Below are 57,116 nucleotides of genomic sequence, written 5' to 3'. Positions count from 1 at the left end.
GCGCCAGCGACGGTCGCCGGGCTGCTGGTAGCGCCGGCTGATCGCTGTGTTCTCGACGGTGCCGTTGCCGATCCCGAACAGGCGCAGCTCCGAGCTGAGGCTGAGGTTGCCGAGCATGTCGACCCGGCTGCCATACACGTCGTAGTTCAGCAGCAGGCCGGGCGAGGCGGTGCTGGCCGGTGCCCGGGTCTGCGGCTGGCTGAGCACGGTGGTTGGCAGGGTCAGCTGGTCCAGCGGCACGTCCAGGGCCAGGGTCTGCATATGCGCGTCGTAGCGCACAACGGCCCCGCTGATCTGGTCCAGATAGACCGGCGCATCGCCGCGGGCGCTGAAGCCGAGCTGGCGCAGCACTTCCGGACTGGCCTGCAGCCGGCCACGGGTTTCAGTGAACGGCAGCAGGCCGCGGGGCGTGCTGTTGAGCGAGACGTCCAGGTACAGGGTCTGGCTGGCGGTCAGGGGCGTGGGGGCGGGCAGGATCGCGTCGGCCGACACCCCGGAGACGTCCGCAGCCCCGGCGGCAGCCACGCCGGACACATCGGCGGCTTCGGTCGCCGCAGGAGCCAGGGCAGCAAACAGCGCGCCCATCAACGCCTCAGCGAGCCGGTGGTGGCGACAGCGGCGTCTGTTCCGACTCGCCATTGAGCTTGGCCGTGATCTGGTCGTTGTCGCGGTCGATGGCCGTGCGCTCGATCGGCCAGCGCATCACCTGCCCGGGCAGTACATAGCCCAGCAGACCGGGGTGCACGATGCGCGGGCGCTGGACGCTGCCCAGCGCCAGGTCGGCGATCTGTGCATAGCTGTTGCCGGTGTTGGCCACCTCCACGCCGTTGCGTCCGTCCTGCAGCCGCACCAGGCTGGCCTGCAGGCGCGGCGCCAGCTTGCCGCCCGAGGGTTGCACGAACACCGGAATCGAATAGCGCAGCACGAACTGCATGCCGTTGGCGCGGGTCGCCAGATCAGGCACCTCGTCGACGATCAGCCGGTAGTGCTGCTGTGCCGCAGGCGGTTCGTGGTTCGGGCGCATGACCCGTACCAGCTGCTGCTGGCCCGCGCCCAGTTCCTGCATCGGAGGGGTGGCCAGCAGTTCCTCGGTGGGCAGCAGTTGTTCCTGGCCATCCTGCTGTACCCAGCGGAAGACCCGCACCTGCAGCCTGACCGGCGAGGTGCCACTGTTGGTCAGCCACAGTTCGCCGGCGCGCTGGCGGGCCTCAAGCTGCAGGCTGGTGGGGGCGACCTGGAGGCTGGTGGCACCGGCAGGGGCTGCGGCCAGCAGGGAGAGGGCGAGCAGCGCCACGCCGGTGGCGCGCCACGGGCGGGGTCCGGCCATGCGGGCGTGCTCCATCAATAGGTGATCGTGGCGGTGACCGTATCCAGGTAGTTGCCGGTGGCCGGGTTGTTGGTGCTCAGGTTCAGGATCTGGCCGTAGACGATGTAGGGCACGGCCAGGCCAGTGCCGATGCCGGCCTGGGTGTTGGTGCCCGAGGTCGCACCCCAGACCAGGGTATGAGCGGCGTCCTGGTAGAGCTGGTAGCCAACGAAGTTGTTGGCGGTCACCGCGGCGTTGGTGTTCTTCATCCGGCGGGTGGTGACGTCGTTGGCGGTGCTGGCATTGGCGCCCGCGTTCAGCGAAATCGTGTAAGGGGTCAGGGCCGAGCACTGGGCGGTCACCGTGCCCTGGCCCAGGGTGGGGGTCGCCGTGGTCGAGGCCGCCGTGCCGAAGTCAACGTTGGTGGCCGCCGCCGCCGTGATGGTGCAGGCCTTGGTGACCACCAGGGTCACGTTGAAGGTCGTGGTGTCGGCGGCCAGTGCGGGGCCGGCCAGCAACAGTCCGGTCAGGACCCAGGCGAGCGGTGAGCGGAATGTGGATCGCATGGACAACCTCCCTGACCCGAAGGTCTGTTGAACAAGGCGAAGGCGGCAGGTTCGGGGCCGCTTTGACAACGGTCGTAGCCAGCTTCTGCGGGTAAGTGTCTGTAATCCGTGATAAACAGGCGTGCGAAAGGGTGGAGATCGTCACGCTTTCACTTTCCTTGCCGGAACCGTGCATGCCCCGGATCGCCAGTTGGGTGGCGTTCGTTCAGATTGCAGCGGGATCGGCGATAATGGGCGCCATGAGCGTGAATCTGAAAACCCCGCAGGAAATCGAGATGATGCGCATCGCCGGCCGCCTGGCCAGCGAAGTGCTCGACATCGTCACCCCCCACGTCAAGCCCGGTGTCACCACCGAGGAGCTGGACCGCATCTGCCACGACCACATCGTGAACGTGCAGGGCGCGATTCCGGCCAACGTCGGCTACCGCGGCTTCCCGAAGACCGTGTGCACCTCGGTCAACAACGTCATCTGCCACGGTATTCCCAGCGAAGGGAAGGTGCTGAAGGATGGCGACATCATCAATATCGACGTCACCGTCATCAAGGACGGCTGGCACGGCGACACCAGCCGCATGTACTTCGTCGGCACGCCGTCGGTGATGGCCCGCCGCCTGGTGGAAACCACCTACGAAGCGATGTGGCGCGGCATCCGTGCGGTGCGTCCGGGCGCAACCCTGGGCGACATCGGCCATGCCATCCAGAGCTATGCCGAAGGCGAGCGTTTCAGCGTGGTGCGCGAGTACTGCGGCCACGGCATCGGCAAGGTCTACCACGACGAGCCGCAGGTGGTGCATTACGGCCGCCCGGGCCAGGGCCTGGTGCTGCAGCCGGGCATGACCTTCACCATCGAACCGATGATCAACGAGGGCACCCGTTACAACAAGGTGCTGCCGGATGGCTGGACCGTGGTGACCAAGGACCGCAAGCTGTCGGCGCAGTGGGAGCACATGATCGCGGTCACCGAGACCGGCGTCGACGTGCTGACGCTGTCGCCGGGCGAGTCGCAGGTCTCCTGAGGATGCTGCCGGCGAGTTCGCTGCTGGACACGCCGGCCGCGTCGCTCAACGACCCGGACTGGGCTGCTGCCGCGCGCCAGGCGCTGCAGCAGGCCGACGCGCGCCTGTACCGCCGCTTCGACCAGGGCGACAACATCGAGCGCCTGCTGGCGCTGCGCGCGCGTGCCGCCGACCATCTGATCCGCCTGGCGTGGCAGCGCTGCCTGCCAGTCGAGAGTGGCCTGTCGCTGTTCGCGGTGGGCGGCTATGGGCGCGGTGAGCTGTTCCCGCGCTCGGACATCGACCTGCTGGTGTTCGGCGGCCCGCCGGCACAGCTGGCGCACGAAGCGGCACTGGCGCGCCTGTTTGCGCTGCTGTGGGATTGCGGGCTGGCGGTCAGCCATGCGGTGCGTTCTGCATCCCAGTGCCACGAGGCGGCGACGGACCAGACCGTGCTGACCGCGCTGATCGAGGCGCGCCCGATCCTGGCTGATGATGCGGCGCGCCGCGCGCTGCGCGAGGCCATCGACGACCGCGAACTGTGGCCGGCACGCGCGTTCTTCCTGGCCAAGCTGGAAGAGCTGCGCAACCGGCACCAGCGTTTCGGCGATACCGCCGACAACCTGGAGCCGGACCTGAAGGATGGCCCCGGTGGCCTGCGCGATCTCAATACGCTGGGCTGGATGGCTCTGCGTGCCTTTGGCGTGCGCGACCTGGAAGCCCTGGTCGGGCTCGGCCATCTGGGTGCCGACGAAGCCGCGGCGCTCAAGCGCGAACGTGCGGTGCTGGCGCGGTTGCGCTTCGGCCTGCACCTGGTAGCACGTCGCCCGGAAGAGCGCCTGCGTTTCGATTACCAGAAGACCCTGGCCGCGCGCCTGGGCTTCGAAGACGACGCCGAGAACCTCGGTGTCGAGAAGATGATGCAGGGCTTCTACCGCGCCGCGCTGGTGGTGCGGCGGATCAGCGACCGCCTGCTGCAGCGCTTCGAGGAACAGTTCGATGGCGAGGCGCAGCCGGAACCGCTGACCGTGGGCTTCTCCCTGCGCCGCGGCTACCTGGCCGCCAACGAGGCCGACTGGCCGCGTGGCGATATCGGCCAGGTGTTTGCGCTGTTCTCCAGCTGGGCCAACAATCCGCAGGTACGCGGCCTGCATTCGCTGACCGCGCGCGCGCTGGCCGAAGCGCTGCCGCTGCTGCCGGCCTACGACCAGGCCGATACCGACGCGCGCGAGCAGTTCATGACCCTGCTGCGTGGCCAACGCCCGGTCGATACGCTTTCGCGCATGGCGCGGCTGGGCGTGCTCGGCCAGTGGATTCCCGCGTTCGCCCAGGTCAGCGGGCGCATGCAGTTCGACCTGTTCCATGTCTATACCGTCGACCAGCACACGCTGATGGTCCTGCGCAACATCGGCCTGTTCGCCAGCAGCCGTGCCGACGAACGCTTCTCGATCGCCCATGAAGTCTGGCCGCGCCTGCGCAAGCCGGAACTGCTGCTGCTGGCCGGCCTGTTCCATGACATCGCCAAGGGCCGCGGCGGCGACCATTCCGAACTGGGCGCGGTCGATGCGCGCGCGTTCTGCCAGGCGCATGCGCTGAGCACGTCCGATACCGAACTGGTGGCGTGGCTGGTCGAACAGCACCTGCGCATGTCGGTGACCGCGCAGAAGCAGGACATCGCCGACCCGGTGGTGATCCATCGCTTCGCCACCCTGGTGGGCAGCCGCGACCGCCTCGACTATCTGTACCTGCTGACCTGCGCTGATATCGCCGGCACCAGCCCGAAACTGTGGAACGCGTGGAAGGACCGCCTGCTGGCCGATCTGTATTTCGCCACCCGGCGCGCGCTGCGCGAAGGGCTCGAGCACCCGGTACCGGCGGCCGAGCGCGTGGCCGAGGCGCGTGACAGCGTGCGCGCACTGGTGCGCGAGCAGGGTTACGACGACGCCACCATCGACCGCCAGTTCGCCGTGATGCCGGATGAGGGCTTCATTCGCCTGCGCCCTGAGCAGCTGGCCTGGCAGGCCGCGGCGCTGGTACCGGTGAAACAGGGCCAGACGCTGGTGAAGGTGCGCCGCATCAGTGTCGACGACCCGGCACTGGAAGTGTTCGTGCATTCGCCGGACCGCGACGGCCTGTTCGCCGCCATCGTGATGACCCTGGACCGCAAGGGCTACGGGATCCATCGCGCGCGCGTGCTGGATGGTCCGGCCGACACCATTTTCGATACCTTCGAAGTGAACCCGGCCGACAGCTTCGCCGATGGCAGCAGCGCCAACCTTGAGGCCGCGCTGCGCGAGGCACTCAGTGGTGACCTGTCGCGCCTGCGCCCGTCGCGTCGGGTGGTGCCACGCCAGCTGCGCCATTTCCGCTTCGCGCCGCGCATCGAGTTCCGCGATGAACCGGGCGCAACCCGTTTTGCCCTGGTCGCACCCGACCGCCCCGGCCTGCTGGCCGACGTGGCGTTCGTGCTGCGCAACCAGGGCCTGCGCGTGCATGATGCACGCATTGCCACGTTCGGCGAACGCGCCGAAGACACCTTCGTGATCAGTGACGAACACGACCTCCCCCTGACTGAACCTGCCCGGCAGCAGCTGCATGACGCGATGCTGGCCTGCCTGGACCCTGATCGAAACGCCGGAGACCCCGCCTGATGGCCACCAAGCCTGTTAAGAAGACTGCTGCCACCGCCAAGAGCGCAGCGGCCAAGAAAACTGCCGCCGTGCCGGCCGCGAAGAAGGCTGCCGCGCCGAAGAAAGCCGCGGTGGTGAAGGCGCCGGCGAAGAAGGTGGCAGCACCGAAGAAGGCCCCGGCCAAGAGCGCAGAAGCCGCACGCGCCGAAACCATCGCCCGCAAGTCGCTGCGCAAGCCGGCCGCGCCGGGCGTGGAAGAACTGAAGTTCGGCATCGAAAGTGCCTTCGAACGCCGCGCCACGCTGACCCTTCACGAACTGGAAGGCTCGACCAGGCCGCTGGTCAACCGTGTGATCGATGGCCTGGAAAGCGGCGAATTCCGCGTTGCCGAACCGGACGGCCACGGTGGCTGGAAGGTCAACGAGTGGCTGAAGAAGGCCGTGCTGTTGTACTTCCGCGTCAACGACATGGCCGTGGTCGACGCACGTCCGGCGCCGTTCTGGGACAAGGTCGAATCGCGTTTTGCCGGTTATGACGAAGCGAAGTTCCGCCGTGGTGGCGTGCGCGTGGTGCCGGGCGCGATTGCCCGCCGCGGTACGTACTTCGGCAAGGACGTGGTGCTGATGCCGAGCTTCACCAACATCGGTGCCTATGTTGGTGAAGGCACCATGGTCGATACCTGGGCCACCGTGGGTTCGTGCGCGCAGATCGGCCAGCACTGCCACCTGTCCGGCGGTGCCGGCATTGGCGGCGTGCTGGAACCCCTGCAGGCCAGCCCGACCATCATTGAAGACCACTGCTTCATCGGTGCGCGTTCGGAAGTGGTGGAAGGCGTGGTGGTCGGTCACCACAGCGTGATCGGCATGGGCGTGTTCCTCAGCCAGAGCACCCGCATCTACAACCGTGCCACCGGCGAGATCACCTACGGCTACATCCCGCCGTACAGCGTGGTGGTGTCCGGCTCGCTGCCGAGCAAGGACGGTACGCATTCGCTGTACTGCGCGGTGATCGTCAAGCAGGTTGATGCCAGGACCCGCAGCAAGACCAGCGTCAACGACCTGCTGCGCGGCCTGGCCGACTGAAGGTGGCTGCGCCGGAGGATCTGGCGCAGTCCGCGATCTACCGGCTACCGGCATCCGTCCGACACCCTGTTGGGGCGGATGCTGCCGCGCCTGCTGCACGCCATGCGCTGGACCCGACTGCGCCGCGCACTGTCGCGGCGCTGGCCGATGCCGGCGCCGCCTTCGGTGGCCATCAGGCCCCCCTGCGTTTCCTCACCTGCCAGGACGAGGCCATCGCCCGCACCTGCGACTGTCGCTGGGCCAGCACCCGCATCGCGCTGCCGGTAGACCTCGACAACCTGCAGCCGCTGCGCCTGGAACGCGAGCTGCGGTGCCCGCGCCTGCAGGCGATGGGCGTGGCGCTTGCATCGGGCCTGGCCTTCCGCTTGCCGAGAGTGCCGTTCCGGGTCGTGTCCGAGCGCCTGTTGTGAGATTCTGGCCCTCTGTTTTCCAGCATCACAGATGGCCATGAGCACCACTGTCTACGGTTTGAAGAACTGCGATACCTGCAAGAAGGCGACCAAGTGGCTGGACCGCTTCGGCGTGCCGTACACCTTCGTCGACTACCGCGACAACAAGCCCAGTCCGGAAATGCTGCTGGAATGGGCCGCGCAGCTGGGGGGGCTGGCGGCGATGGTCAACAAGTCCTCCACCACCTGGCGGCAGTTGCCGGACAACCGCAAGGCCGCGGACTCCGAGGCCGAATGGAAGCTGCTGCTGCGCGAGTATCCGCAGCTGATCAAGCGCCCGCTGGTGGTCACCGCCGATGGCAAGGCCAGCCAGGGTTTCAGTGACAATGGCTTCAAGGCACGCTTCGGCGTGGGCGACGCATGAGCGCGGTCCTCGACCTGACCTGCGAGCTGATTGCGCGACCTTCGGTAACGCCGGACGATGCTGGTTGCCAGGCGCTGTTGGCGGCGCGGCTGAAGCAGGCCGGATTCCAGTGCGACCATCTGCGCCTGGGCGACGTTGACAATCTGTGGGCGACCCATGGCCAGGGCGCGCCGGTGCTGGTTCTGCTGGGCCACACTGACGTGGTGCCCACCGGCCCGCGCGAGACCTGGACCAGCGACCCGTTCACCCCACAGATCCGCGATGGCGTGCTGTATGGGCGCGGTGCCGCCGACATGAAAGGCAGCGTGGCGGCGTTCGTGGTGGCCGCCGAGCAGTTCGTCGCCGACCATCCCGACCATCCCGGCACGCTGGCGGTACTGCTGACCAGCGACGAGGAGGGCGATGCCATCGACGGCGTGCGCCATGTCGCACGCCTGTTCGCCGCACGCGGCCAGCGCATCGACTGGTGCATTACCGGTGAACCGTCGTCGACCGCGACGCTGGGTGACCTGCTGCGCGTGGGGCGTCGCGGCAGCCTGTCGGCCAAACTGCGCATCCAAGGCGTGCAGGGTCACGTGGCGTATCCGGAAAAGGCACGCAATCCGATTCACCAGGCGGCTCCGGCCCTGGCCGAACTATGCGCGCGGCGCTGGGACGACGGCTACGAGAGTTTCCCGCCGACCAGCCTGCAGATCTCCAACATCCACGCCGGCACCGGTGCCAACAACGTGATTCCCGGTGAGCTCGACGTGGATTTCAACATCCGCTACAACCCGCACTGGGATGCGCCGAAGCTGGAGGCGGAGATCACCGCACTGCTGGACCGGCATGGCCTGCAGTACACGCTGAAGTGGCATCGCAGCGGCGAGCCGTTCTACACCCCGGAAGGCACGCTGCGCGCCGCCGCGCGTGCGGTGCTGGCCGAGCACATCGGCCGCGCGCCAGAAGAAAGCACCGGCGGCGGCACCTCCGATGCACGCTTCATCGCGCCATTGGGCGCGCAGTGCATCGAAGTAGGCCCGGTCAATGCCAGCATCCACCAGGTGGACGAGAACGTGCGCGTGGACGATCTGGAAGCGTTGCCGGGGCTGTACCAGCGGCTGGTGGAACGGCTGCTGGTGTGACGATGGTGGTGTGAGGATGGTGGATGCCGACCGTGGGTCGGCACACCTTCCGCGCAGGACTGCAGCCGGGCCCTGGTCCGAAAAGATGAATAACGGCGGCATGATCGCCTTTTCCCAGTAGCTTGGCGCGGCCATGTAGAAACGCTGCGCCTGGGGGCCGGGCGAACAAGCCGGCCGCCGCTGGCAGGGCCGAAGGCGGGTGAGGGTCTGGTAGGCCGCCAGGCCCAGGCAGGGCAGGGCAACCAGTGCCCCGGTGCCTCGGTTGCCGACGCAACTGTTGCGCCGCGCTGGAAACCGGGGTAGGGTCGATGCCATGTCGATCCGTCTGGCCACCGCCGTCAACAACAACAACCGCAATAATCTGCGCGCGAATAATCGTGCGCGGCCGATGCGGGACTGCGCCCTGGGTAGATAGACAGCAACACACGCCCGGACACCAGAAAACCCGCATCAGCCGATGCGGGTTTTTTTGTGCCCGGGCGCAGCCTGCCCGGGCCTGGATGGCCGGTCGAACACCTTCCCACCCGTGAAATTCCCCAACAGGAGCTCCCCCATGTGTTCGATCTTCGGAATCTTCGGCCTGCAGGCCGGTGACGATCTTCCCACCCTGCGCCGCCACGCGCTGGAACTGTCGCAACGCCAGCGCCACCGTGGCCCGGACTGGAGCGGCGTGTACCTCGACGAAGGTGCGCTGCTGGTCCATGAACGGCTGGCCATCGTCGATCCGGCCGGTGGTTCGCAGCCGCTGCTGTCGGCCGATGGCCAGCTGGCGCTGGCGGTGAACGGCGAGATCTACAACCACCAGGCGTTGAAGGCGGCGCTGACCACCCCCTACGACTTCCAGACCGGCTCGGACTGCGAGGTGATCAACGCGCTGTACCGCCAGGGCGGCGCGCCGGCGCAGTGGCTGGAACAGCTCAACGGCATCTTCGCCTTCGCGCTGTGGGACCGTGACAGTGGACGCGTGCTGGTGGCGCGCGACCCGGTCGGTGTGGTGCCGCTGTACTGGGGCCACGACGCCCAGGGGCGCTTGCGCGTGGCCTCGGAAATGAAGGCGCTGGTCGATACCTGTGCCGATGTCGCGCAGTTCCCGCCGGGCCACTATTTCGACAGTGCCAGCGGTGAACTGGTGCGCTACTACCAGCAACCGTGGCGTGACTATGCCGACGTGCAGGGTCGCCAGGCCGATCTGGCCGAACTGCGCCAGGCCTTCGAGCATGCAGTGGAACGCCAGTTGATGAGCGACGTGCCGTACGGCGTGCTGCTGTCCGGTGGCCTGGACTCGTCGCTGGTGGCGGCGGTAGCCGCGCGCTACGCACGTCGCCGCATCGAGGATGGCGGGCAGACCGAAGCCTGGTGGCCGCGCCTGCACTCGTTCGCGATCGGCTTGAAGGGCTCGCCCGATCTGGCCGCCGCTGCCATTGCTGCCGAAGCGCTGGGTACCGTGCATCACGGCTTCGAGTACACCTTCGAGGAAGGCCTCGATGCGCTGCCGGAAGTGATCCGCCACATCGAAACCTACGACGTCACCACCATCCGCGCCTCGACGCCGATGTTCCTGCTGGCGCGGCGGATCAAGGCGATGGGGGTGAAGATGGTGCTCTCCGGCGAGGGCAGCGATGAGATCTTTGGTGGCTACCTGTATTTCCACAAGGCACCGGATGCGCGTGAATTCCACGAGGAGCTGGTGCGCAAGCTCGACGCGCTGCACAACTACGACTGCCTGCGTGCCAACAAGTCGATGATGGCCTGGGGCGTGGAGCCGCGTGTGCCGTTCCTCGATCGTGAGTTCCTTGATGTGGCGATGCGCTTCGATGCCGCGCACAAGATGGTCGGTGCCGGCTTTGGCGGCCGCCGCATCGAGAAGGCGGTGCTGCGCGAGGCGTTCGATGGCTACCTGCCGGACAGCATCCTGTGGCGGCAGAAGGAACAGTTCAGCGATGGTGTCGGCTACGGCTGGATCGACGGGCTGAAGGCGCATGCCGAGGCGCAGGTGAGCGACCGTGTACTGGCGGCGGCCGACAAGCGCTTCCCGCACAACCCGCCGCAGACCAAGGAGGCGTACTACTACCGCCACCTGTTCGAGCAGTTCTTCCCGAGCCGCGCGGCCGCCGAGACCGTGCCGGGCGGCAAGTCGATCGCCTGTTCGTCGCCGGCGGCGATCGCCTGGGACGCCAGCTTCGCCGCCGCTGCCGACCCTTCGGGACGCGCGATCGCCGGCGTGCACGAGCAGGCACTGGCCTAAGCCCCAAAATGGGGACGGAGGGGATTAAGTCGTAAGTGGCACAAACGACTTAATCCCCTCCGTCCCCTTTTTGTATGATCGCCCCCTGCGCATTGGGGAATGTTCATGGACGTACAGGCAGGCGGCAACGCGCCGCCCACGAAATGGGGATGGCGTTATCTGGCGTGGGCCGGGGTGCCGTTGCTGGCCGGCGTGCTGCTGGCGCGGTATGCCGGGCCGACGGCGCCCGAGATGGTCGCCCGTGCCACGGTTGCTGCCGAAGGCAGCTGGGCGCAGCATCTGGCGTCACCGCTGGGCCTGTTCCTGCTGCAGCTGCTGGTGCTGTTGCTGGTGGCCAAGGGGGCGGGTGCATTGCTGAAGCGGCTGGGCCAGCCGGCGGTGATTGGCGAGATGGCGGCCGGCCTGATGATGGGCCCGCTGGTGCTCGGCAGCCTGCTGCCGCAGTTGCATGGTGCGTTGTTCCCGGCCAGCTCGTTGGGGCCGCTGGGCATGCTCAGCCAGCTGGGCGTGCTGATGTTCCTGCTGGTGGCCGGTGCCGAGCTGGACCTGGCGGCACTGCGCGGCCGCCGGCGTTTCGCCTTCACGGTCAGCCATGCCGGCATCGCGGTGCCGTTCGTGCTCGGCGTCGCCCTCGCGATCTGGCTGTATCCGCAGCACGGCCCGCAGGGCGTGGGCTTCACTGCATTCGCGCTTTTCGTTGGCATCTCGATGAGCATCACCGCCTTCCCCGTGCTGCTGCGCATCCTTGCCGACCGCGGCATCACGCAGACGCCGCTGGGGCAGACCGCCATCGCCTGCGCGGCATTGGGCGATGCCACCGCATGGTGCCTGCTGGCACTGATCGTGGCGGCTGCACAGGCCAGTGGATGGCTGCCGGCCAGCCTCAACCTGCTGTGCGTGGTCGCCTTCGTGGCGCTGATGCTGGGGCTGGTGAAGCCGTGGTTCGCCCGCCAGCAGATCGCGCCGGGCCGTGAGGGGCGCTGGCTGCTCGGCATCCTGCTGCTGTCGCTGGGCAGTGCCCTGATCACCGAAATGCTGGGCATCCACGCGCTGTTCGGTGCCTTCGCTGCGGGCGTTGCGGTATCGTCCAACGCGCAGCTGCGCGACCTGTTGATGGCCCGCGTCGAACCGTTTGCGGTGACCCTGCTGCTGCCGTTGTTCTTCGCCATGACCGGCCTGCGCATGCGCGCCGATGCGCTGCAGGCCAGCGACATCGTGTTGTGCGGGGTGGTGATCGTGGTGGCTACGGCTGGCAAGCTGCTGGGCACCTTCAGTGCTGCACGCAGTGCCGGCATGCCCACGCGCGAGGCGTGGCGGTTGGGCGCGTTGATGAACACCCGTGGCCTGATGGAGCTGATCGTGCTCAACCTGGGTTACGAGCTGGGCCTGCTCGGCGACCGCCTGTTTGCGGTGCTGGTGGTCATGGCGCTGGTGACCACGGCGATGACCGGGCCGCTGCTGAACCTGATCGAGCGTCGCAGGGCTTGAGCGTTGAACGGTAGTGCCGGCCGCTGGCCGGCAACCTCATGATGCTGGACACACCTGCATCGATGCCGGCCCGTGGCCGGCACTACCGCGCCGGCACCAGTGTCATCACGTGCTGTGCCTTGCCGGGCAGGAAGGGCGTCGGCCGTCCATGCACCCAGTCCTCGTGGCCGGCGCCCCAATAAGGTGACAGTGGATGGCCGCTCTGGCCGCCGGGCATGTGCACGATGCCGTCGGCCTCGTGGCCGGGCGAGACCACCATGCGCTCGGAAGCACCGAAGTTCGGCGTCTGCACGCGTGGCATGTCACGGTCGCCGGGCAGCTGGTCGGCGGGCATGCACAGCCAGCGCTTGGCGATGCCCGGCAGCGCCCGTGCGATGGGGTGGCAGATCGCCGCAGTGTTGCGTTCGCCCCAGCTGCGCTTGGACAGCGGTCCCTGCTTGGCCAGCTCGCTCTCGGTACGGCGTGCCGCGTCGATCAGCAGCGCATCCCAGCTGTCGAAGGCCGGTGGCAGCAGATGGGCCGGACGCTGTTGCAGCATCGGCCAGGCCACGCCTTCCAGCTGCGCCAGTCGCGGGTCGAGGTAGTCATCACCCAGCTGCGCATTGGCCGGTGCCAGCAGTGCATCGGACAACGTCTCCATCACCTGGGTGCGGAATTCACGTACTACCCGGTAGCTGACCGAACTGGCCGCGGCACGACCGCCCCATTGATGGCTGACTTCCCTCAAACGCTTCAGTGCAGGGTCGTCACTGCGCTCGATGACGTCGTGCAGCAGGGCCCACCAGCGCTGCAGGAACACCGCGCGATCGTCGAGCTGGATCGCCAGCAGGTCGTGCTCGTCGAAACGGTCCTGGATGGCGAGCAGATCGCGGATCTGCCGCGCGCGGGCGCCAAGGTCATAACCACCGTTGCCGACATTGGCCAGTGCCTCGCCTTCGAGGACGCGGCCGTTGGCGGTCCACAGGCGATGGTTCGGTGGGTCGATCAATGCCGGCGATGCGTCGCTGCGGATCGGCCAGGGGGCGCAGTCCTGGTTGTTGGCGGCGGTGAAGCCGGCCGGTGCACAGCCCGGACCGCGGTCGGGGCGGGCGCCGATCAGGCGCCAGGCGATGCGTCCGCTGCGGTCGCCGACCACCAGGTTCTGTGCGGGGATGCCGGCGTGGTCGGCGAATTGCAGGGCACTGTCCAGGTCACCGGCGCGGGCCAGGTCACCGAAGTCCAGGCGCACCGCGCCGGGCAGGTGGGCGACCCAGCGCAGCGCGTCGCCGCTGCCATCGGCATGCGTGTGCAGGATCGGCCCCCAGTCGGTTTCGCGCACCGGGAACAGCACGTCGGCCTGGCCGGCCACCGCAATCCGCTCTTCATGCACGGTCACTGCGGCGTTGGCTGGTTCAGTGCGGTAATCGGCGGTATCGATGTAACTGTTGGTGAAGCCCCAGGCGACGTGGCCGTTGCTGCCGACGATCACCGCCGGCAGGCCAGGCAGCGAGAAACCGGTGACGTCGACCTGTCCGCCCGCGGCCTGCGGGTCGGGGTAGCGCAGGCGCACGCGGAACCACAGACCCGGCGCGCGCAGGCCGAGATGCATGTCGTCGGCGACGATCGCGCGACCGTCGGCGGTGAGCGCGCCGGCCACGGCGAAGTTGTTGCTGCCGATGACATCGGCCTCTTCCTGCTCGGTGCCCGGTTTCGCCTGCAATGTGCGCAGATCCAGCTGGCTGGCATCGGGCAGGGCAGCGTTGCCGGTCGGTTCGCCGAACAGTGGCGCATCCCATTCGGTGCCGTCGTGGGCGATCAGCGCGTACAGCGCCGGCGGCACCACCGCGCGGATGCGGCTGAGCGCAAGCTCGGTCTGGTTGTTCGGGTCCTGCAGGTCGGCGTACATGGCCAGACCGGTCAGCACGCTGTCGCTGGCCTGCCAGGGCTGCGGCGACTGCCGCAGCAGCAGGTAGGCCCATGGCCGCACGGAGAGGCCGGCCAGGCCCTCATTGACCCCACCGACATAGGCGCTCACGGCGTCGACGTTGTCGCCCAGCGCAGCCTGCATGTTCGCCTCGGTGCGCGCGCGCAGCCGATGCACGCGCATGCGCTTGTCGGCATCGATCGCTTTCGGGCCAAACAGTGCGGACAGTTCGCCGGCCGCGCTGCGGCGCATCAGGTCCATCTCGAAGTAACGTTCCTGCGCATGCACGCGGCCGAGTGCGCGCATCGCGTCGGCCTGGCTGGTGGCGGTGATGGTGACCACGCCCAGCGCATCGCGCTCGATGGTGACCGGCCTGGCCAGGCCGGGCAGCGCATGCTCGCCGTCCAGGTCGGCCAGGCTGCCACGCAGCAGCAGCCACAGGACCAGTGCGGTAACCAGCACGATGGCGACCAACACGCCCAGCACCCAACGCCATGTACGTCGCATCGCACGTCCTTTCCGAACTCGTGGGCCGATTGTAGCCGCAGGCGCAACTGCGACTGATTCCGATTAGATCACCGTATTTTGAAATGCGGCACCCTATGCCGCATCGATTCACAGGAGCCCCCCATGAAAGGCAACCCGGACGTCATCGCCTGCCTGAAGGAACTGCTGCGCGGCGAGCTTGCTGCCCGCGACCAGTACTTCATCCATTCCCGCCGCTACGAGGACCAGGGCCTGTTCGCGCTGTACGAACGCCTGAACCACGAGATGGAAGAGGAAACCCAGCACGCCGATGCGCTGCTGCGCCGGATCCTGTTCCTGGGCGGCGACCCGGACATGCGCCCGCATGCCACCGAGCCGGGCAAGACCGTGGAAGAGATGCTGCAGAAGGATCTCGACACTGAATACGCGGTTCGGAACAATCTCGCCGCCGGCATGAAGCTGTGCGAGGAAAAGGGCGACTACGTGAGCCGCGACATCCTGTTGGCCCAGCTGAAGGACACCGAGGAAGACCACGCCTGGTGGCTGGAGCAGCAGCTGGGCCTGATCAAGCGCATCGGCCTGGAGCTGTACCAGCTGAGCAAGATCGACGGCAACGGCGCCCCGGCGCACTGAGCCGGAGGTGGCGCCGGGCAATTCCCGGCGACCACCCGGTAGAGCCGACCGCTGGTCGGCTGCTTTTCGGTAGAGCAGCCGACTGACAGTCGGCTCTACCAGGAGCAAAAGGCAGCCGACCAGCGGTCGGCCCTACCAGGCGCACAAAGCAATGTCGCCCGCCAGCACCGGAGCATCGCCAGCCAGCCTTCGCCAGCCAGCTGCTCCACCGCCCGCCAGCCGACAACGAAAAAGCCGGGGAATTCCCCGGCTTTTTCGTGTCCGGGGCAGGGCCCCAGCGGTCATTCCACCGACAACCCTTCTACCTTCTGCCAGCCGCGCGGCAGCAGGTGGCCGCGGGTGGCGCGGGCGCCGAGGTAGGCGTCGAGTTCGTTGAACTTCAGCCCCATCGTGCGCTGACCGCTGCGCACCTGCAGGGTCTGCCCCGGGCTGATCGCCACGATGGCGACCACGCGTTCAGTGGCGAGCTTGGCCTTCGGGATCTCGATGATCTTGTTGCCCTTGCCCTTGTCCAGTTCCGGCAGGTCGTTGGCGGCGATCGCCAGCAGGTTGCCGGAACTGGTCACCGCCACGATGCGGTCGGTGGCCACGTTGGCGACCATCGACGGGGTGAGCACCGACGAGCCGGACGACAGGTTCAGCATCGCCTTGCCGGCCTTGTTGCGACCGATCAGGTTCTCGAAGCGGGTGACGAAGCCGTAGCCATGGCTGGAGGCCAGCACGAAGCGGGCATCCGGCTCGGCACTGGCCAGGGTCACGAAGCTGGTGCCCGCTGCCGGCGAGAAGCGGCCGGTCAGCGGCTCACCGTTGCCACGCGCGGAGGGCAGGGTGTGCACCGGCGTCGAGTAGGCGCGGCCCTCGCTGTCGAGGAACGCGACCTGCTGGGTGCTGCGCGCACGCACCGCGCCCTGCAGGGCATCACCGTCGCGGTAGGAGAGGGCGGACGCATCGACGTCATGGCCCTTGGCGGCACGGATCCAGCCCTTTTCCGACAGCACCACGGTCATCGGCTCGCTCGGCACCAGCTCGGTCTCGTCGATGGCCTGCGCGGCCTGGCGCTGCACCAGCGGCGAACGGCGCGCGTCGCCGAACTTCTTGGCGTCGGCCGTCAGTTCGTCGCGGATCAGCTTCTTCAGCTTGGCCTTGCTGTCGAGGATGCCGAGGATCTTCTCGCGTTCCTTGGCCAGCTCGTCCTGCTCGCCGCGGATCTTCATCTCTTCCAGGCGGGCCAGCTGCTTCAGCTTGGTTTCCAGGATGTACTCGGCCTGTTCCTCGGACAGGCCGAAGCGCGCGATCAGCGCCGCCTTCGGTTCGTCCTCGGTACGGATGATGTGGATCACCTCGTCCAGGTTGAGGAAGGCGACCAGCAGGCCTTCCAGCAGGTGCAGGCGGCGCTCGACCTTCTGCAGGCGGTGCTGCAGGCGGCGGGTGACGGTGTTGCTGCGGAAGGTCAGCCATTCGCTGAGCAGCATCTTCAGGTTCTTCACCTGCGGACGGCCGTCCAGCCCGATCACGTTGAGGTTGACGCGGTAGCTGCGCTCCAGGTCCGTGGTCGCGAACAGGTGGCCCATCAGCTGGTCGGCGTCGACGCGGTTGGAACGTGGCACCAGCACCACGCGCACCGGGTTGGCGTGGTCGGATTCGTCGCGGATGTCTTCCAGCCACGGCAGCTTCTTGGCGCGCATCTGCGCGGCGATCTGCTCGATCACCTTCGACGGCGACACCTGGAACGGCAGCGCCGTCACCACGATGTTGTTGGCTTCCTTGTTGAAGGTCGCACGCGCACGCACGCTGCCGTTGCCGGTCTCGTAGATGTTCCGCAGATCGTTGGCGGCGGTGATGATCTCGGCGCTGGACGGGTAGTCCGGGCCCTGCACGTGCTCGCACAGGTCGCGCACGGTCGCATCGGGGTTGTCCAGCAGGTGCAGCAGTGCGCTGACGATCTCGTTGAGATTGTGCGGCGGCACGTCGGTGGCCATGCCCACGGCGATGCCGGTGGTGCCGTTCAGCAGCAGGTGCGGCAGCCGTGCTGGCATCCAGGTCGGTTCCTGCAGGGTGCCGTCGAAGTTCGGTGCCCAGTCGGTGGTGCCCTGGCCCAGTTCGCCCAGCAGTACTTCGGCGATCGGGGTCAGCTTGGATTCGGTGTAACGCATCGCCGCGAACGACTTCGGGTCATCGCTGGAGCCGAAGTTGCCCTGGCCCTCGATCAGCGGGTAGCGGTACGAGAACGGCTGCGCCATCAGCACCAGCGCCTCGTAGCACGCGCTGTCGCCGTGCGGGTGGTACTTACCGATGACGTCACCGACGGTGCGCGCGGACTTCTTCGGCTTGGACGCAGCATTCAGGCCCAGCTCGCTCATCGAATAGATGATGCGGCGCTGCACCGGCTTCAGGCCGTCGCCGATGAACGGCAGGGCGCGGTCCAGGACCACGTACATCGAGTAGTCGAGGTAGGCGCGTTCGGCGTACTCGCGCAGCGGCAGTTGTTCGAATCCGTGGAACACGGGGCGGGCAAGTTCGGTCATGCGGCGTTGTTACCTATGTCGGGAGGCGGCGACGGCGGTCGCCGCTCGCAATCCTGTGATTATCCGGATGCGGCGGGGGATGCCAAGCCACGTGCAGGGTCCAGCCCGGTTTCCAGGCCGTGGCCGGCCCGCGCCAGGTAGCGCCCCGGTGGCAGCCCGAAGTGGCGGCGGAACACGGTGACGAAGGCACTGGCGCTGCTGAAGCCCAGTGCATGGGCGATGTCGGCCACGCTGCGGCCATCGGTCAGCTGGCGCAGGGCTTCGGACAGGCGGGCCTGTTGCCGCCACTGGGCGAAGCTGAGCGTGGTCTCGTCGCGGAAGTGACGGGTCAGGCTGCGCGGCGACAGGCCGGCCCAATGCGCCCATTCGGCCAGGCTGCGCTCGTCGGACGGGTCGGCCAGCAGCTGCGAGGCGATCTTCAGCAGGCGCCGGTCGTGCGGCATCGGCAGGTGCATGCGCTGGCGCGGCGCGGTGCGGATCTCGTCCAGCAGCACCTCGATGATGTGCTGGCGCTCGGGCGTGGTGTCATAGCCCAGCGGCCATTCGCAGATGCGGTCGGCCAGCGCCTGCGCCAGCTTGGACAGGCCCAGTACGCAGGGATCGGCGGGCAGGGTGGCGCAGGCCGGCGCGGCCAGCGCCATGCCCCAGCCGCGCAGCGGACCGTCCAGGGTCACCGTATGCGGCTCCAGCGGCGGCATCCAGCCGGCCGAACCCGGCGCCAGCGACCACGTCCCGTGCGAGGTGCGGGTGGTCAGCAGGCCACGCTCGACACAGATCAGCTGGGCGCGCTGGTGGTGGTGCCAGTCCACTTCCCGGACCAGCCCCTGCGGGCTGTCGAAGCGGAAAGCGACCACCGGTGGGCCATCGTTGCGCTCGAACCAATCCAGTGCGTCGTCCCTGAGCAGGCGCTTGGGAGCGGGAATTTCTGCCTTGTTCATCATGTCCGCTGGCTGAAATGTGTCATCCATTGGCTGAATTGTACTACCGGGCCACCTGACCAGATCATTAAGGTAGGCGCCTTCATTGATCCAGCCCACTGCTGCAACACAGCATTCGATGCCAGATCGAATATTTCCATTGAGAAATATTTTTTTTGGAAGAGAATGCTCCCCCATGATCTGTCCTGCAACCACTCCCCCCAGTTTCGGCCTGCTGCTGCGCCAGGTGCGCGACGGCCTGGTCCGGCAACTCGACGCGTCCATGGCTGAAGAAGACCTGGGTATCGGCTTCACCCACTACATCGGGTTGAAGGTGCTCTCGCACATGGCCCCGTGCACGGCCAACGAACTGGCCCAGGCCATCGACCAGGTACCCAGCGCAGTCACCCGCCTGCTGGACAAGCTCGAGGCACTGGGCTGCGTCCGCCGCGAACCGCATGCGCAGGACCGGCGTGCGCTGCAGATCGTGCTGACCGATGAAGGCCGCGCATTGTGGGCGCGGTTGAAGCTGCGCGGCGACGCGGTGATGGATTACGCCCTGCGTGATCTTTCCGCCGACGAGCGCACGCTGCTGCTGTCCCTCCTTACCCGAATCCGCGATTCCCTGACGACCCCATGAACCCGATCCCGCATTCCACTCTCCGCCGGTCCGGGCGCGCGCTGCTGGTGTCAGCGCTGGCCCTGGCCCTGGCCGCCTGCGCCAGCAGTCGTGGCCTCAACCCGCAGGGCCACGTGCTTGACGTGGACAGCCTGCACAGCGAACGCACCCTGGCCGACACCGACCTCAGCGCCACCGGCTTCCCGGCGCAGGACTGGTGGAAGGCGCTGGGCGATGCGCAGCTGGACGCGCTGGTCGCCGAGGGCCTGGCCGGCCACCCGAGCCTGGACGCCGCCGACGCGCGCCTGCGCCAGGCCCAGGCCCAGGTCGGCACCGCACGTGCCGATGAGCTGCCCAGCCTGTCGGTGTCCGGTGGCTATACCGGGCTGCGCCTGCCTGAGTCGATGGCAGGCAGCGAGATCGGTGGCCATTACGCCGGCAGCAGCCAGGTCGCCTTCGACTTCAGCTATGGCGTGGACCTGTGGGGCGGCAAGCGCGCCGCCTGGGAAGCGGCCGTGGACGGCGCGCATGCGGCCACCGTCGAGGCGCAGGCCGCACGCCTGAACCTGTCCACCGGCATCACCCAGGCCTATGCCGACCTGGCCTACGCCTGGCAGCTCAACGATGTGGCCGAGGAAGAGCTGGCCCGTTCGCAGAAGTCGCTGGAACTGACCCGCCAGCGCCGCCGCGCCGGCATCGACAGCGATCTGCAGGTGCGCCAGGCCGAGGCCCGCGTACCGGCCGCGCAGCAGCAGGTGCAGGCCGCACAGCAGCGGATCGACGCGGCCCGCACCGCACTGGCCGCGCTGGTCGGCAAGGGCCCGGACCGTGGCCTGTCGATCCAGCGCCCGCAGCCGCTGAACCCGGTGGCGCTGCAGCTGCCGGGCGTGCTGCCCAGCGAACTGCTGGGCCGTCGCCCCGACATCGTTGCCGCACGCTGGCGCGTTGAAGCGGCCGACAAGCAGATCAAGGTTGCCAAGACCAGGTTCTACCCGAGCTTCAACCTGACCGCGCTGGCCGGCGTGGTCGCCCCGAACGTGGGCGACCTGCTGAAGAGCAGCTCCACCTTCGCCTACATCGGCCCGGCGCTGAGCCTGCCGATCTTCGAAGGCGGCAAGCTGCGCGCCAACCTCGCCAACACCGATGCGCAGTACGACCTGGCGGTGGCCAACTACAACCAGGCCGTGCTCGACGCACTGCGCGACGTCGCCGACCAGGTCAACGCGGTGCGCTCGCTGGCGCAGCAGGCGCACTCGCAGCAGCAGGCGGTGGATACCGCACGCTCGGCCTTCGACCTGGCCCAGCAGCGTTACCGCGCCGGCATCGGCAGCTACCTGGACGTGCTGACCGCGCAGTCCACCCTGCTGCAGTCGCAGCAGCAGCTGGCCGGCCTGCAGTCGCAGCAGGTGCAGTCCTCGGTGCGCCTGAGCAAGGCGCTGGGCGGTGGTTTCCAGCCCGCTGACGCCGACCGCGCACCGATCGCCTCCCATTCCGATTCCTCGCATTCCTGAAGACGCCCGCCATGAGCCAGACCCAAGACACCGCGGCCCCGGCCGCCCCCAACCGCCGCGGCAACCTGCTGCGCGGCCTGTTCGTGATCGTCGTGCTGCTGCTTGCCGCACTGGCGCTGTGGTACTTCATGTTCGGCCGTTGGTTCGAAGAGACCGACGATGCCTACGTGCAGGGCAACCAGGTGCAGATCACCCCGCTGGTGGCCGGTACCGTGGTCGCCATCAACGCCGATGACGGCATGCGCGTGGAGCGCGGCCAGCTGCTGGTGCAGCTGGACCCGTCCGACACCGCGGTGGCACTGCAGCAGGCCGAAGCCAACCTGGCCAAGACGGTGCGCCAGACCCGTGGTCTGTACCGCAGCGTGGAAGGCGCCCAGGCGGACTTGAACGCCCGCCAGGTGACCCTGAAGCGCGTGCGCGACGACTTCGCCCGCCGCAAGGACCTGGCCGCCACCGGCGCCATCTCCAACGAAGAACTGGCCCACGCCCGTGACGAGCTGGCTGCCGCCGAAGCGGCCGTGGCCGGCTCGCGCGAGACCGTCGAGCGCAACCGCGCGCTGGTCGACGACACCGTGATCGCCACCCAGCCGGACGTGCAGGCGGCTGCCGCGCAGCTGCGCCAGGCCTTCCTCAACAACGCCCGCGCCGGCATCGTCGCGCCGGTCACCGGCTACGTCGCCCGTCGTTCGGTGCAGGTCGGCCAGCGCGTGCAGCCGGGCAATGCCCTGATGGCCGTGGTGCCGACCGAGCAGATGTGGGTCGAGGCCAACTTCAAGGAAACCCAGCTGCGCCACATGCGCCTGGGCCAGGAAGTGGAGCTGAAGTCGGACCTGTACGCCGGTGACGTGAAGTACAAGGGCCGCATCCAGAGCCTTGGCCTGGGCACCGGCTCCGCGTTCTCGCTGCTGCCGGCGCAGAACGCCAGCGGCAACTGGATCAAGATCGTGCAGCGCGTGCCGGTGCGCATCGCCATCGATGCCAAGCAGCTGGCCGAACACCCGCTGCGCATCGGCCTGTCGATGAAGGCCGAAGTGAGCCTGCGCGACCAGAAGGGCGAAGTGCTGCCGAGCACTCCGGCCAAGGGCACGGTGTTCGACACCGACGTGTATGCCAAGCAGTTGCATGATGCCGACGAGGTGATCCACACGATCATCCAGGGCAACCTGCCGCAGCAGCAGGCGAAGGTGGGCTGAGGTCGCCATGTCCGCACAAGCTCCAGCCGCGCCCGGCGCTCCGGGCGCACCGGCGGCGCCGGGTGCGGCCTCCGGGTTCCTGCCGCCCAGCGTCGCACTGTGCACCGTGGGCCTGGCGATGGCCTCGTTCATGCAGGTGCTCGACACCACCATCGCCAACGTCTCGCTGCCGACCATCGCCGGCAATCTCGGCGCCAGTTCGCAGCAGGCGACCTGGGTCATCACCTCGTTCGCGGTCAGCACGGCCATCGCGCTGCCGCTGACCGGCTGGCTCAGCCGCCGTTTCGGCGAACGCAAGCTGTTCGTCTGGGCCACGCTGGCCTTCGTCATCACCTCGCTGCTGTGCGGCCTGGCGCAGAGCATGGGCATGCTGGTGCTGTCGCGTGCGCTGCAGGGGTTCGTTGCCGGCCCGATGTACCCGATCACGCAGTCGCTGCTGGTCTCGATCTATCCGCGCGAGAAGCGCGGGCAGGCATTGGCACTGCTGGCGATGATCACGGTGGTTGCGCCGATCTGTGGTCCGATCCTCGGTGGCTGGATCACCGACAACTACAGCTGGGAGTGGATCTTCCTGATCAACGTGCCGCTGGGCATCTTCGCTGCGCTGGTGGTGGGCAACCAGCTGAAGGGGCGCCCGGAGCAGATCGAGAAGCCGAAGATGGACTACGTCGGCCTGGTCACCCTGGTGATCGGCGTCGGTGCGCTTCAGCTGGTCCTCGACCTGGGCAACGACGAGGACTGGTTCTCGTCGATGAAGATCGTGGTGCTGGCCTGCGTAGCGGTGGTGACGCTGACGGTGTTCCTGATCTGGGAGCTGACCGACAAGGATCCGATCGTTGACCTGAAGCTGTTCCGGCACCGCAACTTCCGCGCCGGTACGCTGGCGATGGTGGTGGCCTACGCGGCGTTCTTCAGCGTGGCGCTGCTGATCCCGCAGTGGCTGCAGCGTGACATGGGCTACACCGCGATCTGGGCGGGCCTGGCGACGGCGCCGATCGGCATCCTGCCGGTGATCATGACCCCGTTCGTGGGCAAGTATGCGTCGCGCTTCGATATGCGCATGCTGGCCACGGTCGCGTTCATCGTGTTGTCGATGACCAGCTTCCTGCGATCGAACTTCAACCTGCAGGTGGACTACATGCACGTGGCCGGCGTACAGCTGATCATGGGCATCGGCGTCGCGCTGTTCTTCATGCCGGTGCTGCAGATCCTGCTGTCGGACCTGGATGGACGCGAGATCGCGGCGGGCTCCGGCCTGGCCACGTTCCTGCGTACGCTGGGTGGCAGTTTCGCGGCGTCGCTGACGACGTGGCTGTGGGCGCGGCGCACCCAGGTGCACCATGCCGACCTGACCGAGCATATCTCGGCCTATCAGCCGGGCATGCAGGACCAGGTCACGGCGATGGGGCAGGGCGACCTGCAGCACGGCGCAGCGGTACTGAACAACATGATCAACCACCAGGCATCGCAGATGGGCTTCAACGACATCTTCTTCCTGCTGGGCTGGATCTTCCTGGCGATCATTACGTTCCTGTGGCTGGCCAAGCCGCCATTCGGCGCAGGTGCGGGTGCAGCCGCCGGTGGTGGACACTGAAACTCCCTGGAAACACCGTGCTGTATTTTGACCCCGCCGCGAGGCGGGGTTTTTGTTGGCGCGACGCTGGTCGCGCGGGCATTGCCCTCGGGGTGGTGCAACGGCGCAGGTTCAGCGAGCCGGTATGGCAGTGTGGGCAGATGATGCTGCGCTGCATTGGTGCGTCCTTTGGGGGAGAGGAGGGGCGCTGGTCAGGTCGTGGCGATACACCTGCAACCGGCTCCCGCAAATCTGCCTCCCACCGAAAAGGAATCGGGTGGATCTCGACTAGGAAAAGTACGAATTGAACGGGGAACGTGAAATGCGCCCCAAAAGGGGGCCGTTCAAGGTCTGGTGACGACGCGCCGGGAGGAGGTATGCACCCGCAGACGACGCCCTGACGGTGCGAGATACGACAGTCCGAGTGGCGGTTGCGATGCCAGGATCGCCAAACCCCGGAAACGAAAAAACCCGCTTTCGCGGGTTTGATCATCTTGAGTCGTGGTGCCCAGGAGAGGACTCGAACCTCCACGGTTTTACCCGCTAGTACCTGAAACTAGTGCGTCTACCAATTCCGCCACCTGGGCGACTCAGGAGATGAATTGTGCGGGACGGCAGAGAGTGTGTCAACAACATTTCACACATTTTTCTGTGGCTGCACGCCCAGGTGAAGCAGCAGGCTGCGCATCGCCGGTGACAGCTGCGCCCATTCGGCGAAACAGGCGCACAGGCGGCGCTGTGCCCAAGCATCTGCAAGCGGAACCGCAACAGTACGGGTATTGCGTCGATGCTGGCGGGCGATGGTACGCGGCACGATGCCGACACCAATGCCGTGGCCGACCATGATGCACACGCCTTCGAACGTCTTCATGCGGATGCGCACGTCCAGGCGTCGCCCGATGTCCCGTGCCTGGTCTTCGATGTAGGCCTGCAGTGCATTGCCGTCGGCCAGCGCGACGAAGGTCTCGCCGGCAACATCGGCGAAGGCCACGCTGCGCCGCGATGCGAAGCGGTGTTCCGCGGGCAGCAGCATCACCAGTGGATCTTCGGCGACCACGTGCTGCTGCAGGCCGGCAGCGTCGACCGCATCACTGATGATGCCGGCTTCGGCCTGGCCAGCGTTGATCGCACGCACGACTTCGGGGCTGGTGCGCTCCAGCAGTTCCACGTGCAGGCGCGGGCGTTCGGCCAGCCACGGTGCCAGCCGCGAAGGCAGGTAGTTGGTCAGTGCTGCGGTGTTGGCATACAGATGCAGTGTGCCGCGCGCGCCGTGCGCGAACGCCTGCAGTTCACCGCGCAGCTGCGCCTGCTGCTGCAGGATCAATCGTGCATGGTGGGCGAGGGCGGCGCCGGCTTCGGTCAGGCTGACGCCGCGGGGGTGCCGGTTCAACAACGCGGTGCCGGCATCGGCTTCGATCGTGCGCAGGCGTTCGCTGGCCGACGCCAGTGCCAGGTTTGCCTGCGCTGCGCCGGCCGTGATGCTGCCCGCCTCGGCAATCGCCAGGAACAGGCGCAGGTCGGCGATATCCATCCGCATGTGATGCCCTCATCGCAACGGCTGCGCCTTCGGATCAGCCGAAGGCAAGGCCGGAAACACCGCATTGTGCGCCGAGCGGCCGGCCGATCCAATGAAGGCATGAATGAATCAATGTACTTCTACGTGCTGCTGGTGGCGGTGTTCGTGCTGGCCGGTGTGGTCAAGGGTGTGACCGGCATGGGGTTGCCGACGGTGGCGATGGGGCTGCTGGGCAGCACGCTGTCGCCGGTGGCGGCGGCGTCGATGCTGTTCATTCCCACTTTCGTCACCAATGCGTGGCAGCTGTTGTCCGGGCCGTCACTGGACCGCATCGTGCGGCGCCTGTGGCCGATGATGCTGGCCGTGGTGGTGGTGACGCTGGGCTCGGCGGCGCTGCTGGTGCGGGTCGATCGCACTTGGTCGCGCGTTGCGCTGGGCGTGGCATTGGTGGTCTATGCCGCCTATGCGTTGCTTGCGCCGGTGTTCCGCGTGCAGCAGCGGCGCGAGCGTTGGCTGGGGCCGCTGGTGGGGGCGTTGTCGGGCGTGGTGACCGGCGCCACCGGCGTGTTCGTGATGCCGGCGGTGCCGTACCTGCAGTCGCTGGGGTTGCAGCGCGAGGAGCTGGTGCAGGCGCTGGGGCTGGCGTTCACGGTGTCAACGATTTCGCTGACCGCCGGCCTGGTGTTGCACGGCGCATTCGGCATCCAGCAGCTGGGGCTGAGTGCGCTGGCGGTGCTGCCGGCATTGCTGGGCATGTGGCTGGGGCAGGTGATCCGGCAGCGCATCAGTGCGCGGGTGTTCCGGGGCTGCTTCCTGGGTTTCCTGCTGCTGCTCGGGCTGGAACTGGTGCTGCGGCCGCTGCTCTGATGCAGGATTCCGGGCATGAAAAAACCCGCTCTCGCGGGTTTTTCTCATTCTCGACGTGGTGCCCAGGAGAGGACTCGAACCTCCACGGTTTTACCCGCTAGTACCTGAAACTAGTGCGTCTACCAATTCCGCCACCTGGGCGTCGAGGAGCGAGATTATGGGGTGTTGTTACGGGGGTGTCAACACTTTTTCTGGATCCGGTGTCGGACCTCGTTTCGCGTGCGGAGCGGGCTCTGACCCCATCTCACTCGCTTGGGGTCGGAGCCCTTTTCTTCGGAAAGGAATTTGGCCCCGCTGCTGGATTGCAGGCAAAAAAAATCCCCGCCGAAGCGAGGAGTTTTTTCGTTGGTGCCCAGGAGAGGACTCGAACCTCCACGGTTTTACCCGCTAGTACCTGAAACTAGTGCGTCTACCAATTCCGCCACCTGGGCGTTCCAGAGGCGCAATTGTGAAGATGAATCCGCAGGCTGTCAACGACTTCCTGAATATTTTTCACGCAAGGCCTTCAAGACGGCCACTGACCCGTTCTGCACGCCGTCAACGGCTACCATGTAGGGCGATGACTACCAAAAAACCAAGCAAGGGCGGGAGCACCTCCCGCGGCCAGGCCCCGAAGAAGGGCGCCAAGGCGGGCACGGCCCGCACCATCAAGCCGGGCAAGCCGTTGCCGGGCTGGTTCCCCGAATTGAATGAAGGCGGCGCACCGCCGCGTGGCCGCAAGGTCCGCAGCAGCGACGCACCGGGCCCGGCCCCGGGCCGCAAGTTGCCGCCGACCGGCAAGGTGATCGACGATCCCTATGCCGCCCGCGAAGCAGAGAAGTACGAACAGCCCATCGCCAGCCGCGAAGCCATCCTGGCCCTGCTGGAGCGTTGCGAAGGGCCGCAGACGGCAGAGGAACTGGGCGCACGCCTGGGCCTGACCGCCCCGGACCGCGCCGAAGCACTGTCGCGCCGGCTCGGCGCCATGGTCCGCGACGGCCAGCTGGTGCAGAACCGCCGCGGCGGCTTCGCCCCGATCCAGACCCTGAACCTGGTCACCGGCGTGGTGATCGCCAACCCGGAGGGCTTCGGCTTCCTGCGCCCGGTCGAGGGCGGCGACGACCTGTTCCTGCCGCCATATGAAATGCGCAAGGTCATGCACGGCGACAAGGTGCTGGCCCGCGTGACCGGCATCGACCACCGTGGCCGCCGCGAAGGCAGCATCGCCCGCGTGCTGGAGCGCGGCATGACCCGCCTGATCGGTCGCTTCAGCATCGAGATGGGCATCAACTACGTGGTGCCCGACGACAAGCGCGTGCAGCGCAACGTGCAGGTGCCGCCGGACCAGACCGGTGGTGCGCGCGACGGCCAGCTGGTGGTCTGCGAGCTGACCCAAGCGCCGGACAGCCGTCGCCCGCCGATCGGCCGCATCATCGCCGTGCTCGGCGACAAGCTGACCGCCTCGCTGGTGGTGGAGACCGCCATCCACGGCCATGAACTGCCGTTCGAGTTCCCGCAGGAAGTGCTGGACGAAGCCGCCTCGGTGCCGCTGGTGGTCGAGCCGGCGATGATCGGCGACCGCGTGGACCTGCGCAGCATGCCGCTGGTCACCATCGACGGTGAAGATGCCAAGGACTTCGACGACGCGGTGTACTGCGAGCCGAACGCCGATGGCTTCCGGCTGGTGGTGGCGATTGCCGATGTCTCCAACTACGTCCGGCCCGGCACGCCACTGGACGAAGAGGCGCAGAAGCGTGCCACCTCGGTGTACTTCCCGGGCTTCGTGGTGCCTATGCTGCCGGAGACGCTCTCCAACGGCATCTGTTCGCTGATGCCGAAGGTCGACCGCATGTGCTTCGTCTGCGACATGCAGATCGACCGCGACGGTCTGGTCACGCATTCGCGCTTCTACGAAGCGGTGATGAACTCGCATGCGCGCCTGACCTACACCCAGGTGTGGAAGGCGGTGGGCGAGGACGATGCCGATACCAAGGCCTGGATGGGCGACCTGCTGCCGCAGGTGCAGCGCCTGCACCAGCTGTACAAGGTCCTGTCCAAGGCGCGTGCCAAGCGTGGCGCCATCGAGTTCGAAAGCAGCGAAGTGCGCTTCGTGCTGGACAACCGCGGTGAAGTGACCCAGGCCGGCATGCTGGTGCGCAACGACGCGCACAAGCTGATCGAGGAATGCATGATCGCGGCCAATGTGGAGGCGGCGAAGTACCTGCTGTCGCGCCATGTGCCGGCCCCGTACCGCATCCACGAGAAGCCGCCGGAAACCAAGTACGCCGACCTGCTGGAATTCCTCAAGGAGTTCAAGCTGAGCCTGCCGCCGTGGTCGAAGGTGCGCCCGGGCGATTACACCAAGCTGCTGAAGAAGATCCGCGACCGCCCCGATGCCACGCTGCTGGAATCGGTGCTGCTGCGCAGCCAGAGTCTGGCGATCTACAGCCCGGAAAACCACGGTCACTTCGGCCTGGCGCTGGAGGCGTACGCGCACTTCACCTCGCCGATCCGCCGTTACCCCGACCTGCTGGTGCACCGCGCGATCAAGCACGCGCTGTCCGGCAAGCCGCTGGACAAGTTCACCTACAACGCGCGCGAAATGGCCGCGCTGGCGCTGCAGTGCTCCGAGCGCGAGCGCCGTGCCGATGAAGCCGAGCGCGAGGTCGACGAGCGTTACCGCGCGGCGTGGATGGAAAAGCACGTGGGTGGCCAGTTCGATGGCGTGATCAGCGGCGTGACCAGCTTCGGCCTGTTCGTGGAACTGGACGAGTCGAAGGTGCAGGGCCTGGTGCACGTGACCCAGCTGCCGCAGGACTATTACAAGTTCGACGCCACGCGCAAGACGCTGACGGGCGAACGCCGCGGCAGCAGTTACCGTCTGGGCGACCGCGTGCGGATCCTGGTGCTGAAGGCCAGCATGGAAGAGCGCAAGATCGACTTCCGCCTGGTCGAACACAAGGGCGAGGACGAAGGCGATGGCCTGCCGCCGCTGCCCGAGCGTGGCAAGCCGGCCATGCGGAAGAAAGAGAAATACTGATGACCGTGGTAGTGCCGGCCGCTGGCCGGCATCCATGGCACCCTCGGCACCGACGGGTTGCCGGCCAGCGGCCGGCACCACCAGGAGACATCGCATGCAAGGCCAACCCGAATACAGTGGCGGCTGCCAGTGCGGCGCGATCCGCTTCCAGGTGCGTGGCGCGCTGACCGACAGTTCGATCTGTCATTGCCGGATGTGCCAGAAGGCCTTCGGTGCCTACTACGCACCGCTGGTATCGGTGCGTGGCGTGCAGTTCAGCTGGACCCGTGGCCAGCCGCGCTATTTCCAGTCCTCCAACGTGGTGCGCCGGGGCTTCTGTGCCGACTGCGGTACGCCGCTGAGCTACGAGGCGCCGGACGGCGTGGCGGTGGCGGCCGGCGCCTTTGACGAACCCGAGCGCCTGCCGCCGACGATCCAGTACGGGGTCGAGCGCAAGCTGCCGTTCGTCGATACGCTGGCCAACCTGCCGGCCCGTCGTACCGAGGAAGACATCGCGGCGCTGGAGTTCCTGGCCACCATCGTGTCCCATCAGCACCCGGACCACGACACGCCGCACTGGCCGCCGCGCAGCCGGTAACGCCCCTGTAGCGCCGAGCGCAGGCTCGGCTCGACAGGGACCTCGCCGCAGCGCCCGGCCCGCCGATGCTCTACCATAGCCACCCCCTTTCCGGTCCCCGCCCGCATGAGCAAGAACAGCCAGTGGATCGTCGGCGTCAACGCCGTCGCCTCCTCCATCGAGAACGACGCCGAGAACGTCCGCGAAGTGCTGGTCGAGGCCGGTGCGAAGAACCCGCGCCTGACCGAGATCGAGGAAAACGCCCGCCGCAAGGGCATCGACGTGCGCAAGGTGAACAGCCAGGCGCTGGACGGTGTCGGCGGTTCGGTACGCCACCAGGGCGTGGCCGCTCGCTATGCCGCCGCCCGCACTTACAGCGAGAACGAGCTGGAGGGCCTGGTCACCGCAGCCGAGGGCAAGGCCCTGCTGCTGGTGCTGGACGAAGTGCAGGACCCGCACAACCTTGGCGCTTGCCTGCGCTCGGCGGCTGCCGCAGGCGCCACTGCCGTGATCATCCCCAAGGACAAGTCGGCCACGGTGAACGCGACCGTGCGCAAGACTTCGGCCGGTGCCGCCGATCTGATCCCGGTGGTGGCGGTGACCAACCTGTCGCGCTGCCTGAAGGACCTGCAGAAGCAGGGCGTGTGGATCTACGGCCTGGCCGGCGAAGCCACTGCGTCGCTGTACCAGCTGGACCTGAAGGGCAACATCGCCCTGGTGCTGGGTGGCGAGGCCGATGGCCTGCGCCGCCTGACCCGCGAGAACTGCGATGGCCTGGTCAAGATCCCGATGCCGGGCGAGATCGAGAGCCTGAACGTTTCGGTCGCCGCCGGCGTCAGCCTGTTCGAGGCCGTGCGCCAGCGCGGTTGATTTCGGGGTCGGATCCCTTTTCCATGTGCCGTGTCGACCAAGGTCGACACCCACCGGGCAGTCGCCAACCTGGGTTGGCGCCCTTGCCGCCTCACCCCGCGCTGCCGCCCAGTGCCTTGAACAGGGTGACGTCGTTGTTCAGCTGGCCCTGGCGCACGCGCGCCAGCGACAGCTCGGCATCACGCCGGGTCTGTTGGGCCTCCAGCCAGGTGCGCAGGTCGGTGGCACCTACGCGGTAGCGCACTTCCTGCGCGCGCTCCACTTCCACCGCTTCGTCGTACGACGCCTGCGAGGCCGCCACCTGGCGCGCCAGCTGCTCGCGTGCCGACAGCGCGTTGTCCACTTCCGACAGCGCGGTGTACAGCGTCTTGCGGAAATTGGTCGCGGCGATCTGATAGCTGGTGCCGGCGATGTCGGTATCCAGCTGTGCGCGCTGCAGGTTGAGGAACGGCAGCGACAGGCCGGCGCCCAGCGTGGCCACCGGGTTACGCAGCACGTCACCCAGCGACGTTGCACTGGAGCCGAGGCTGCCGGTCAGGCTCAGCGCCGGGTAGTACTGGGTAGCGGTCACCTTGATGGTCTTCAGGCTGTTGCGCAGGCGAAGTTCGGCCGCGCGCAGGTCGGGACGGCGGCCGAGCAGCTCGGCCGGCAGGCCTTCGTTGATCCACGGGCTGCGTGCGTCCAGCAGGTCCTGCGGTTCGTCCTGCTGCGGCCAGGGCGTGCCGTCCAGCAGCACGGTCAATGCATTGCGCACCTCCACCCGCTGCTGTTCCAGCGCGCTCTGCGAGGAACGCTGCGACTGCAGGTTCTGCAGCGCCTGGCGCACTTCCAAGCGCGATACCGCACCAGCGTCGAAGCGGGCCTGCACCAGGTCGCGGGTGCGCTCCAGCCGCTCCAGGTTGGCCTGGCCGGTGGCGATGGACTGGTTGAGATAGGCCAGGTTCCAGTACTGGGTGATGGTGTCGCCGATCACCAGCAGCGCGGTGTTCTGCCGGTCTTCCTCGCTGGCCTCGGCTTCCCAGCGGGCGATGTCGCGCTGGGTGCGCAGACGGCCCCACAGATCGACTTCCCAGCCCAGCGAGACGCCGGTGGAATAGCTGCGGCGCCAGTCGTCGGCCTGATCGGTGGCGCGGCTGGCATTGCCGCTGACGCCGGACGACGACGGCTGCGGCCACAGCGCGTTGCTGGCCAGTCCGGCCTGCAGGCGCGAACGCTGCACGGCCAGGCCAGCGGCGGCCAGATCGCTGTTGGCGGCCAGCGCCTGCGCCACCAAGCGGTTCAGTCGTTCATCGCCAAAGCCCGTCCACCAGCTGTCCTGGCGGATGTCGCGGCCCGGTGTATCCAGGCTGCTGCGCGGGTCGTCGGCCGGTGCGTTGAGGGTGGCATCGCCACGGCCGTAGCTGGCCGCCACGTCGGGGGCCTGCACCGGGTAGCGGCCCACCGAGGCACAGCCTGAGAGGGCAAGCAGAACAGCGCCCACCAGTAGCAGGCGCGAGGGAGCAGGGAAGGGCAGTCGGGTCATCATCTTCATTCGCGGGCCAGGGCCTCCACCGGGTCCAGCTGCGCGGCGTTGCGCGCGGGCAGGAAGCCGAATGCCACGCCGATCAGGGTCGAGCAGGCGAACGCGGCAACGATCGAGGCGGTGGAGAACAGCACCTGGAAGTCACTGGCGAAGCGGCCGATCATCGAGCCCAGCAGCAGGGCCAGGCCGATGCCGAGCAGACCACCGAGCAGGCACACCAGCACCGCTTCGATCAGGAACTGCTGGCGGATGTCACTCTGCCGTGCCCCCACCGCCATGCGCACGCCGATTTCGCGGGTGCGCTCGGTCACCGAGACCAGCATGATGTTCATCACGCCGATGCCACCGACCAGCAGCGCGATGGCGGCGATGGCGCCGATCAGCAGGGTCATCGTGCGCGTGGTCTGCTCAATGGTCTGGCGGATCTCTGCGCTGTTGCTGAGGAAGAAGTCCTCGGTGCCGTGGCGCAGGGTCAGCAGGCGGGTGATCGCTTCCTGCGCCGCATCCATCGGCGTGTCGTCGTCCACGCGCACGGTGATGCTGGAAACGTGGCTCTGGCCGAGCATGCGCGACATCACCGTGGTGTAGGGCACCCACACGCTGAGGCTGGTGCTGCCACCAAAGCCGAAGCTCTGGCGCTTGGCCACGCCGACTACGCGTGCCGGTACGTTGCCGAGCAGGATCACCTGGCCGACCGGATCGACATCGGGGAAGAACTGGGTCTGGGTGTTCTCGTCGATCACCGCCACCTGGCCGAGGCCCTTCACCGCGTCGGTATCGAAGAAGCTGCCGCTGAGCAGGGTCACGCCCTTGACCCGGAAGAACTGCTCGCCGACGCCACTGACCTGGGCGGTGGAGGACTGGTTGCGGTAACGCGCGGTGACCGAGGTCGACACGCTGGGGGTGGCGCTGTCCACGTAGCTCTGCTTTGCCAGTGCATCGGCATCGCTGGCCTTGAGCGTCTGTACCCGCGCCGAGCGCATGTCGCCGAAACCACGGCCGGGATAGACGTCGATGGTGTTGGTGCCGAGCGCGCTGATGTTCTGCAGGATCTGCTGCTGCGAGCCATTGCCCAGCGCCACCACCGAGACCACCGAGGCGATGCCGATGATGATGCCGAGCATGGTCAGGAAGGTGCGCAGCCGATGTGCGTTCATCGCCAGCAGGGCCATGCGGAACGCTTCGGTGAAGCGGTCACGGGCCGCCCGCCAGCTGTTGCCGCGGGCCACGCCGGTGCTGGCCTCGCGCTGCGCGCGGTAGGTCGGTGCGTTCGGATTGGTGCGGTCGGCGATGATCTCGCCATCGCGGATTTCGATGATGCGCTGCGCGTGTTCGGCCACGCTCATGTCGTGGGTGACGATGATGATGGTGTGGCCTTCGGCGTGCAGCTCGCCGAGGATCGCCATCACTTCCTCGCCGGATTTCGTGTCGAGCGCGCCGGTCGGTTCGTCGGCCAGGATCACCTCGCCGCCGTTCATCAGCGCACGTGCGATCGACACGCGCTGCTGCTGGCCACCGGACAGCTGGCCCGGCTTGTGGTGCATGCGGTCGCCCAGGCCCAGCCGCTGCAGCAGCTGCTCGGCACGCGCGTTGCGCACCGGGCCGGGGCTGCCGGCATACACCGCCGGTACCTCCACGTTGCCGCGCGCATCCAGGTCGCCCAGCAGGTGGTAGCGCTGGAAGATGAAGCCGAAATGCTCGCGGCGCAGTTCGGCCAGTTCATCCGGCGCCATCCTGCCGGTTTCGCGGCCGGCCACCTGGTAGCTGCCGCGGGTAGGGCGATCGAGGCAGCCGAGGATGTTCATCAGCGTCGACTTGCCCGAGCCGGACTGGCCGACGATGGCCACCATCTCACCGGCGTGGATATCCAGGTTGACGTCGCGCAGGACGGCGATCACATCATCGCCCGCCGGGAATTCGCGTCGCAGGTCGCGCAGGCGCAGCAGCGGCGCCTTCGTGCTCATCGGCGCGGACCCATGCCCGGGCCGCCGACCCGCATCTGCATGCCGCCGCGGTTGCCGCCGCCGGCGCTGGCACCGGCCGCACCGGCTTCGCCCACCACCACGCGTTCGCCTTCCTTCAGCCCGGACAGGATTTCGGCCGAGGCGCCGTTGTTGATGCCCACGGTGACCTTGCGCGGTTGCGGCTGGCCCTTGTCGTCCAGCACCCGCACCATGCGCTCGTCGCCGCGGCGCTTCGGTCCCAGTGCCACCGCCGGCACCATCAGCACGTCCTTGGCCTGCTTCAGCAGTACCGAGACCTGCGCGGTCATGTCGATGCGCAGGGTGCCGTCCGGGTTTTCCACGTCGAACAGCGCGTTGTAGTAGACCGCGCTGCTGGAACTGGAGCTGGACGAACTGCTGGAGCTGGACGAATTCTCGTTGGCGATCGAGGCCGGCGCCGGATTGATCTGGCGCAGCGTGGCGTGGTACTTGCGGTCGGGGTCACCCAGGGTGGTGAAGTACACCGGCATGCCGGCCTTGATCTTGACCACGTCGGCCTCGGAGATCTCGGCGTTGACCGTGACCACGTCCAGCCGCGCCAGCATCACGATGGTGGGCGCGGTCTGGTTGGCGTTCACGGTGCGGCCTTCCTCGGCCACCACCGCCACCACGGTGCCATCCATCGGCGCGGTGATGCGGGTGTAGGCCAGGTTGGCGCGGGCGGTGCCCAGCTCGGTCTGGCGGCCCTTGATCTGCGCCTCGTAGGACTGCAGCTGGGCGCGGGCAGTTTTCAGCTGTGCTTCGGCGGCATCGTATTCCTGGCGCGAGGTGGCCTCGGCCGCCAGCATCTGCTGCTGGCGCGCGAACTCCAGTTCGGCCTGGCGCAGGGTGGCCTGCTGCACGGCGCGCTGGGCGGTGACCTGGTCCAGCGAAGCCTGCGCATTGAGCACCTGGTTCTGCTGGGTGGTGGCATCGATCTCGGCGATCAGGTCGCCTTCCTTCACGGTATCGCCCAGCTGTACCTTCAGCGACTTGATCTGGCCCGAGGCCTGCGCACCGACGCTGACCAGCTTGTAGGCGTCGATCACGCCGGTGGCTTCCACGGTCTGCTCGATGTCGCCGCGGCTGACCGGCGTGGTCGCCACCGCCGGGGCGGCGGGTTTGCGCAGCAGCCACCAGGCGGCGACGGCCACGATGAGGGCGAGCAGGGCGATCAGTATCAGGCGACCACGGCGGGTCGCGGGCAACAGGCGGAACGTCACGTCGTGGCTTCACTCTCGGGGCCGCGGCGGCGGCGTTGGTGGGCATTGTGAAGACCGGGCGACAGGCGGCTCAATCCTCGGGGTATGTCTCTATGTAACACTGTCGGTGAATACGCGTAACCACAGGTATCCCGCTCATGGCTGGATACACTGGTACGCATTGCCCCGGATGCGGTTCAGCTGCCGACACGGGATGATCGCGACATGGAGACTGAAAACACGATGCATCGACTGCTGATCGTCGACGACGACAACGACATCCGCACCCTGCTGGCCGAGCAGCTCGGCCGTGCCGGCTACCAGGTGAGCACGGCAGCAGACGGCACCGCCATGCGCCAGCTGCTGGATCGCGAACACGTGGACCTGATCGTGCTCGACCTCAACCTGCCGCGCGAGGATGGCCTGACCCTGTGCCGCGACCTGCGCGCGCGCTCGAACACCCCGGTGATCATGCTGACCGCGCGCGCCGAGCCGATCGACCGCGTGCTCGGCCTGGAAATGGGCGCCGACGACTACCTGGCCAAGCCGTTCGAACCGCGCGAGCTGCTGGCGCGCATCCGCAACGTGCTGCGCCGGACCGAGGCGCTGCCGGCCAACCTGGAGCCGCTGGCGGTGCGCCGTGCGCGTTTCTCGCGCTGGGTGTTCGACCTGGAGCATCGCCACCTGGTCGATCCGGACGACCGCGTGGTGGTGCTGTCCGGTGCCGAGTTCCGCCTGCTGCGCGTGTTCATCGCCCATGCCAACAAGGTGCTGTCGCGCGAACAGCTGGTCGCGCTCAGCAGCGGCCGCAACTACGAGGCGCAGGATCGCGCGATCGACCTGCAGGTCAGCCGCCTGCGCAACAAGCTGGGCGATGACGGTGGCCCGGATGGCCTGATCAAGACCGTGCGCAACGAAGGCTACGTGCTGGCCTCCTCGGTGAACCTGGAATAAGCCGTCATGAAGCGCCTGCGCCATTTCCTGTCCTCGATGGTCGGGCGGTTGTTCGTCATCCTGCTGTTGGGCATGAGCGTGGCTGCGATCGGCGCGACCATGCTGGCCACCTCCAAACGCCAGCAGGAGTTCGAGCGGCAGAACCTGAACCGCATCGCCGACCGCCTGCAGGGCTACGTCAACCTGCTCGATGGCAATCCCGAACTGCGCGAGCGACTGCTTGAGATCGGTGGGCCCAGCGTGCGTGCGCTGCAGCCTGGCGCGCGCCTGGGGCGGGCGGATACCGCACTGATGGAAGTCCTGGATGACCGGCCCGGCCCGGTGTCGCGCGCGCATGTGCACTTCACCTCGTTCCGTTCCTGCATTCCCAAGCTGCAGGATCTGCTGCCGCCACCGCCGCCGGGGCACCGACGGCATCCGCGTGAGCGTGATCCGGCCTTCATTCCGCCCAAGTGCCGCGCGGTCGATGTGACGCTCAACGACGGTACGCTGCTGAAGCTGGCGCTGGATTCGCCAGCAGTGGCCCACAACGGCATTCTGGCCGTGGACCCGTGGTTCCTGACCCTGCTGGTGCTGGCCATCGCGGTGCTGGCCTATATCGTTGCGCGCATGGCCAGTGCGCCGCTGCAGGAGCTGGCGGCAGCCGCGGAGGATCTCGGCGACGATCTGCAGCGCGATCCACTGCCGTTGCGCGGGCCGCGCGAGGTGCAGCGCGCCGCCGAGGCCTTCAATGCCATGCAGCACCGCCTGCAGCGGCACCTGGCCGAACGCACGCAGATGCTGGCGGCGATCACCCATGACCTGCAGACCCCGTTGACCCGCCTGCGCCTGCGCCTGGAGAACGTCAGCGACGAGGTGCTGCGCGAGCGCCTGATCGGCGATCTGGCGGCGATGCAGGCACTGGTGCGCGAAGGCCTGGAGCTGGCCCGGAGCGCCGAGAGCGCCGAGCAGCGCGCCGCGCTGGATCTGGATTCGCTGCTGGAAAGCATCGTGGAAGACGCCGCAGAGGGTGGTGCCGACGTGGTCTTCGAGGGCGGCACCGGTGCGGTGCTGATGTTGCGCCCGCTGGCCATGCACCGGCTGTTCTCCAACCTGGTGGATAACGCCGTGATGTATGCCCACCGCGTGCGCGTGCGGGTGGAACGCAGCGGCGGCACGATCACGGCGATGGTGTCCGACGATGGCCCGGGCCTGGCGGAAGACCAGCTGGAGGCCGTGTTCGACCCGTTCGTGCGGGTGGAAACCTCGCGTTCGCGGGAAACCGGCGGCGCCGGGCTGGGCCTGACCATCGCGCGCGCCCTGGCCGAGAAGGATGGCGCGCGGCTGTGGCTGCGCAACCGTGCCGAGGGCGGTCTGGAGGCGGTGGTGCAGTGGCCGGCCAGTGCGCAGGTGGTGCCGCCTGGCCGGCCCGGCTGAGCCCCGCCGGACGCACGCGATGACGCCGGGGCCAGGGTTTGGCCTATCATCTGCGCATCTCCCCAGTTTCTCCCCGATGAGTCAGCCCGTTCCTGACGGCACGCCGTTCCGCGTTGCCCGGTCGTTCCCGCTTGCTGCCATGCCCTGCAGCCGTTACCGGCCACTGCCGCCGAGCTGATGGGCAGGTCAGGGGACAACGGGTGCTGGGTGGAGCGCCGCGTTTCGAAGGCCAGGCAGGCACTGCAGCGCGGTCTGCTGTGGGTGTTGCTGGTGCTGGCGCTGCCGCTGGCCGCGCAGGAGGGCGCGCCGCCGCTGCGCGACTACGCCATCGACGTGTGGACCTCGCGCAATGGCCTGCCGCACAACTCGCTGCGCGATATCGCGCAGACTCCCGAGGGGCACCTGTGGTTTGCCACCTGGGAAGGCCTGGTCCGCTACAACGGCCTGGATTTCACCGTGTTCGACCGCAGCACCCGCCCGGGGCTGCGCGACAACGGCATCGGCGCACTGCTGGTCGATCGGCAGGGAGGGCTGTGGATCAGTGATTCGCGCGGTAACGTCAGCCATCGTGGCAACGACGGCCAGTGGCGGGTCTGGGAGCATCAGGCCGACACCCCGCAGGTGCTGATCCAGTCCATGCAGATGGACAGCCAGGGGCGCCTGTGGCTGCTGTACGAAGGCAAGGGCATCGGCTATCTCACGCCGGACAAGGGCATCGTCTACCAGGCGCCGGCGGCCGACCTGCCGATGGCGATGAGCTTCACCAAGCTGGTGGTCGATGCGCAGGACCGGGTCTGGGTTGGCACGCTTGACGGGCTGGTGCTGCGCGACAACGACGGCGTGCTCAAGCGCGCGCCCGCGGCGTGGGGCCTGGGTGCCGGCACCGGCCTGTCTTGGCCGTACCGGGCTCCTGATGGCGCGCTGTGGATCGTCGCTGGCGAGCGCCTGTACCGCGTGGAGGACGATCAGCTGGTGCTGGTGCACCGGCTGCCGGGACAGCTGCACATGACCTCGATGCTGCAGGACCGGCACGGCGACCTGTGGCTGGGAACCGAGAACCAGGGCCTGCTGCGGATCTCGGCGCATGGTCTGGAACGATTGCCGGCCGGCCTGAACCTGCCGGGCGGGCGCGTGGTCAGCCTGCGCGAGGATGCCGAAGGCAGCATCTGGGTGGGGGCCAACGGTGGCCTGTACCGCCTGCGCGAAACACTGTTCAGCAGCTACACCGAGCGTGATGGCCTCAGTGGCGACTATGTGCGCACGGTGCTGGAGGACCGCGACCGCCAGTTGTGGGTCGGTAGTGCCAGTGGTCTCGACCTGCAGACACCCGATGGCCGCTTCCGCGCGGTTCCCCTGCACAACCGCGGCGGCAAGGCGCCATCGGTATTGAGTCTGGCGCAGGGGCCGGACGGCGACCTGTGGGTGGGTACGTTCGGCGACGGCGTTTACCGGCTGGACCGCGATGGCAGTCTCCGCCACAACTATGCGGCAGCCGACGGCATGCCGGGTGGCAACATCCGCGCGATCAGTGTCGATCCGCAGGGCAGGGTCTGGGCGGGTACGCAGAAGGGCGTGGTACGCATCGACGGCGACCGGGTGCAGGTGTCGACTGCCCCGGGCATGCCCGGTGGCCTCATCACCGCACTTGAGCATGACCACCAGGGCAACCTGTGGATCGGCACCATCGAGGGCATCCGCGTGCTGCGTGGCGACCACGTTCAGTCGATCGACCTGGCACCGATGGGCGGGGGCCGCAGTGTGTTCGGATTCCACCAGCTTGGCGAAGCGATGTGGATCAGCAGCGACCGCGGCCTGTACCGTTGGCTCGACGGAAAGCTGGCGCGCGTCGGCCTGGAGCAGGGCATGCCGGTGGATGCGGTCTTCCAGCTGGTGCCGGATCGTCTTGGCAACGTGTGGATCAGCAGCAACCGCGGCGTGCTGCGCACCGACATGGCGACCCTCAATGCCGTGGCCGATGGCCGCGCACCACGAGTGGTGGTGGAGCGCTACAACGAGATCGACGGCATGGCCAACGCGCAGGCCAACGGCAGCTCCGGGCCATCGGCCATCCTGCGCCAGGACGGCACCTTCTGGGTGGTCACCGCCGGAGGCCTGAGCACCGTCGACCCGCAACGCCTGCAGCGCTTCCGCGAGCGCCCATCACCGCCGGCAGCGATCGAGAGCGTGCAGGTGGATGGCGCACCCGTGCATTGGGAGGGCCCGGATCGCAACTACATTCCCGGCGGCCGACGTCTGGCGGTGAGCTATGTGGGCCTGAGTTACCTGATGTCGGACCGGATCCGCTATCGCACGCGGCTGGATGGCCTGGACACCGGCTGGGTCGAGCGCGGCCCGCAGCGCAGCGTCGAGTTCGTCGGCCTGCCTCCGGGTGACTACACCCTGCACGTGTCGGCGGCGCATCCAGGCGGGGCCTGGGGCCAGCAGGAAGCCGTGTGGAGCTTCACGGTGGAGCCGTTCTGGTGGCAGCGCCGCAGCGTGCAGCTGCTGGGCGGGTTGTTGCTGCTGGCTGGGCTGGTGGTGCTGTACCGCCTGCTGCTGCAGCAGCTGAAGGCCAGCAACCTGCGCCTGGCACGGCGCGTGGACGAGGCAACCTTCGACCTGCAGGCCAAGACCGTGCACCTGCAGGCACTGAACCAGGAAAAGACCGAGCTGGCCGAGCGCCTTGCACGGCAGGCCGAGGCCTTTGAGCGGCAGGCGCGCGAGGATGCGCTGACCGGACTGGCCAATCGCCGTGCCTTCGATGAAACGCTGGCGCGCGACTTCGCCCGTTCACAGCGCAGCGGCCACCCGCTGTGCCTGGTGGTGCTGGACATCGACCACTTCAAGGACGTCAACGACCGCCACAGCCACAGCATCGGCGATGCGGTGCTGGTGCAGGTGGCCAGGCTGATCGCCGCGGCCTGCCGCGATTCGGACCTGCCCGCGCGGACCGGTGGCGAGGAGTTCGCGCTGCTGCTCAACGACACCCGCCTGGAAGAAGCCGCGCAGCTGTGCGCGCGCCTGCGCGGCCTGTTCCATGACCACCCCGACTGGGCCGGTGTAGCGGGCCTGCGCGTGACCTTCAGCGCAGGCCTTGTGGAACTGGATGCCGATGACCGCACCCCGGCGCTGCTGTACCAGCGCGCCGACCGCGCGCTGTACCGCGCCAAGAGCGACGGCCGCGATCGTACGAGTATTGGTTGATCGCATCCACGCATGGCGTGGATCTACTGGTGTTGTCGTACCAACCGGCGGTGCCGACCAACGGTCGGCACCCACCAGAGAAGTGCGGCTAAGCTCCCAGGTACGGGTTCACGGCGTCCCCCCGCGAACCCACCTTGTCCGGCCCGACCGCTGATTTGCTTCACGCCACGAGTGGCTCCGCCGTTGGACGCTTCACCGCGGCCAGGCGTTGGCGATGGTACAGAACAATCGTGCGGTCTGTTCGGTGTCATACACCGCGCTGTGTGCTTCGTTCGCATCCCAGCCCAACCCGGCGGCCGTGGCGGCACGCGCCAGCACCGTCTGCCCGTAGGCGATGCCGGCCAGGGTGACGGTGTCGAACACGCTGAACGGATGGAACGGATTGCGCTTGTGGCCGGTCCGGGCCACGGCGGCGTTGACGAAGCCCAGGTCGAAATGGGCGTTGTGGCCGACCAGGATCGCGCGCTGGCAGCCGTACTTCTTCATCGCCGCGCGTACCGGGGTGAAGATGTGGTCCAGTGCGGCCTTCTCTTCCTTGGCCAGCCGGAACGGGTGGTCGAGGATGATGCCGGTCACTTCCAGCGACTTCGGGTCGATCTCCAGGCCCTCGGCCGGCACCACATGGGCACTGGCGGTCTGGCCGGGGTAGAGCAGGCCGTTCTCGTCCATCTCGATCGGCACCGCGGCGATTTCCAGCAGGGCGTTGCGCTGGCTGTCGAAGCCGCCGGTTTCCACGTCCACCACCACCGGCAGGAAGCCGCGGAAGCGTTGTGACATCGCGCGCTGCGCCTGGGGGATTGCGGAATCGGGGGCGGCGGCAGGTGCGGGAGTGGGGTCATTCATGCGTGAATTCTAGCAGAGCGACCCTGAGCGCCCGGCCAGCCCGTGGCGCACGGGTTCCCTGCGCAGGAGCGTGTCGACCAAGGTCGACACCCACCGGTGCACCGCGCACTCAGGATTCCGGTAGGTGCCAACCTTGGTTGGCACACAACGCGCCGACCAGGGTCGCCATCTACCGGACTGCGGGCCGTGCCGTCGCGCCCGATGGCTGCCACCGTGCCAACCACGCATCCACGCTCAGCCTGCCGGCGCCGCTGAAAATCAACGGCAGCAGCATCGCCATGAACAGCACCGGCAGCTTGAAGTTGCCGAAGCCCTGGTCAGTGATCGCATAGCCCATCGCGAGGTCGCCCAGAGAGTCCCATTGCATCGGCCAGTGCACGGCATAGGTGGCCACCACGGTCAATACCAGCAGGCTGGCGGCGGCGAAACGCGTACCGAAACCCAACAGCAGGCAGGCCGCGCCGACCAGTTCGAACCAGGTCGCCAGCTGCCAGTTCAGCGTGCTCGGCAGCTGATCGAACGGGAACGGAAAGGCATCCTGCAGGTCGGCGAACCAGTTCTGGCCGTGCAGTTTCTCGCGGCCGGATTCGAAGTATTCCCAGCCCAGCAGCAGGCGCAGGCCGAGCGGGGCCAACCAGGGGGCGAGACGGTCCAGCTGGCCACGCGCGGTGGCCAGGGTCGGAAGGTTCATCAGGGGGGCTCCGCGAATGAGGTGTGTCAGGGAGGGGCTGTGAGCGGGCCGATCACGCCGGCCTGCAGGAACTGCCGCAGCAGCGCGGCACCGGGTTCGGCCAGCGCATCCTCGGCCAGGCCGTGCGCAGCGGCCAGACGCTGCAGGTAGGCCTGACCATCAAGGCCGGGCTGTTCGCCGATGCTGGACAGCAGGAACACCGCCAGAGGGCTGAGCGCGGCGAATCGCACCTCGCCGTCGGCATCGCGGCGCACCAGAAGGCCAGTCGGCTCGGCCGGCGGCTCGGTCGGTGCGTCCTCGGCACCGAGCCGGTGCACCGGCCACTGGTACAGCAGCGGCCATGCCAAGGGCGAGCGCTGCAGCGGCACCCGCAGCGGGTCGGTGTCGTCCTGCGCCGGCAGCGGTTCGGCATCCAGCTGGTACAGCGCGGTTTCCACCCACTCGTAGTGGGCCAGTTCGGCCAACGCCGGATGCGGCAGCTGTGGCTGCGCCTGCAGCCACTGCACGAATTCGGCGGCCAGTTCGGTGAACAGCGGTGTCTGGCAGCGATGGGTCGCGAAGTAATGGCGCACCAGTCCGCTCCAGGCCGGCTCGCCGAGCAGGCGCACGCAGACCGGGAAGCCGTTGCTCAACAGGCCGAGCAGGTTGTTGAACAGCAGTCGTTGGTATGCCGCGACCCGGCGTGATTCCAGCCCGGCCGGTGGCGGCACGCCCTGTGGATCACGCAGATGGGCAGTGAATGCGTGCTGCTGCGCGCGCAGCGTGTCGGGAGCATCAGTCATGTGCGCCCCCGGCGTGCGTCGCCTGCAGGCGCCGGATGGTCTGCAGCTCGCCCTGCAGTTCGGTGTAGGGCGGGAAGTTGAAATCGCGCTCAAGCAGGGTGGGGCGTGCGCCGATGCGCGCATAGGTGCGTGCCAGCAGCGCCCAGACCGGGTCGATCACCGCGCTGCCATGGGTATCGATCTTCAGGTCCGGTGCCTCGTCCAGGTGCCCGGCCACGTGCAGGCAGACGATGCGTTCTGCGGGCAGCCCGGCAATGAAGGTGTCGGCGTCGTAGCCGTGGTTGCAGGCGTTGACGTAGACGTTGTTGACGTCCAGCAGCAGGTCGCAGTCGGCCTCGGCGAGCACGGCGTTGGTGAAGGCCAGCTCGTCCATCGCCGGCTCCGGCGCCAGGTAGTAGGACACGTTCTCCACTGCGATGCGGCGACCCAGCAGGTCCTGCACGCGGGCGATGCGCGCGGCGGTATGGCGCACCGCTTCGTCGGTGAACGGAATCGGCAGCAGGTCGTACAGGTGTCCGTCGTCGCTGCAGTAGCTCAGGTGCTCGCTGTACAGTGGCACACGGTGCTTCTCCAGGAACTGGCCGACCTGTTCCAGCAGCTGCGTATCCAGTGGCGCGCTGCCGCCCAGCGACAACGACAGGCCGTGGCAGCTCAACGGATGGCGCTGCGCCAGTTCGGCCAGTGCATCCCCGGCAGGACCACCGACATGGATCCAGTTCTCCGGCGCGCATTCGAGGAAATCGAAGTCACCCGCCGGTGCATCACGCAGGTCCTGCAGCAGCGCCCGGCGCAGCCCCAACCCGGCGGCCGCCGCACGAAGCGGCGACCGCAGGTGGACGGCGCTGGCGCGGACGTCAGTGCTTGGCACCGCACTTGCCTTCGCCGCACTTGCCCTCGGCCGACTTCTTGTCGCCGGACGTGGCCTTGGCGCCTGCCGCAGCACCGGCGGCCTTGCCCTTGTCGGCGCCGCATTTGCCCTCGGCACTCTTGCCGTCGGCACCACATTTGCCTTCGGCGTGCTTGGTCGCGTCGGCGGCCATCTTGGTATCTGCTGCCTTGGCATCGGTGCTGGCCTTGGCCGCCTGGCCGGCCACCAGATAGCCCTGGGCGAGGTCGCTCATGCTCAGCGCCGAGGCACTGGCGGTCATGCCCAGGCCGGCGGCCAGGGCGGTAGCAGTCAGCAGGGACAGGGTCTTGTTGGAACTGCTCATAGGTCGTGCTCCTGGGTGGTGGGCGGGTGCCCGGGTGGCCGGCAGGGGTGCCGGTGGAATCGATGGTGCAGCGATCCTACTCAACGAATCCTCGCCAAGACCTCAAATTTTCGTGAGGTTTGTTACAGAAGCATCCGGCGGGTTCGCACCGGGCAAGCCCGGCGCCCACAATGCGGGTGGAACACCCCAAAAAAGAAGGCCGCTCTCACCAGGACAGCGGCCACCTTGGAGTCAACTCCGGTGTTGCAGTGCAGCGTCAGGGCTGGCCGGTGCTGGAGGTCTCGTCGCGCTTCTCGCGCGGCGGCAGCGGCTGCTCGCCGTGCACCAGGAACCACACGTTCTCGGCGATGTTGGTGGCGTGGTCACCCACGCGCTCCAGGTTCTTGGCCATGAACAGCAGGTGGGTGCACGGGGTGATGTTGCGCGGGTCTTCCATCATGTAGGTCAGCAGCTCGCGGAACAGCGCGGTGTACTGCGCGTCCAGGCGGGCATCGTCCTCGCGCAGTTCCAGCGCGGCATCGGCGTCGTTGTCGCGGTAGGCGGCAATGGCACGGCGCACCTGCTGCGCAGCCAGGCGGCCCAGCGCACGCAGGCCCTGGATCTGCGGCAGCGGCGGCACCTTGCCCAGCGCGATCGAACGCTTGGCGACGTTGGCCGCGTAGTCGCCGATACGCTCGATGTCGGCCGGGATGCGCAGGCCCGCCAGGATCTCGCGCAGGTCGCGCGCCATCGGGCCGCGCAGGGCCAGGCGCATCACGTCATGGCTGATCTGCTGCTCCAGCGCATCAATGGCTTCGTCGTTGGCGATGATGCGATGGGCGGCGTTCTCGTCGCGCTTCTCGATCACGTCCATCGACGCTTCGAGCTGGGCGACGGCCATCTCGCCCATGCGCACGATCTCGGCCACCAGGCGTTGCTGCTCTTCGTCGTAGCTCTTGACGATGTGGTCGTTGGGAAGGTTCATGGTCTGCAATCCGGGTAGAGCCAGGCCGTGCCTGGCTGGGACATGTGGCGAAGGATCAGCGTCGATCAGCCGAAGCGACCGGTGATGTAGTCCTCGGTCTGCCGCTGCGACGGCTGCGAGAAGATCACTTCGGTGCGGTCGTGCTCGATCAGGTCGCCCAGGTACATGAAGGCGGTGTAGTCGGAAACGCGCGCGGCCTGCTGCATGTTGTGGGTGACGATGACGATGGTGTACTCGTGCTTGAGCTCTTCCACCAGCTGCTCGATGCGGCTGGTCGAGATCGGATCCAGCGCCGAGGTCGGCTCGTCCAGCAGCAGCACCGACGGGCGCAGCGCCACGGCACGGGCGATGCACAGGCGCTGCTGCTGGCCACCGGACAGGCCCAGCGCGCTCTGCCCCAGCTTGTCCTTCACTTCGTCCCACAGTGCGCCCTGGCGCAGTGCCTGCTCGACGCGGTCGGCCATGTCGGCCTTGCTCAGTTTCTCGTGGTGGCGGATGCCGTAGGCCACGTTCTCGAAGATGGTCATCGGGAACGGCACCGGCTTCTGGAACACCATGCCGACCTTGCTGCGCAGGCGGTTCATCGGGTACTTCGGCGACAGGATGTTCTCGCCGTCCAGCAGCACTTCACCGCGCGCTTCCAGCTTCGGGTACAGCGCGTAGATGCGGTTGAAGATGCGCAGCAGGGTCGACTTGCCGCAACCGGAGGGACCGATCAGCGCGGTCACGCGCTTTTCCGGAATCTCCAGGTTGATGCCCTTCAGGGCGTGGAACTTGTCGTAGTAGAAGTCCAGTCCACGCGCAGCCAGCTTCACCGGCGACGGCGTGTGCAGGCTCTCGTGCGAGGACGGCACGGCGATGCGCTGCATCGGCACGGCGTTGGAAAGGTCGTTCATGGCGTTGTCCACGGAAAGGTCAGTCATGGGAGATACGGTTGCGCAGCAGGATGCCGCGGGCGGCAAGGCTGACCAGCAACACGAAGACAGTCAGCACCAGGGCACCGGCCCAGGCCAGCACCTGCCAGGATTCATACGGGCTGCCGGCGAACTGGTTCATCACCACCGGCACCGAGGCCATCGGCTGGAAGATGTTGTTGTTCCAGTACTGGTTGCCGAAAGCGGTGAACAGCAGCGGAGCGGTCTCGCCGGAGATGCGGGCCAGCGCCAGCAGGATGCCGGTGATGATGCCGGCCGAGGCACTGCGGTACAGCACCTGCACGATCACCTTCCACTGCGGGATGCCCAGCGACAGGGCCGCTTCGCGCATCTGCGATGGCACCAGCCGCAGCATCTCGTCGGTGGTGCGCACCACCACCGGCAGCACGATGAAGGCCAGCGACAGGGCACCGGCGAACGCCGAGAAGTTGCCGCCGGTCTGCATCACGTACAGGGTGTAGACGAACAGGCCCAGCACGATCGACGGTGCCGACAGCAGGATGTCATTGACGAAGCGGACCACGGTGCCGGCCTTGCGGGCGTTGCCGTACTCGGCCAGCCAGGTACCGGCCAGCACGCCCAGCGGCGTGCCGATGCCGATCGCCAGCGCACACATCACGGCACTGCCGAAGAAGGCGTTGGCGAGGCCACCATCCTGCATCGGCGGCGGCGTCATCTTGGTGAACAGGTCCCAGTTGATGCCGGCCAGGCCTTTCGAGGCCAGGGTGAACAGGATCCAGCCCAGGAAGAACAGGCCGAACAGCGCGGTGGCGCAGGAGGCGGTGATCGCAACGACGTTGCCGATGCTGCGGCGCAGGTACAACGAATCAGCGGTGGTGGACATCAGTTGCCCTCCTTGCGGGACAGGCGCATCAGCATCAGGCGGGCGATGGCCAGCACCACGAAGGTGACGATGAAGAGGACGAAGCCGAGCAGCAGCAGGGCCGAACGGTAGGTTTCAGTGGCTTCGCCGAAATCGTTGGCGATCAGCGCGGCGATGGTGGTGCCCGGCTCCAGCAGCGACGGCGACAGGCGCACGCTGTTGCCGATCACGAAGGCCACCGCCATCGTCTCGCCCAGGGCGCGGCCGAGGCCGAGGAAGATGCCGCCGATCACTGCCGAGCGGGTGTAGGGCAGGACGATGTCCCAGCTCACTTCCCACTTGGTGGAGCCCAGCGCGTACGCCGACTCCTTCAGGCGGGTCGGCACGGTCAGGAACACTTCGCGCATCACCGAGGAGATGAACGGAATGACCATGATGGCCAGCACGAAACCGGCGGTGAGCATGCCGATGCCCAGCGGCGGGCCCTGGAACATCGGGCCGATGATCGGCCATTCGCCCAGGGTCTCGTTGAGGAACGGGGTGACGTACTCGGTCATCACCGGCACCAGCACGAACAGGCCCCACATGCCGTAGATGATCGAGGGAATGCCGGCCAGCAGTTCGATGGCGGTACCGACCGGGCCACGCAGCCAGCGCGGCGCGACTTCGGTGAGGAAGAAGGCGATGCCGAAGCTGACCGGCACGGCGATGACCATCGCGATGAGCGCGGTGACCAGGGTGCCGTAGATCGGAGCGAGGGCGCCGAACTTGTTTTCGACCGGGTTCCAGTCGGCGGAGAAGAAGAAGCTCAGGCCCTGCATCTGCAGGGCATGGCGGCCGCCCCACAGCATCGACAGCGCGGCGCAGGCCAGGGCGATCAGGACGAAGATGACGGTGCCGACCAGCACCCATCGGAACAGTTTGTCGTTGCGGGCATCACGCGCATCACGCGTGGACGGGGCGGCTACAGGCTGGGCGATGGCATTCATGGGGACGGCAGGGCCAGAAAGGGGCGGGGCGGCACGGCGTGGAAGAAGCGGTGCCCGCGTGGGGCGGGCACCGTCGTGTCCATCACTTCAGGTCGGTCGCCCAGTAGGCCTCGATCTGCTTGACCAGTTCGGCCGGCAGCGGCACGTAGTGCAGCTCGTTGGCCTGCGCCTGGCCGTTTTCGAAGGCCCACTTGAAGAAGGCCAGGGTGTCCTGGTTGCGCTTGGCGTCCTTCGGCTTCTTCTGCATCAGCATGAAGTTGGTGGCGGTGATCGGCCACGCCTGCTCGCCCGGAGCGTTGGTGATGACCAGGTTGAAGTCCTTGGCGCTGGCCCAGTCGGCGCTGGCGGCCGCGGCGGCGAAGGTTTCCGCGCTCGGCTCGACCCAGTTGCCGGCCGCGTTCTGCATGGCGGTGTACGGCATGCCGTTCTGCAGCGCGTAGGCCAGTTCGACGTAGCCGATCGAGCCCTTGATCTGCTTCACGTAGGAAGCGACGCCTTCATTGCCCTTGCCACCGACGCCGTCCGGCCACTGCACCGAGGTGCCTTCGCCGACCTTGCTCTTCCACTCCGGGCTGACCTTGGACAGGTAGTTGGAGAAGTTGAAGGTGGTGCCCGAACCGTCCGAACGGTGGACCAGGGTGATCTTGCCGTCCGGCAGCTTCACGCCCGGGTTGGCGGCGACGATGGCCGGGTCGTTCCAGGTCTTGACCTTGCCCAGGAAGATGTCGGCCAGCAGGGCGCCGCTCAGGCGCAGCTTGCCGGCTTCCAGGCCTTCGATGTTGACCACCGGCACCACGCCGCCGATGGCGGACGGGAACTGCGCCAGGCCGGCCTGGGCCAGCTCTTCGCTGCTCAGCGGCTTGTCGGAGGAACCGAAGTCGACGGTTCCGGCCTTGATCTGGGCAATACCGCCGCCGGAGCCGATCGACTGGTAGTTGATCTTGGCGCCGGTGCTGGTGTTGTAGTCAGCCGACCACTTGGAGACCAGCGGGAAGATGAAGGACGCGCCCGCGCCGGACACTTCGGCGGTCACCTTGGCACCGGCAGCGGCCGGGGCGGCGGCGCCGTCGGCAGCCGGCTGCTGCGCGGCCTGCTTGTCGCCACCGCAGGCCGACAGGCCCAGGGCGATGGCCAGGGAAAGGGCGGCGAGGCCGGCCGAGTGCAGTTTCATGGTCACTCCATAGCGGGGAAGAGCCGACGTGGTCGGCGGATGCGGCTATGAAATGATGTTTTTGTTACAGCCGTATTACCACCATGACAGGGGTGTCCTGGATCACGTTCTGACAAGGGTTTCACAGGATTGGCGCCGATCCGGCAGGTGCCCGGAAACCCCCGATCTGCGCACCGATATGACGGTCGGTTGGCCCTTGTAGAGTTGAGCCATGCTCGACTGCTCCCTGTTCTCGGTAGGTGCGGACCGTTGGTCCGCACGCTCCAGCACCCAGCCGAGCGTGGGCTCGTCTCTACAAACGCTCCTGCCTTCCATGACCCCACCGACTCCCCCATGGATCAGCGAAGGCGCAGCGCTCTTCACGACCCATCCCCCAAAAACAAGAAGAGCGCGAGATCTCGAGGATCTCGCGCCCGGGTGGGAGCGGCGGGGGAGAGAGGACCCGCCGCCCCCGTTCCTGCGGGGGAACGCGCTTACTTCAGGTTCTGCGACCAGTAGGTCTCGATCTGGCGGACCAGGCTGTCCGGCAGCGGCACGTAGTCCAGCTGGCGGGCCTGGGCGTCGCCATTCTTGTAGACCCAGCGGAAGAACTCCTGGGTCGCCTTGCCATTGGCAGCATTCTTCGGCGTCTTCTGCACCAGGATGAAGTTGGTGGCGGTGATCGGCCAGGACTCGGCGCCCGGCGCGTTGGTCATCACCAGGTAGAAGTCGCGGGCGTTGGCCCAGTCGGCGCTGGCGGCAGCGGCTGCGAACGAGGTGTCGCTCGGCTGCACGAACTTGCCGGCGGCATTCTTCATCGCGGTGTAGGAGAGCTTGTTCTGCAGCGCGTAGGACAGTTCGACATAGCCGATGCCGCCCTTGATCTGCTTCACATAGGCGGCAACACCTTCGTTGCCCTTGCCGCCGATGCCGGCGGGCCACTGCACCGAGGTGCCTTCACCGACCGAGCTCTTCCACTCCGGGCTGACCTTGGACAGGTAATTGACGAAGTTGAAGGTGGTGCCCGAGCCGTCCGAACGATGCACGACGGTGACCTTGGCGTTGGGCAGGGTCACGCCCGGGTTCAGCGCGGCGATGGCCGGGTCGTTCCAGGTCTTGATCTTGCCCAGGAAGATGTTGGCCAGCACCGCGCCGTCCAGCTTCAGCGCGCCCGGCGCGATGCCGGCCACGTTGACCACCGGCACCACGCCGCCGATCACCGACGGGAACTGCGCCAGGCCCGCAGCAGCCAGGTCTTCCGGCTTCAGCGGCGCGTCGGAGGAGCCGAAATCAACGGTCTTGGCCTTGATCTGGGCAATGCCGCCGCCGGAACCGATGGACTGGTAGTTGACCTTGTTGCCGGTTGCGGTGCTGTAGTCGGCCGACCACTTGGACATGACCGGGTAGATGAACGATGCGCCCGCGCCGGTGATATCGGCGGCGTTGGCGGCGAACACGGACGATGCGGCCAGGATGGCGACAGCGGCGCGCGACTTGAAGGCGTGGATCACGGGGAGACTCCTGGGGTGGTGGTCGAAGGGCGGTTGCCCGACGTTTCGGTGCACATTCCATAACGGTTGCGTGACACCCCCGCGTCTGTCATATGACGCGGGCGTGACACGCGTCATGAGCGATGTCACGTCCGCTGCGCCGGCAGGGCAGCGCGGCTACCGATGCAACGACGAAGGCACGGCCGGGGCCGTGCCTTCGCGGGTCAACGCAGGGGGCTGGACTTACCAGAAGAACTGCGCGCGGGCTTCCAGGATGTTGGGATCATCGTTGACGAAACCGCGCGCCGTGGAGCTGTACTTCTTGCTGTCGACCATCACGTAGTTGAGCATCAGCTTGAAGTTGGAACGCAGGTACCAGTTGGCGCCAACGGTCCAGATGTCCATCTTGCCACCCAGCACGCCATCGACGATCGGCGGGCGACCGGCAACCGGGTTGGCGGCGAGGTTGCCGTCATTGAGGTCCATGTGGTCGTAGCGCACGCCCAGCTGCCACTGGCCGCCGGCCGGGTTGTTCGGCAGGCCGGTGCCCGGGGTCCCGCCCTTGTAGCTCCAGGTCTCGCCGGTGACGTTCCACACGCCGCTGATGTAATAGCCGTCGCTGGTGTAGTTGTCGTGGTCGTAGCGCTTGGCCTTGCTGGTGTAGTACTCGGCCTGGGCCTTGAACGGGCCCTGGAAGTACATCGCTTCGGCACCGATGGTGCTGACGCGGTCGGTGTCGGTCAGGTTGCCGCTGTCGACCAGGCGGGCCGTGGCGAGGTCGGCATTCGGACGTGCACGCACGCGCAGGGTGTCGGCGTCGGTGTCGTAGTTGACGTAGCTCAGTCCGAAGTGCAGGACCTGGCCCTTTTCATTGATCGGGGCCCAGGTGCCACGCGCGCCGTAGCCGCTGCCGTGGGCCAGGTTGCGGGTCAGCTCGCGGCCGAAGGCGCTGGCAGTCACCGACCAGTTGTCCTGGCCGTAGCTGTACGCGCCGCCCAGGCGGCGGGCGATGGCATAGGTGTTGGTGACCGCTGCCTTGGAAATGAAATCGTTGTTCTTGGTGCTGGACAGTTCTTCCAGGCTGTTGGGCTGCTTGAACTGGCCCAGCTGCAGGAAGTGGTTGGCGTTGCCCAGCAGCTTGTACTTCACGTTGGTGTCGAGGAACTTGTCGGCCTTGGCGTCATAGCCGACCACCCACTCCACGTTGCCCGGGCCCTTGCCCTTCAGCACCAGCTCGGCGCGACGCAGTTCGAATTCGCTGTTCTTGCCGTTGCCGGCGTCGCCACCGTTGAGGTCGACCACATCGTTGTGGAACCAGTTGCCATCGGCCTGGACCAGGCCTTCGAAGGTGATTTCCGAACCGCCGATCACGTCGATGGCGACTTCGGCGTGTGCAGCCGGCACATACAGCGCAGCAGCCACGGCCACCGTCAGGAGTTGGTGATGCAGTTTCATGGAGAGGAGCCTTGCAGGCAGGTGGGAAGATGCGCGCAGGCTAGAAGGTAAAGATTGCGTAAATGTGACAGTTCACGCGCGGCAGACATCCACCGCAGGCCCCGTCACGGCAGGGCCTGCCATTGAACCCGCTTGCGTATGACGCCCGGATTGCGCCTTGGTTGCAGTCGATCCACGCCCTGCATGGATGCGGCCGTCACTCGGCCGGGGTCTTGTCCTTGAACCGGCACAGATCGGCGATCACGCATCCCGGGCAATCCGGCTTGCGCGCCTTGCACACATAACGTCCGTGCAGGATCAGCCAGTGATGCGCGTCGAGCAGGAACTCGGCGGGGATCACCTTCACCAGCTTGTCTTCCACTTCGCGCACATTCTTTCCCGGGGCCAGGCCGGTACGGTTGGAGACGCGGAAGATATGCGTGTCCACCGCCATCACCGGCTCGCCGAACGCGGTGTTGAGCACCACGTTTGCGGTCTTGCGGCCCACGCCCGGCAGTGCTTCCAGCGCATCGCGATCGCGCGGCACTTCACCGCCGTGCTTTTCCAGCAGGATCGCGCAGGTGGCGATCACGTTCTTCGCCTTGGCGTTGAACAGGCCGATGGTGGCGATGTACTGCTTCAGTCCTTCTTCGCCAAGCGCGAGGATCTTCGCCGGCGTGTTGGCCACCGGGAACAGGCGGCGCGTGGCCTTGTTGACGCCGACGTCGGTGGCCTGCGCCGACAGCGCCACCGCCACCAGCAGCTCGAACGGCGAGCTGTACTCCAGTTCGGTCTTCGGGTGCGGGTTGAGTTCGCGCAGGCGGGTGAACATTTCCACCACGTCGGCGCGCGGCATCGTGCCGCCACGCCGCGCCGGGGCGCGTGCGGTTTTCTTCGTGGTCGCCATTACTGCTCCTTGCCGCTGGCGCGGGCCTTGGCCCGGGCGAGGATGGCGGCGGCCGCGGCGGGCAGGGCGGGCTTCACGTCCGGCGCCGGGGCGGGCGTGCGCCGCGCGTCGCGTTCGGCTTCGCGGCGGGCCAGTCGCACCGCACGCGCGCGGTAGCGTTCGCGTGCCGCCCAGGCGGCCTGAAGCTGCTGCTGGGCCTGCTGCAACCGCTGCGGGAGTTCCGGGTGGCCGGGCAGCAACTGCGCGTCGTCGGCGCGGGCGACATAGTCCATCAGCCCGGCCTGCAGGGCGCCATCGAGATCGTCTGCCTGGACCCGGGCAAACAGCTGCGCGGGGTTGGGTCGGGATGCCATGGCGTCAGCGGTTCTGGAAGGCCGGCGGGCGACGCTGCAGGAAGGCGCTGGTTCCCTCGCGCATGTCCTCGGTGGCGAACAGCAGGCCGAACTGTGCGCTTTCGTATTCCAGCCCGGCTTCCAGGCTGCATTCGCCGCCCACGTGCACCGCATCGAGCAGGCCGCGCAGGGCCAGCGGCGCCGAGCGTGCCAGCTGCCGGGCGATGTCCTGCACGCGGTTGTCCAGCGCGTCGGCCGGTACCACCTCGTTGACGATCCCCAGTTCCAGCGCACGTGCGGCATTGATCGGTGCACCCAGCAGGCATAGCTCCAGGGTGGCGGCGCGGCCGCACAGGCGCAGCAGGCGCTGGCTGCCGCCGAAGCCGGGAATCAGCCCGAGATTGATTTCCGGTTGGCCGACTTTGGCGGTATCGGCGGCAATGCGCAGGTGGCAGGCCATGGCCAGTTCCAGGCCGCCGCCCAGGGCAAAACCGTTGACGCGGGCGATGACCGGTTTGGGCATGCGCTCGATCTGGCGCATCAGGGCCTGGCCCAGCAGCGAGAAATCACGTCCCTGAACCGCGCTGAGTGTGTTCATCTCGGCGATGTCAGCGCCAGCCACGAACGCCTTCGGGCCGGCACCGGTCAGCACCACCACGCGGATCTCCGGGTCTGCTGCGGCGGCGCTGAAGGCCTCGGCCAGGGCCTGCAGGGTCGCGGCGTTCAGGGCGTTGAGCTTGTCCGGGCGCTGGACGGTCACGGTGCGGATGGCGCCGTCGTCGGTGACAGCGATCAGGGCATCGGCCACGGGGAAACTCCTGGAACGTTAAAAAAAAGTGATATTGAACTCCGCGAACGCAGACGGGTCATAGCCTGCATCGTGAGTAGCGGTTACACGTTGCGCCCGTTATCCTAACCCGTCGCCTCAGGGCGGCGCAGAACGTCCCTGAGTTACCACCCCTGGAGAACTGTTTGATGAAGTTGCGTTCTATCGCGGTCGCCGTCGCGGCCCTGGCCCTGACGGGCAATGCCTTCGCCCAGGACGTCTCGTCCGAAAAGGGCAAGCTGAGCTACTACTTCGGTTACGACTACGGCAACAACCTGGCGGAGCTGACCGGTCGTGGTGAGCAGCTGGACATCAACTCGGTGGTGAAGGGCCTGCAGGATGCCTACGCCAAGAAGCAGCCGGCGATCACCGCCGAGCAGCTGAAGCCGGCCGTTGAAGCGTTCCAGAAGCGCGAGCAGGGCCGTGCCCAGGCTGCCAAGGCCGAGTACGAGAAGGCTGCTGCCGAAAACAAGACCAAGAGCGATCAGTTCATCGCGGCGAACAAGGCCAAGGCCGGCGTGCAGTCGCTGCCGAGCGGCGTCCAGTACCGCGTGATCGAAGCCGGCAAGGGTGCCAAGCCGACCCAGGCCAGCACCGTGCAGCTGGAAGTGGCCGGTCCGTTCCCGTACGGCCAGCGCCCGACCGAAGCCCGCCCGGCCCAGCAGATCCCGTCGATCAAGGTCAGCGAAGTCGAAATGAAGGCCATGCGCGAGACCCTGCTGCAGATGCCGGCCGGCTCGAAGTGGGAAGTCACCCTGCCGCCGGACCAGGCCTACGGTGCGGACCCGCGCACCCCGTTCCCGCCGAACGTGGCTGTGCAGTTCGAGATCAAGCTGGTCAGCGTCAAGTAAATCGAAGCAGTAAACCAAACGCGCCGGTGATTCCACCGGCGCGTTTTTGTTTGCGCAGTGCCTGACGGTACAGTCGACTGTCAGTCGACTGCTCTTGGGTCACATCGGGGAAACGCCCGCGCTGCGCGCGCTAGTCGACTGACAGTCGACTCTACCGTCCGACCGGCCCACCCGCGCAAATTCAGCCCGTTCGCGCTACTGTTGCCGGGTGCAAACAATGGAAGAAACGGCGCGTGTTGTCGCAAGTCCCTGCATCGGAGTGTGCACGCTGGATCCGCACCGGCAGTGCACCGGCTGCGGGCGTCATATCGATGAAATCGCACGGTGGTCGTCGATGAGCAACGACGAACGCAGTCGCATCCTGCATCGCGTGCAGCCGTTGCGGGCGCAGCTCCAGCAATCACTGCGCGGCTCGCTGGCCGACCACGAACGTTTGATGCGCGCGCTGCATCCGTTGGCCGATCCGCCGGCCGGCGATGGCTGGAACCGCAGCGAACTGATCGATCTGCTGCCGCCCGGGCCTCCGGTGGAAGCGGCCGTGCTCGCGGGAATCGTGCCGCGCGCCAGTGGCGCGCAGGTGATCCTCACCCGTCGCACCGAAACCCTGCGCACGCACGGTGGCCAGGTCGGATTCCCCGGCGGCCGCACCGAGCCCGACGACCGCGACGCACTGGCGGCAGCATTGCGTGAGAGCCAGGAAGAAATCGCCTTGGCTCCGGGCCAGGTGCAGGCGCTGGGCTATCTCGATCCCTTCGTGACGATCACCGGCTATCGGGTCACCCCGGTGGTGGCGGTGGTCGATCCGGACTTCGTGCCGGTGCCGCAGCCCAGCGAAGTGGCCGAGGTGTTCGAGGTGCCGCTGGACTACCTGATGGCGGCGGACAACCTGCGCCAGGTCGAAATCAACCATCGCGGCCGCATCCGTCACGTCCTTGAGTACAGCTGGCCCGGCCAGCGCATCTGGGGCGCCACCGCGGCCATTCTCTACAACCTGCGTCGCCGCCTGGAGCAAGTGCAATGAACCCGATCGATCCGCCGTGGACCACCCTGGTCGATGTCGCCACCCTGGCCGCTGCGTTGGGCGAGGGCGTGCGCGTGGTCGACGCACGCGCCACCGCCAGCACCGCGGTGCGGGTGGTTGATGCGCGTTCCTCGCTGGCCGATCCGCAGGCAGGTAGCGGCCAGTACCTGGCAGGTCATATCCCGGGTGCGGTGTATGCCGATCTGAATCGTGACCTGTCCGATCTGTCGCGCGTCGGCCATGGTCGCCATCCGCTGCCGGACAGCGATGCCTTCGCCGCGAAGCTCGGCCAGTGGGGCATCGGTCCTGACACGCAGGTGGTGGTCTACGACGGCAGCGACGGCAGCATGGCCGCCTCGCGCCTGTGGTGGCTGCTGCGCCTGATCGGGCACAGCAAGGTGGCCGTGCTCGATGGTGGTATCGCCGCGTGGCAGGCCGCACGGCAACCTTTGGCGACGGGGCCGGATGAGGTGACCGCGCTGCCGGCTTACCCGGGCCGTTTCGACACCACCCAGATCGCCAATGCCGAGGAGATCAGCGCACGCCTGAAGCACGCGCCGGGCTGGCTGGTCGACGCACGCGCGGGCGAACGCTTCCGCGGCGAAGTCGAGCCGCTGGACCCGGTCGCCGGCCACGTACCCGGCGCGGTCAACCGTCCGTTTGCGTTGAACGTCGCCGACGGCCGGCTGCGCGATGCACAGGAACTGCGCGTCGAGCTGCAGGGTGTGATCGGCAACCGTGATCCGCAGCAGGTGGTGCTGATGTGCGGCTCCGGCGTGACCGCCTGCCACCTGCTGCTGGCGATGGAAAGCGCAGGCCTGAGCGGCGCACGCATCTACGCCGACTCCTGGAGCGGTTGGGTGAGCGACAGCAGCCGCCCGGTGGCGACCGGCGCCTGAGAAGCGCGGGGTCGGATCCGTTTTCCAACGGGAAACGGCTCTGACCCTATCGAGCGTAAATCCGGGTCAGAGCCCGTTGCGTGGCCACGGGATCCGACCCCGTGTCGACCAAGGTCGGCACCCACCAACAGCGGCAGAAATCTGTCGAAGGCGGGGTGGGTCCGGTTGCGGGGCCGACCGAGCTTACATGGGTGAGGGCGCTTTGCTTGCGAAGCACTGCTTCGCAAGCGCCCGAACGCACAGCCGCCAGC

General features: G+C 67.4%; 48 protein-coding genes and 3 tRNA genes (1 of these 51 running past the window's edge). 23 read left to right on the top strand and 28 right to left on the bottom strand.

What is annotated here, in order from left to right; translation table 11 throughout:
- The 3 genes in view from O0K41_RS05005 to O0K41_RS04995 are tightly spaced (at most 7 nt apart) and all read right to left on the bottom strand, a layout consistent with a single transcriptional unit that may run on beyond the window.
- A protein-coding gene (locus O0K41_RS05005; RefSeq protein ID WP_197592179.1) for a fimbria/pilus outer membrane usher protein crosses the window boundary here: on the bottom strand, positions 1-585 show its 5' portion. Its footprint begins 1,794 nt before the window's first position; 585 of the gene's 2,379 nt are visible here — the first part of the coding sequence; it begins with the start codon at positions 583-585; its stop codon lies beyond the left edge, outside the window.
- 7 nt (positions 586-592) lie between these two features.
- Positions 593-1,342 carry a molecular chaperone gene (locus tag O0K41_RS05000; protein WP_044569726.1) on the bottom strand — a complete coding sequence of 250 codons (750 nt, stop codon included), beginning with the start codon at positions 1,340-1,342 and terminating at the stop codon, positions 593-595.
- Positions 1,342-1,872, bottom strand: coding sequence for a spore coat U domain-containing protein (locus tag O0K41_RS04995; RefSeq protein WP_005412747.1), 531 nt, complete (start codon positions 1,870-1,872; stop codon positions 1,342-1,344). The genes O0K41_RS05000 and O0K41_RS04995 overlap by 1 nt, the downstream gene beginning before the upstream one ends.
- A gap of 230 nt (positions 1,873-2,102) precedes the next feature.
- On the opposite strand from O0K41_RS04995, the gene map reads away from it, so the two are divergent.
- From map to O0K41_RS04955, 8 genes are all read left to right on the top strand, one after another.
- Entirely contained in the window at positions 2,103-2,888 is a 786-nt protein-coding gene (gene map / locus O0K41_RS04990; RefSeq protein ID WP_005412748.1) for a type I methionyl aminopeptidase, read from the top strand.
- 2 nt (positions 2,889-2,890) lie between these two features.
- Positions 2,891-5,518, top strand: a complete 2,628-nt coding sequence (locus tag O0K41_RS04985) for a [protein-PII] uridylyltransferase (RefSeq protein WP_108270486.1) — start codon at positions 2,891-2,893, stop codon at positions 5,516-5,518.
- Positions 5,518-6,579 (top strand): 2,3,4,5-tetrahydropyridine-2,6-dicarboxylate N-succinyltransferase, encoded by a 1,062-nt coding sequence (gene dapD, locus O0K41_RS04980; protein WP_005408756.1) that lies wholly within the window; start codon positions 5,518-5,520, stop codon positions 6,577-6,579. Before O0K41_RS04985 ends, dapD begins: the two co-directional genes overlap by 1 nt.
- Positions 6,580-6,581: 2 nt before the next feature.
- Entirely contained in the window at positions 6,582-6,989 is a 408-nt protein-coding gene (locus O0K41_RS04975; RefSeq protein ID WP_234411833.1) for a hypothetical protein, read from the top strand.
- Between the two features lie 31 nt (positions 6,990-7,020).
- Entirely contained in the window at positions 7,021-7,392 is a 372-nt protein-coding gene (locus tag O0K41_RS04970; RefSeq protein ID WP_171039728.1) for an arsenate reductase, read from the top strand.
- Positions 7,389-8,516, top strand: coding sequence for a succinyl-diaminopimelate desuccinylase (gene dapE / locus O0K41_RS04965; RefSeq protein WP_005408758.1), 1,128 nt, complete (start codon positions 7,389-7,391; stop codon positions 8,514-8,516). Before O0K41_RS04970 ends, dapE begins: the two co-directional genes overlap by 4 nt.
- A 553-nt stretch (positions 8,517-9,069) precedes the next feature.
- Positions 9,070-10,761 (top strand): asparagine synthase B, encoded by a 1,692-nt coding sequence (gene asnB, locus O0K41_RS04960; protein ID WP_108270484.1) that lies wholly within the window; start codon positions 9,070-9,072, stop codon positions 10,759-10,761.
- A 99-nt stretch (positions 10,762-10,860) separates the two neighbouring features.
- Positions 10,861-12,249: a cation:proton antiporter gene (locus O0K41_RS04955; RefSeq protein WP_164222267.1), complete on the top strand. Its 1,389-nt coding sequence runs from the start codon at positions 10,861-10,863 to the stop codon at positions 12,247-12,249.
- Positions 12,250-12,331: 82 nt separating this feature from the next.
- Here the strand turns inward: O0K41_RS04955 and O0K41_RS04950 are convergent, their stop codons facing one another.
- Complete coding sequence (locus tag O0K41_RS04950) at positions 12,332-14,659, bottom strand: penicillin acylase family protein (protein WP_108270482.1); 2,328 nt, start codon at positions 14,657-14,659, stop codon at positions 12,332-12,334.
- A gap of 123 nt (positions 14,660-14,782) precedes the next feature.
- On the opposite strand from O0K41_RS04950, the gene bfr reads away from it, so the two are divergent.
- The gene (bfr, locus tag O0K41_RS04945; protein ID WP_005408763.1) at positions 14,783-15,271 is read left to right on the top strand and encodes a bacterioferritin; all 489 of its coding nucleotides are present in this window, start codon (positions 14,783-14,785) and stop codon (positions 15,269-15,271) included.
- 281 nt (positions 15,272-15,552) lie between these two features.
- On the opposite strand, the gene parC is transcribed toward bfr, so the two are convergent.
- A complete protein-coding gene (gene parC, locus O0K41_RS04940) occupies positions 15,553-17,796 on the bottom strand; it encodes a DNA topoisomerase IV subunit A (RefSeq protein WP_005408764.1) in 2,244 nt (747 codons plus the stop codon).
- 59 nt (positions 17,797-17,855) lie between these two features.
- Entirely contained in the window at positions 17,856-18,737 is an 882-nt protein-coding gene (locus O0K41_RS04935) for a helix-turn-helix transcriptional regulator (RefSeq protein ID WP_005408765.1), read from the bottom strand.
- 172 nt (positions 18,738-18,909) lie between these two features.
- On the opposite strand from O0K41_RS04935, the gene emrR reads away from it, so the two are divergent.
- The 4 genes from emrR to emrB are packed head-to-tail and all read left to right on the top strand — an operon-like array spanning position 18,910 to position 23,630.
- Positions 18,910-19,353: a multidrug efflux system transcriptional regulator EmrR gene (emrR, locus tag O0K41_RS04930; protein ID WP_005408766.1), complete on the top strand. Its 444-nt coding sequence runs from the start codon at positions 18,910-18,912 to the stop codon at positions 19,351-19,353.
- On the top strand, positions 19,350-20,843 hold the full coding sequence (gene emrC / locus O0K41_RS04925; protein ID WP_033834101.1) for a multidrug efflux transporter outer membrane subunit EmrC: 1,494 nt from the start codon (positions 19,350-19,352) through the stop codon (positions 20,841-20,843). The genes emrR and emrC overlap by 4 nt, the downstream gene beginning before the upstream one ends.
- A gap of 11 nt (positions 20,844-20,854) precedes the next feature.
- On the top strand, positions 20,855-22,036 hold the full coding sequence (gene emrA, locus O0K41_RS04920; RefSeq protein WP_049451302.1) for a multidrug efflux MFS transporter periplasmic adaptor subunit EmrA: 1,182 nt from the start codon (positions 20,855-20,857) through the stop codon (positions 22,034-22,036).
- Positions 22,037-22,043: 7 nt separating this feature from the next.
- Complete coding sequence (gene emrB, locus O0K41_RS04915) at positions 22,044-23,630, top strand: multidrug efflux MFS transporter permease subunit EmrB (protein ID WP_005408769.1); 1,587 nt, start codon at positions 22,044-22,046, stop codon at positions 23,628-23,630.
- A 481-nt stretch (positions 23,631-24,111) separates the two neighbouring features.
- Here the strand turns inward: emrB and O0K41_RS04910 are convergent.
- Positions 24,112-24,196: transfer RNA gene (locus O0K41_RS04910), tRNA-Leu, on the bottom strand.
- Positions 24,197-24,246: 50 nt separating this feature from the next.
- Positions 24,247-25,146 carry a LysR family transcriptional regulator gene (locus tag O0K41_RS04905; RefSeq protein ID WP_049451300.1) on the bottom strand — a complete coding sequence of 300 codons (900 nt, stop codon included), beginning with the start codon at positions 25,144-25,146 and terminating at the stop codon, positions 24,247-24,249.
- A 99-nt stretch (positions 25,147-25,245) separates the two neighbouring features.
- Between O0K41_RS04905 and O0K41_RS04900 the strand changes: the two genes are divergently transcribed.
- Positions 25,246-25,992: a sulfite exporter TauE/SafE family protein gene (locus tag O0K41_RS04900; protein WP_033834104.1), complete on the top strand. Its 747-nt coding sequence runs from the start codon at positions 25,246-25,248 to the stop codon at positions 25,990-25,992.
- Positions 25,993-26,048: 56 nt separating this feature from the next.
- Here the strand turns inward: O0K41_RS04900 and O0K41_RS04895 are convergent.
- A tRNA-Leu gene (locus O0K41_RS04895) sits at positions 26,049-26,133 on the bottom strand.
- A gap of 205 nt (positions 26,134-26,338) precedes the next feature.
- Positions 26,339-26,423, bottom strand: a tRNA-Leu gene (locus tag O0K41_RS04890).
- A 128-nt stretch (positions 26,424-26,551) separates the two neighbouring features.
- Between O0K41_RS04890 and rnr the strand changes: the two genes are divergently transcribed.
- From rnr to rlmB, 3 genes are all read left to right on the top strand, one after another.
- Positions 26,552-29,011, top strand: a complete 2,460-nt coding sequence (gene rnr, locus O0K41_RS04885; RefSeq protein ID WP_164222265.1) for a ribonuclease R — start codon at positions 26,552-26,554, stop codon at positions 29,009-29,011.
- A 94-nt stretch (positions 29,012-29,105) separates the two neighbouring features.
- Positions 29,106-29,588, top strand: a complete 483-nt coding sequence (locus O0K41_RS04880; RefSeq protein WP_005412762.1) for a GFA family protein — start codon at positions 29,106-29,108, stop codon at positions 29,586-29,588.
- Positions 29,589-29,693: 105 nt separating this feature from the next.
- Positions 29,694-30,437: a 23S rRNA (guanosine(2251)-2'-O)-methyltransferase RlmB gene (gene rlmB, locus O0K41_RS04875; RefSeq protein ID WP_005408775.1), complete on the top strand. Its 744-nt coding sequence runs from the start codon at positions 29,694-29,696 to the stop codon at positions 30,435-30,437.
- Between the two features lie 91 nt (positions 30,438-30,528).
- Here the strand turns inward: rlmB and O0K41_RS04870 are convergent, their stop codons facing one another.
- From O0K41_RS04870 to O0K41_RS04860, 3 genes are read right to left on the bottom strand one after another with little or no spacing between them, the layout of a single operon-like run.
- The gene (locus O0K41_RS04870; RefSeq protein WP_099604849.1) at positions 30,529-31,968 is read right to left on the bottom strand and encodes a TolC family protein; all 1,440 of its coding nucleotides are present in this window, start codon (positions 31,966-31,968) and stop codon (positions 30,529-30,531) included.
- Positions 31,965-33,923 carry a MacB family efflux pump subunit gene (locus tag O0K41_RS04865; RefSeq protein WP_005412764.1) on the bottom strand — a complete coding sequence of 653 codons (1,959 nt, stop codon included), beginning with the start codon at positions 33,921-33,923 and terminating at the stop codon, positions 31,965-31,967. Before O0K41_RS04865 ends, O0K41_RS04870 begins: the two co-directional genes overlap by 4 nt.
- Entirely contained in the window at positions 33,920-35,164 is a 1,245-nt protein-coding gene (locus O0K41_RS04860; RefSeq protein ID WP_005408778.1) for an efflux RND transporter periplasmic adaptor subunit, read from the bottom strand. Before O0K41_RS04860 ends, O0K41_RS04865 begins: the two co-directional genes overlap by 4 nt.
- Before the next feature lie 204 nt (positions 35,165-35,368).
- Here O0K41_RS04860 and O0K41_RS04855 point away from each other — a divergent pair, with 204 nt between their 5' ends.
- The 3 genes from O0K41_RS04855 (at position 35,369) to O0K41_RS04845 (ending at position 40,717) form a co-directional block, all read left to right on the top strand.
- Positions 35,369-36,097 carry a response regulator gene (locus O0K41_RS04855; RefSeq protein ID WP_005408779.1) on the top strand — a complete coding sequence of 243 codons (729 nt, stop codon included), beginning with the start codon at positions 35,369-35,371 and terminating at the stop codon, positions 36,095-36,097.
- Between the two features lie 6 nt (positions 36,098-36,103).
- The gene (locus O0K41_RS04850; RefSeq protein WP_005408780.1) at positions 36,104-37,513 is read left to right on the top strand and encodes an ATP-binding protein; all 1,410 of its coding nucleotides are present in this window, start codon (positions 36,104-36,106) and stop codon (positions 37,511-37,513) included.
- Positions 37,514-37,690: 177 nt separating this feature from the next.
- Positions 37,691-40,717, top strand: a complete 3,027-nt coding sequence (locus tag O0K41_RS04845; protein WP_065183350.1) for a ligand-binding sensor domain-containing diguanylate cyclase — start codon at positions 37,691-37,693, stop codon at positions 40,715-40,717.
- A 192-nt stretch (positions 40,718-40,909) separates the two neighbouring features.
- Here O0K41_RS04845 and rnt read toward each other — a convergent pair whose 3' ends face one another.
- The 15 genes from rnt to O0K41_RS04770 form a co-directional block, all read right to left on the bottom strand.
- The gene (gene rnt, locus O0K41_RS04840; protein WP_005408782.1) at positions 40,910-41,494 is read right to left on the bottom strand and encodes a ribonuclease T; all 585 of its coding nucleotides are present in this window, start codon (positions 41,492-41,494) and stop codon (positions 40,910-40,912) included.
- Between the two features lie 235 nt (positions 41,495-41,729).
- On the bottom strand, positions 41,730-42,251 hold the full coding sequence (locus O0K41_RS04835; RefSeq protein ID WP_049449710.1) for a DoxX family protein: 522 nt from the start codon (positions 42,249-42,251) through the stop codon (positions 41,730-41,732).
- 26 nt (positions 42,252-42,277) lie between these two features.
- The gene (locus O0K41_RS04830; RefSeq protein ID WP_123958372.1) at positions 42,278-43,033 is read right to left on the bottom strand and encodes a putative DNA-binding domain-containing protein; all 756 of its coding nucleotides are present in this window, start codon (positions 43,031-43,033) and stop codon (positions 42,278-42,280) included.
- Positions 43,026-43,901 (bottom strand): DUF692 domain-containing protein, encoded by an 876-nt coding sequence (locus O0K41_RS04825; RefSeq protein ID WP_123958373.1) that lies wholly within the window; start codon positions 43,899-43,901, stop codon positions 43,026-43,028. The genes O0K41_RS04830 and O0K41_RS04825 overlap by 8 nt, the downstream gene beginning before the upstream one ends.
- On the bottom strand, positions 43,888-44,244 hold the full coding sequence (locus tag O0K41_RS04820; RefSeq protein ID WP_123958374.1) for a hypothetical protein: 357 nt from the start codon (positions 44,242-44,244) through the stop codon (positions 43,888-43,890). The genes O0K41_RS04825 and O0K41_RS04820 overlap by 14 nt, the downstream gene beginning before the upstream one ends.
- Positions 44,245-44,500: 256 nt before the next feature.
- Complete coding sequence (phoU, locus tag O0K41_RS04815) at positions 44,501-45,208, bottom strand: phosphate signaling complex protein PhoU (RefSeq protein WP_005408787.1); 708 nt, start codon at positions 45,206-45,208, stop codon at positions 44,501-44,503.
- 65 nt (positions 45,209-45,273) lie between these two features.
- The gene (gene pstB / locus O0K41_RS04810; RefSeq protein ID WP_005408788.1) at positions 45,274-46,104 is read right to left on the bottom strand and encodes a phosphate ABC transporter ATP-binding protein PstB; all 831 of its coding nucleotides are present in this window, start codon (positions 46,102-46,104) and stop codon (positions 45,274-45,276) included.
- 19 nt (positions 46,105-46,123) lie between these two features.
- Entirely contained in the window at positions 46,124-46,987 is an 864-nt protein-coding gene (gene pstA, locus O0K41_RS04805) for a phosphate ABC transporter permease PstA (RefSeq protein ID WP_308304445.1), read from the bottom strand.
- A complete protein-coding gene (pstC, locus tag O0K41_RS04800) occupies positions 46,987-47,955 on the bottom strand; it encodes a phosphate ABC transporter permease subunit PstC (RefSeq protein ID WP_008267250.1) in 969 nt (322 codons plus the stop codon). Before pstC ends, pstA begins: the two co-directional genes overlap by 1 nt.
- A gap of 82 nt (positions 47,956-48,037) precedes the next feature.
- Positions 48,038-49,126, bottom strand: coding sequence for a phosphate ABC transporter substrate-binding protein PstS (pstS, locus tag O0K41_RS04795; protein ID WP_005408791.1), 1,089 nt, complete (start codon positions 49,124-49,126; stop codon positions 48,038-48,040).
- Positions 49,127-49,599: 473 nt separating this feature from the next.
- Positions 49,600-50,616, bottom strand: coding sequence for a phosphate ABC transporter substrate-binding protein PstS (gene pstS / locus O0K41_RS04790; RefSeq protein ID WP_005408792.1), 1,017 nt, complete (start codon positions 50,614-50,616; stop codon positions 49,600-49,602).
- A gap of 222 nt (positions 50,617-50,838) precedes the next feature.
- Positions 50,839-52,050 (bottom strand): OprO/OprP family phosphate-selective porin, encoded by a 1,212-nt coding sequence (locus O0K41_RS04785; protein WP_005408793.1) that lies wholly within the window; start codon positions 52,048-52,050, stop codon positions 50,839-50,841.
- A gap of 196 nt (positions 52,051-52,246) precedes the next feature.
- Complete coding sequence (nth, locus tag O0K41_RS04780; protein WP_012479638.1) at positions 52,247-52,936, bottom strand: endonuclease III; 690 nt, start codon at positions 52,934-52,936, stop codon at positions 52,247-52,249.
- The gene (locus O0K41_RS04775) at positions 52,936-53,289 is read right to left on the bottom strand and encodes a hypothetical protein (RefSeq protein ID WP_005408795.1); all 354 of its coding nucleotides are present in this window, start codon (positions 53,287-53,289) and stop codon (positions 52,936-52,938) included. The genes nth and O0K41_RS04775 overlap by 1 nt, the downstream gene beginning before the upstream one ends.
- Before the next feature lie 4 nt (positions 53,290-53,293).
- The gene (locus O0K41_RS04770; protein WP_012479639.1) at positions 53,294-54,076 is read right to left on the bottom strand and encodes an enoyl-CoA hydratase-related protein; all 783 of its coding nucleotides are present in this window, start codon (positions 54,074-54,076) and stop codon (positions 53,294-53,296) included.
- Between the two features lie 167 nt (positions 54,077-54,243).
- On the opposite strand from O0K41_RS04770, the gene O0K41_RS04765 reads away from it, so the two are divergent.
- The 3 genes from O0K41_RS04765 (at position 54,244) to O0K41_RS04755 (ending at position 56,865) form a co-directional block, all read left to right on the top strand.
- Complete coding sequence (locus O0K41_RS04765; RefSeq protein ID WP_005408797.1) at positions 54,244-54,945, top strand: FKBP-type peptidyl-prolyl cis-trans isomerase N-terminal domain-containing protein; 702 nt, start codon at positions 54,244-54,246, stop codon at positions 54,943-54,945.
- Between the two features lie 217 nt (positions 54,946-55,162).
- On the top strand, positions 55,163-55,966 hold the full coding sequence (locus tag O0K41_RS04760; RefSeq protein ID WP_024957875.1) for a CoA pyrophosphatase: 804 nt from the start codon (positions 55,163-55,165) through the stop codon (positions 55,964-55,966).
- Complete coding sequence (locus O0K41_RS04755; protein ID WP_088437150.1) at positions 55,963-56,865, top strand: sulfurtransferase; 903 nt, start codon at positions 55,963-55,965, stop codon at positions 56,863-56,865. Before O0K41_RS04760 ends, O0K41_RS04755 begins: the two co-directional genes overlap by 4 nt.
- Positions 56,866-57,116 lie beyond the last annotated feature (251 nt).

The organism is Stenotrophomonas sp. Sm2128 (assembly GCF_030985535.1).
Classification (GTDB): Bacteria; Pseudomonadota; Gammaproteobacteria; order Xanthomonadales; family Xanthomonadaceae; genus Stenotrophomonas; species Stenotrophomonas maltophilia.
Note: the sequence above shows the minus strand (reverse complement) of the source record. Positions and strands in the feature narration are given on the sequence as shown.

Bases quoted from the DNA above. Each gene is read 5' to 3' on its own strand.
- pstS (WP_005408791.1), bottom strand. From the start codon at position 49,126: ATGAAACTGCACTCGGCCGGCCTCGCCGCCCTTTCCCTGGCCATCGCC.
- dapE (WP_005408758.1), top strand. From the start codon at position 7,389: ATGAGCGCGGTCCTCGACCTGACCTGCGAGCTGATTGCGCGACCTTCG.
- O0K41_RS04900 (WP_033834104.1), top strand. From the start codon at position 25,246: ATGAATGAATCAATGTACTTCTACGTGCTGCTGGTGGCGGTGTTCGTG.
- O0K41_RS04880 (WP_005412762.1), top strand. From the start codon at position 29,106: ATGCAAGGCCAACCCGAATACAGTGGCGGCTGCCAGTGCGGCGCGATC.
- O0K41_RS04865 (WP_005412764.1), bottom strand. From the start codon at position 33,923: ATGAGCACGAAGGCGCCGCTGCTGCGCCTGCGCGACCTGCGACGCGAA.
- O0K41_RS04785 (WP_005408793.1), bottom strand. From the start codon at position 52,050: ATGAAACTGCATCACCAACTCCTGACGGTGGCCGTGGCTGCTGCGCTG.
- emrC (WP_033834101.1), top strand. From the start codon at position 19,350: ATGAACCCGATCCCGCATTCCACTCTCCGCCGGTCCGGGCGCGCGCTG.
- pstB (WP_005408788.1), bottom strand. From the start codon at position 46,104: ATGAACGACCTTTCCAACGCCGTGCCGATGCAGCGCATCGCCGTGCCG.
- O0K41_RS04935 (WP_005408765.1), bottom strand. From the start codon at position 18,737: ATGATGAACAAGGCAGAAATTCCCGCTCCCAAGCGCCTGCTCAGGGAC.
- O0K41_RS04760 (WP_024957875.1), top strand. From the start codon at position 55,163: ATGGAAGAAACGGCGCGTGTTGTCGCAAGTCCCTGCATCGGAGTGTGC.
- O0K41_RS04775 (WP_005408795.1), bottom strand. From the start codon at position 53,289: ATGGCATCCCGACCCAACCCCGCGCAGCTGTTTGCCCGGGTCCAGGCA.
- asnB (WP_108270484.1), top strand. From the start codon at position 9,070: ATGTGTTCGATCTTCGGAATCTTCGGCCTGCAGGCCGGTGACGATCTT.
- O0K41_RS04830 (WP_123958372.1), bottom strand. From the start codon at position 43,033: ATGACTGATGCTCCCGACACGCTGCGCGCGCAGCAGCACGCATTCACT.
- emrR (WP_005408766.1), top strand. From the start codon at position 18,910: ATGATCTGTCCTGCAACCACTCCCCCCAGTTTCGGCCTGCTGCTGCGC.
- O0K41_RS04855 (WP_005408779.1), top strand. From the start codon at position 35,369: ATGGAGACTGAAAACACGATGCATCGACTGCTGATCGTCGACGACGAC.
- map (WP_005412748.1), top strand. From the start codon at position 2,103: ATGGGCGCCATGAGCGTGAATCTGAAAACCCCGCAGGAAATCGAGATG.
- O0K41_RS04850 (WP_005408780.1), top strand. From the start codon at position 36,104: ATGAAGCGCCTGCGCCATTTCCTGTCCTCGATGGTCGGGCGGTTGTTC.
- O0K41_RS04870 (WP_099604849.1), bottom strand. From the start codon at position 31,968: ATGAAGATGATGACCCGACTGCCCTTCCCTGCTCCCTCGCGCCTGCTA.
- nth (WP_012479638.1), bottom strand. From the start codon at position 52,936: ATGGCGACCACGAAGAAAACCGCACGCGCCCCGGCGCGGCGTGGCGGC.
- bfr (WP_005408763.1), top strand. From the start codon at position 14,783: ATGAAAGGCAACCCGGACGTCATCGCCTGCCTGAAGGAACTGCTGCGC.
- O0K41_RS04845 (WP_065183350.1), top strand. From the start codon at position 37,691: ATGGGCAGGTCAGGGGACAACGGGTGCTGGGTGGAGCGCCGCGTTTCG.
- pstA (WP_308304445.1), bottom strand. From the start codon at position 46,987: ATGTCCACCACCGCTGATTCGTTGTACCTGCGCCGCAGCATCGGCAAC.
- rnr (WP_164222265.1), top strand. From the start codon at position 26,552: ATGACTACCAAAAAACCAAGCAAGGGCGGGAGCACCTCCCGCGGCCAG.
- O0K41_RS04905 (WP_049451300.1), bottom strand. From the start codon at position 25,146: ATGCGGATGGATATCGCCGACCTGCGCCTGTTCCTGGCGATTGCCGAG.
- parC (WP_005408764.1), bottom strand. From the start codon at position 17,796: ATGACCGAACTTGCCCGCCCCGTGTTCCACGGATTCGAACAACTGCCG.
- rnt (WP_005408782.1), bottom strand. From the start codon at position 41,494: ATGTCACAACGCTTCCGCGGCTTCCTGCCGGTGGTGGTGGACGTGGAA.
- O0K41_RS04835 (WP_049449710.1), bottom strand. From the start codon at position 42,251: ATGAACCTTCCGACCCTGGCCACCGCGCGTGGCCAGCTGGACCGTCTC.
- rlmB (WP_005408775.1), top strand. From the start codon at position 29,694: ATGAGCAAGAACAGCCAGTGGATCGTCGGCGTCAACGCCGTCGCCTCC.
- emrA (WP_049451302.1), top strand. From the start codon at position 20,855: ATGAGCCAGACCCAAGACACCGCGGCCCCGGCCGCCCCCAACCGCCGC.
- O0K41_RS04950 (WP_108270482.1), bottom strand. From the start codon at position 14,659: ATGCGACGTACATGGCGTTGGGTGCTGGGCGTGTTGGTCGCCATCGTG.
- O0K41_RS04820 (WP_123958374.1), bottom strand. From the start codon at position 44,244: ATGAGCAGTTCCAACAAGACCCTGTCCCTGCTGACTGCTACCGCCCTG.
- O0K41_RS04985 (WP_108270486.1), top strand. From the start codon at position 2,891: ATGCTGCCGGCGAGTTCGCTGCTGGACACGCCGGCCGCGTCGCTCAAC.
- O0K41_RS04955 (WP_164222267.1), top strand. From the start codon at position 10,861: ATGTTCATGGACGTACAGGCAGGCGGCAACGCGCCGCCCACGAAATGG.
- O0K41_RS04995 (WP_005412747.1), bottom strand. From the start codon at position 1,872: ATGCGATCCACATTCCGCTCACCGCTCGCCTGGGTCCTGACCGGACTG.
- emrB (WP_005408769.1), top strand. From the start codon at position 22,044: ATGTCCGCACAAGCTCCAGCCGCGCCCGGCGCTCCGGGCGCACCGGCG.
- O0K41_RS04765 (WP_005408797.1), top strand. From the start codon at position 54,244: ATGAAGTTGCGTTCTATCGCGGTCGCCGTCGCGGCCCTGGCCCTGACG.
- O0K41_RS05000 (WP_044569726.1), bottom strand. From the start codon at position 1,342: ATGGAGCACGCCCGCATGGCCGGACCCCGCCCGTGGCGCGCCACCGGC.
- O0K41_RS04755 (WP_088437150.1), top strand. From the start codon at position 55,963: ATGAACCCGATCGATCCGCCGTGGACCACCCTGGTCGATGTCGCCACC.
- pstC (WP_008267250.1), bottom strand. From the start codon at position 47,955: ATGAATGCCATCGCCCAGCCTGTAGCCGCCCCGTCCACGCGTGATGCG.
- phoU (WP_005408787.1), bottom strand. From the start codon at position 45,208: ATGAACCTTCCCAACGACCACATCGTCAAGAGCTACGACGAAGAGCAG.
- dapD (WP_005408756.1), top strand. From the start codon at position 5,518: ATGGCCACCAAGCCTGTTAAGAAGACTGCTGCCACCGCCAAGAGCGCA.
- O0K41_RS04970 (WP_171039728.1), top strand. From the start codon at position 7,021: ATGGCCATGAGCACCACTGTCTACGGTTTGAAGAACTGCGATACCTGC.